Raw genomic sequence first — 48,083 nt, 5'->3', positions numbered from 1 at the left:
CAAACCCGGTACGGTTCAGTTCGCTATTAAGGCGATTGATTAGCCACTAAAAGTAATAGCGAAAACCAAATTGATAAGTAACCCCATTTAAGTCCAGATCATCACTCTTACCAGAGACACATGCGCCATTCATACAAATCTTGGCGTCACGGTTAAACATCCATTGATAACCAAAAGATCCAAATAAATCTGCTTCAGGAGCAACTTTATAACCGACTTCCAATGCAACGGGAATTGTAAAATAATCCAATTCAAGATCGATTCGACCAAGATCTGCATCCGTTTCACTTTCATCTACCCAGCTCATTCCCAGACCTATAGAAACTGCTGAATAAAGCTGATCATTTTCCAGAAATTTATTTTTTATCCCCACTGCAACTTGATTGTAATCAATATCTGAACTTTGAAATTTGTATTCGGCCCATAAGCTGGCCGTCGGATGGGATTGATATTCACCCTTAATAAACAGCCCATCGAATGATTCGGTACCCAAAAAACTGTCCGACCCTATTTTTGAACCGGCATAGCCAAAAGCCAAAGAGTACTGACTTATTAGGTTTTCTTGAGCATGATAAGGTGTAGTTGTAATTACTGCTTTATCTATTGGAACAGGATTACCATATTGAATAGCTAATGGTGTATTTGCTCCAGCAACTGAAGAAGCCCCAATCATCAACCCAATGAATAATAATTTTTTCATATCTATGTCTCATTTTTATTGTGAGCATAAGATACTAATTTTTTGATAGAAAAACTACTCAGTACATCTATTTATAGGAACAACAATTTATGAGATTAAACAAACTATAAATACAACAATGTAATTCACCCACTTTTATAGAATTAAAGGACCAAGGCGACTTATTCATATATATTCTCAACAAGAGGTAATTCCCGATGGTTAAACCAGATGAAGAGTTGAATGAAGAATTCCCAGAAGAGGAATTAGATCCGCAAGAGAAACAGGATCGAGAGATTCAACGCGGTCAGTTAGGCGTGGATCAAGACCCTCAGGTTAAAAGAGATCAAATACGTCAAAAACATCAGGATGAAGAGGAAGAGAATCCATAATTTATTTTATAGATCTGAAATTGATTTTTTAATCTAATGAGGAAAGTGAACTTATAAAATGATGGTGCGGCCAGCGGGACTCGAACCCACGCCACAGGCTTCGGAGACCTGTACTCTATCCAGTTGAGCTATGGCCGCAGCTTTTTGGAATGCGCACATCATAACAAAAATTCGCATAAGGTAAAGCAACTATCTATAACTTCGTTATTTTTATGCCTATCCTTTATACAGTGTGCCAAAACAGCAACAGAGAATTCCATGTGAATGACTTGGTTTATTCTGCAAGATCACTCACAATATCTCAACTTTTCACCATTTGAGATCTCTATGACTGATGCGCTGACATTAAGGGATTTGTCGAAGACCTATGGAAATGGTTTTCAGGCACTTAAAGGAATTAACTTAACTGTACCTGAAGGTGAATTCTATGCCCTGTTAGGACCTAATGGCGCGGGCAAGTCCACTACTATTGGTATTATCAGTTCATTAACAAGAAAAACTTCTGGAACCGTTGAAATTTTTGGTCACAATCTGGATACCCACCCTTCTGAAGCCAAACAATGTTTAGGCGTGGTACCCCAAGAATTTAACTTCGCCCAGTTTGAAAAAACCTTTGATATTCTGGTCACTCAAGCCGGTTATTACGGTATTCCTAAAAAAATTGCCCAAGCGCGTGCTGAAGAATATTTAAATAAACTGGGTCTTTGGGAAAAACGCTCTACTCAAGCTCGTATGCTTTCAGGGGGTATGAAACGTCGCCTGATGATCGCTCGTGCGATGATGCATGAACCAAAATTATTGATTCTGGATGAACCAACAGCCGGTGTGGATATCGAATTGCGTCGTTCCATGTGGGATTTTCTTAATGAAATGAACGGTAATGGTACTTCTATTATTTTAACGACTCATTATCTGGAAGAAGCAGAGATGTTGTGTCGTCAAATTGCGATTATCGATCGTGGTGTGATCAAAGAAGATACCACTATGAAGAACTTCCTGAATCAGCTCAATGAAGAATCCTTTATCTTCGATCTGGCTGCGCCTATTGAGCCATTAAATATTGAAATTATTGGTGTGAAATTTAATTTAGTTGATCCAATGACCCTAGAAGTGACACTGGATAAAGCACACAGTATGAATGATCTGTTCCAGTTACTGGAATCACAAAACATTCAGGTACGCAGTATGCGTAACAAGTCAAACCGCTTAGAAGAACTATTTGTGAAAATGGTCGAGAAAAATCTGGATGGAGCTGTACAATGAATATAAATCAGCTCGGCGTTGCCTTATATACCATCGTTCATAAAGAAGTTCGCCGTTTTATGCGGATCTGGCCACAAACTCTGCTGCCACCTGCCATTACCATGAGTCTATATTTCGTGATCTTCGGTAATCTGGTCGGTTCACGTATTGGGGAAATGGGCGGCTATAGTTATATGGAGTTTATTGTCCCTGGTCTGATTATGATGGCGGTGATTACTAATAGTTATGCCAACGTTTCTTCCAGCTTCTTTAGCTCAAAATTTCAGAAAAGCATTGAAGAGCTAATTATGAGCCCGGTACCTTTACATGCCATTTTATGGGGCTATGTATTGGGTGGTGTAATTCGTGGTCTGTTTGTTGCCATTATTGTCAGTGCCATGAGCCTGTTTTTTGCAGACCTTTATATTACTAACTGGTTTGTGACTATATATACAGTACTCATTACCTCGCTATTATTCTCTCTAGGCGGTTTTATTAATGCTGTCTATGCCAAATCTTTTGATGATATCTCGATCATCCCGACTTTTGTACTTACACCACTGACCTATTTAGGCGGTGTATTTTATGCGATTTCAGCCTTAAGTCCGTTCTGGCAAAATCTCTCTTTAGTTAACCCGATCGTGTATATGGTCAATGCGTTCCGTTTCGGCATTTTAGGTCATAGTGATGTCAATGTTTCCGTTTCATTGGTCGTGATTACTTTCTGGTGTGCCGTGCTTTACGGTATTGCTTACTATTTATTGTCTCGTGGTTCAGGAATGCGTGAATAATGAGTGTAGAACATTCTCTCCTTGGTAAAGACACCAACTACCCAACAGAGTATCAACCCGATATTTTGTTCCCGATTTCTCGTGCGCCTGCCCGTGAAAAATATGCCCATATTGAAGCTATTCAGCAAGGCAAAGACTGGTGGCATGTTTTTGAAATTTCATGGTTAAATTCTGCCGGCATACCTCAAGTGGCTATTGGTCGAATTACCCTGCCAGCATCTTCCCCAAATCTCATTGAATCAAAGTCTTTAAAGCTCTATTTCAATAGCCTGAACTTTGCCAAGTTTGATTCAAAAGAGGCCTTTATTGCAACTGTAGAAAAAGACCTCTCAAAAGCTGCCGGTGCTGAAATCACACTGGATCTTTTCCATGTTGATGAACTTGAAATTTCCAAGCCTGAAGGTATCTGTATTGATGACCTGACTCCGGAACGCCTGGAAAATCATCCAGATGCTTCTTTATTGTCTTTAGATCAGTACAGCGATGAAAATATCGAAGTACAACTCTATTCACATTTATTAAGAAGTAACTGCCCAGTCACTGGACAACCGGACTGGGGTACAGTATTTATACGCTATCAGGGCAAAAAACCTTGTTATAAGAGTATTTTGGCTTATATTATTTCGTATCGTCAGCACAACGGTTTTCACGAACAATGTGTGGAACAGATGTTTGCCGATATCTGGCAAAATCTGAAACCGGAAAAGCTGATGGTATATGCGACCTATACACGCCGTGGTGGATTGGATATCAACCCTTGTCGTGTATCGGATTCCACATGGATGCCTCGCCCTATTCGTTTAGCGCGACAATAAAAAACATTGAGGTTTAAGAATGCCTTTTTTTGGTTTTATTCCTTCTGCAGAACTATTAAATACAATTCAGACTGCACAGAAAAATAAAAACTCGAGTGAACCGCTTTATCCACTGCGGGATAAAACTGCATTAATGATTAATGATGAAATTATTGATGCAATTCTCACGGAACTGGTACGCCGTTTTCCTGCAAGCGAAAAACGCGATACGGCAGAAAAACTGGCAGGCTATATCAAGTCTACTGTGGCAGTGTTACTGAAACAGTTACTGAGTAAAGCACCAAATGAAGTCGTCAAGGAGTCGATTGCTTTTTCTGAACGCAGCCTGTTTAAAGATCTGGAAGGAAATTTCCGTATTGGTGAATCACTGGATGCCAATCTGGTCACCAATCTAAAACACCATTATGCAGAATTAAAAGCTGGCCAAAGTGTCGATAAGCAGAGTCTCAGCAATCTGTACAAACAGTTTGGTGAAGCGACTGTACGTCATTTCATGGTCGACTTTAATAAAACCTTAGATTTAGGCATGATTAAACGCAAGGCTGCTGATATTGGTGCTTCAGCGGTAATCAAAGCGATTAATATTGCAGCAGATAAAATCATCCTGAATTTAAATAAGGATGAACTTCAGGCAATGGCAGAATATCACGACACCCTATTCTTTACTGAATAAAGCCGCATATTTATTCAAATAATGCAGATTAAGCCTGACTTCGGTCAGGCTTTTTTGTGGCTTAAGAAATAGCTTGTTACAGTTATTGTGAACTAAAATACAAAATGCTGAAAAAACAACCAACCCTTTCCTGTTTTTAAGGGAGTTTATATGACTCTTATTCATCAGAATGTTATCTTTAATATTGCCTCTAATGCCAGAAAATTGAGAAAAGTGAATTGATCTTTTTCATGGCACGATTCAAATGACATAGCCACAAACCTATCAAAAAATTGGAAATCATACCAAGATGTTGAAATCGAATTTTTATAAAAAATTGAAGCAGCTTTCGATCCTTGTCAGTGCATTCGGACTCAGTAGTTTAAGCCTGGCCAACGATTTTCAATATCATCCCTCTTATGCCAGTTTCAAGCAGAACACTATGCAGACCTATGGTCTAAGTGCTCAGCAAGTAGACAGTGCAATGACGGGAGCAAAAAATCTTCCAAATATTATCAATATCATGAATCGTCCAGGTGAAAGTAAGCCTTGGTATGCCTATAAGACCAATTTTCTGTCTGAAGGCACGATTCAACGTGGTGTACGTTTCAAGCAGCAATATGCTGCAACACTAAATCGCGCTGAGCAGCAGTTTGGTGTACCACAATCGATCATTTTGGGGATTTTGGGGGTAGAGACCGGTTTTGGCAGCAACAAGGGTTCATTTGTGACCCGTGATGCACTGGCAACTCTTGGCTTTGGTTATGAACGTCGTGCGCAATACTTCCAGGATGAACTGGCGGCATTGATCGCATGGTCATATAAAGATGGTGTGTCAGCATCCTCGATCGTGGGTTCTTATGCAGGTGCTGTGGGCTATCCGCAGTTTATGCCAAGTAATATTCCAAAGTATGGGGTCGACTATGATGGCAATGGCCATATCGATCTGCGCAATTCTGCGGTAGATGCGATTGGTTCAATTGCAAACTATCTGGCTCAAAATGGCTGGCAACGTGATCAGCCAATAGCTTTCCCTGCCCGTTATACCGGCTCGAATCCTGATTCTGTCATCGCAAAAGATCTGACTCAGCCAACGCCTTATGGAGTAATCAAAACCCAAGGGATCAGTCCGATGAATCCGATTGTTCGTATTGATGATCTTGATATGGTCAATGTTATTCAATTACAAGAAAATTACGGACCGATTTACTATATTACTTATCCGAATTTTCAAGTGATTACCACGTACAATCGTAGTCGTATGTATGCCACTGCATTGTGGCTTTTAGGTACAGAAATTACGAGCCGATAACAGTAAAATTTCCTACCAACCATTAAAGTCAAGATTTTTATTAAACAAAATGCCTATTTTTTAGGCATTTTTTACGCCTTGTTACAATATTGATTATTTTTTAATCAGTCATTGTTTATTTTGCGTACTTTTTTTAACTATTTTAATTAAACACTAGACAGCCAGTTGCCAGCATGAATATTATCCAATTCGTTAAATGTAGTTGCATAAGTTAAATATCAGGCATGTTTATAGGGTTATCAGCTACTTAGGCCCAATCTAATGAAACATGCTGTTAGGAGTTGATTCAATGCATTCTTCTTTTTTGAAGTATTTTATGGCCATCGCCGCGACCGTTACTCTAACGCAATCGCAAGCAGATATGGTTCAGTCATCATCATTCAATAATGATCATGACAATTCGCGTCTTGCAGCGCGTGTATTAAACAAAGAAGCTCAAAGCTTCAATTCAAATTTCACAAATTTGAACAGCCTTTCAATCACTGAGCGTTCTGGCGATAAAGTTCGTCGTCAAACCATTGCAGCAAAAATTGCAATTCCTGCAGAAGAGCCTTCAGTGATTGAGAAACTGAACAATGTTGCTTCAAACACAGTTCGTAAATTCAGTCAGACAGGTACAGCATCTTGGTATGGTCGTCAGTTCCATGGCCGTAAAACTGCCAGTGGTGAAACATTCGATATGAATGCAATGACTGCTGCACACCGTAGCCTGCCATTAAACTGCTTTATCCGCGTGACTAACAAAAACAATGGTAAGAGTGTTGTCGTGAAGGTGAATGACCGTGGTCCATTCCATGGCAACCGTGTTCTAGATTTATCTTACGGCGCTGCTAAACAGCTTGGTATTACCAATGCTGGTACTGCACATGTTAATATTGAGCGTGTAGATGGTCCAAACTCATAAGATTTGACCGCTCTACATTTAACTCAAAAGCCACAGTCATGTGGCTTTTTTATTTGGTGATGTAGAGCAAGAATTCGAACTACTTTTATCCTTAATACTGTCGATATTATTCCATTCAGATATAGGCCTCCTCTCCTTTACTCACCCACTATCGATTTCACTTTGACCATCCCCTCAAACTGTTTTATATTTTGAAAATAACAGTACGTTCATGGATGGGAGCGATAGAATGAAAACAATATCCGAATGGTTAGATGAATATAGTGAAAGTCATCAAAATAAAACCAACAAACTGATCCATTGGGTCTGCGTGCCTACCATCTATTTTTCCATTATTGGCATCATGGCGCACTTTAGCGCTTTACTAACTGCCCTGCTCCTGGTTCTGGCTTTTGTGTTTTATGCACGTTTAGATATCGTACTGGCTGTGGCAATGGCAGCTCTAACACTGATGATGGCCTGGTTCATCTGGGTCTTGCCTGTAGGGATCGGCTTCTTTATTGCCTTGTTTGTTTTTGCCTGGATTGGGCAATTTTATGGACACAAAGTCGAAGGTAAAAAGCCTTCTTTCTTCAAAGACCTTCAATTCCTTCTCATTGGCCCGTTATGGTGCATGGATGCCTATTTAGGCAAAGTCCTACCTAAATGGAAATCTCGTCAATCTGAGGCAATACAGTGCGCTTAAAGCGTATGTAATATCATTACATTTATAAAATCAAGGAAAATTCCCTTATTGATAGGTTTTTCCTTGGTGTTTTAACCAACCGCTGATGTGCTTATTGGATGGATCATGATGGGTCCAATGAATCACCCCGCCTTTTTCGCTATATTCATACTCACCAAAAAACACAACCTGATCCCCTTTTTGAATATTCTGGATGCGTGGTGCCAGATCAATATTGTGCGCAACCAATACAGTTTGACCAGTGGATAACTCCAGAATAAATTTCTGATGGCGGGAACCTTCATTATCATCTTTTAATAACGCTACCACCTTACCACTCGCCTGAACCTGAAGATCACTTTGTCTTTGCTGGTAAGCTTGCTTTATGCGCTGGGTATCATCAGAAAGCTTATGCGTACTTTTTTGAACATTAGTCTGCTCTTGAATCGCAACTTCTGCTGAAGGTACAAAAGTATTGGCCTGTTGTTTAGATTCTGCTAAATCCAGACCTAAATAAGCAGCCACCAAAAGTGCAATGACAGCCCCGATCCCCATATCGGTTTTATTTGCCATAATTCCTCCTTGATCATTCTTTATTTAGTCATAAAAAAAGCCCCATTCGGGGCTTTTTTCTAATTCGTTACCGAATTATTTTGCAGCAGCCTGAGCAGCAGCAACTTCTTCAGCGAAAGAAAGCTCAGCTTTTTTCTCGATACCTTCACCCACTTCGAAACGAACGAAGTTAGCAACAATAGTACCAGTCGCTTTAAGAACTTCAGCAACTTTCTTGTCGTTGTCGATTACGTATTGTTGACGCTCAAGAACAACTTCGTTCAGGTATTTCTCAACAGAACCTACAACCATTTTCTCAACGATGTTTGCTGGTTTGCCAGATTCAAGTGCTTTTGCTTCAGCGATTTCTTTTTCTTTCGCGATAAGGTCAGCAGGAACTTGTTCAGCATTTACAGCAACCGGGTTGAATGCAGCAATGTGCATTGCCAAGCCTTTACCAGTTTCAGCATCACCTGAGTAAGATACAACAACACCGATACGAAGACCGTGTTTGTAAACAGCAAGGTTTTCACCTTCAACAATTTTCGCACGACGTACTTGAATGTTTTCACCGATTTTTTGAACTAGCGCAATACGAGCTTCTTCTACAGTAGCGCCATCTTCAAGTTTAAGTTCAGCGATTTTAGCAGCGTCAGTTTCGTTTGCAGCAAGTGCAGCAGCAGCAACTTTCGCAGAGAAACCAGCAAAGTTTTCGTCTTTAGCAACGAAGTCAGTTTGGCAGTTTACTTCTAGAAGGATTGCTTTGTTGCCTTCTTGAGCAATTGTGATCGCGCCGTCAGCAGCAATGTTACCAGCTTTTTTAGCTGCTTTTGCTTGACCAGATTTACGAAGGTTGTCGATCGCTAATTCGATGTCACCACCAGCTTCTGTCAAAGCTTTTTTACATTCCATCATTGCTAGACCAGTACGATCACGCAGTTCTTTAACCATGCTTGCTGTAACTGCAGTCATGTTTATCTCCTAAATTCGGTAGAAAATGAATTCTTTTTAGAACAGAAACGGCCCAGAGGATTCTCATGGGCCGCCTGCATACATAACGCTTACTTTGCCACCATCACGTGTCGCAAAAATGACAAGCTAGCGTCTAACGCATTAAGCCTCAGAAGCAGGAGCTTCTTCTGCTTTAGCTTGTGCATTTGCTTGTGATTGAGCATATTCTTTACCAGCAAGAATCGCATCAGCCATAGCAGAAGCATAAAGTGTTACTGCACGGATCGCATCGTCGTTACCCGGAATAACGTAGTCTACGTTGTCTGGGTTAGAGTTAGTATCAACGATACCGATTACAGGAATACCAAGGTTTTTAGCTTCTTTAATTGCAATCGCTTCGTGATCAACGTCGATTACGAATAATGCGTCAGGTAAACCACCCATGTTTTTAACGCCGCCTAAAGCACGTTCAAGTTTTTCCATCTCACGGCTACGTTCTAAAGCTTCACGTTTAGTAAGTTTAGCGAAAGTACCGTCTTGAGATTGAGTTTGAAGGTCTTTCAAACGGTTGATAGATTGGCGAAGAGTTTTCCAGTTCGTCAACATACCACCTAACCAACGGTGATCTACGTATGGTTGACCAGCGCGTTGAGCTTGTTCACGGATGATTGCAGAAGCAGCACGTTTAGTACCAACGAACAAAACTTTGTTCTTTTTGCTAGCCAATTGGTTAGCGAAGTTCAAAGCATCATTTAACGCAGGAACAGTGTGCTCAAGGTTGATGATGTGAATTTTGTTACGCGCGCCAAAGATGTATTGACGCATTTTTGGGTTCCAGAAACGAGTTTGGTGACCAAAGTGCGCGCCAGCTTGTAGAAGGTCGCGCATGCTTACGTTGTAATCTGCCATTTTCTTTACCTTAAAGTTTGGGTTAGGCCTCCATATATCCGCATTCTCCACCCTTGCGGGCACCCAGAGTAATGTGACGATATATGTGCGGATTTTTAATACACCATTCAATCAGCCTCGCAAATATATTCACGAAAAAGCATTTGATAAAATGGGCGGCTATTTATACCATAGTCACATACAAATTTCCAAAAGTTTTTAGAGATCATGAACACTACTTATCAAGCTCCCCGTCGTTTAATCAAATCCGCTGAAGATATCGAAAAGATGCGTATCGCTGGACGACTGGCTGCAGAAGTGTTGGATATGATCAAACCGCATATCAAACCCGGCGTAACGACACTGGAATTGGATACGATTTGTCATGACTATATTGTAAATGTGCAGAATGCCATTCCTGCATGTTTAGGTTATGGTGCAGCGCCTGGCCGCCCTGCTTTCCAGCATACAATCTGTACATCTGTAAACCATGTGGTCTGTCACGGGATCCCATCTGAAAACAAGATCCTGAAAAAAGGCGATATTTTAAACATTGACGTCACTGTCATCAAAGATGGTTTCCATGGGGATACCAATATGATGTACATCGTGGGTGGTGAAACTTCAATCCTGGCAAACCGTCTGTGCAAAGTCGCTCAAGAAGCCATGTATCGTGGTATGGCTGTGGTGAAACCAGGTGCTACTATTGGTGACATTGGTCATGCGATTCAAAAATATGTTGAATCTGAACGCTTTAGCGTTGTCCGTGAATACTGTGGCCATGGCATCGGTACGACTTTCCATGATGAACCACAAGTTCTGCACTATGGTCAACCAGATACCGGTATGGTTCTTGAAGAAGGTATGACTTTTACGATTGAACCAATGGTGAATGCCGGTGTTTGGCAAACCAAACTGCTGGGTGATAAATGGACTGTGGTCACTAAAGACCATAAATTATCGGCTCAATATGAGCACACTCTTTTGGTAACAAAAAATGGCATTGAAGTGCTGACTGCCCGTCCTGAAGAAGATTTGTCACGTTTTAGTGCATAACAACAACACTTTCTCACATAAATGGCCACTTTAAAGTGGCCATTTTTAGTTTATATTTCCCCTATTATTCTCATCCTCAAAGCATATTCTTAGTTCATGTCTATCTAAACTACCTATCGATGTTCAAGATAAGGTTGCACTGATTCAGCATTTTTTTCGTATATTTTTCCAAATTCTTTTGCCCAATGTGCACCATTTTAGGCTAAGATAATGTGCTTTTTATTTTTTAATCCCTATAAGAAGGAATACTGCCGTGGACGTACGTCTCTCTGATCGTGTGAATGCCATCAAACCGTCCCCTACGCTTGCTGTGACAAATAAGGCTGCTGAACTGAAAGCTGCTGGTCACAACGTTATTGGTTTGGGCGCAGGTGAGCCAGATTTTGATACCCCTCAACACATCAAAGATGCAGCAATTGCAGCAATTAACAACGGTTTCACCAAATACACCGCTGTTGATGGTACGCCAGGTCTTAAAAAAGCAATTATTGCTAAATTAAAACGTGACAATAACCTTGACTATCAAGCAAACCAAATCCTGGTTTCTTGTGGTGGTAAACAGTCTTTCTTTAACTTGGCACTTGCTTTGTTAAACAAAGGTGATGAAGTGATCATCCCTGCTCCATTCTGGGTAAGCTATCCAGATATGGTGATCATTGCTGAAGGTACACCAGTAATCGTGAAATGTGGTGAAGAACAACGTTTTAAAATTACTCCTGAGCAATTAGAAGCTGCGATCACTGACAAAACTCGTCTAGTGGTATTAAACAGCCCTTCTAACCCGACTGGCATGATCTACACTAAAGCTGAATTAGAAGCTTTAGCTGCAGTACTGCGTAAATACCCAGAAGTATTCATCGCATCTGATGACATGTACGAACCAATCCGCTGGGAAGATGAATTCTACAACATCGCAACTGTTGCCCCAGACCTTTACGACCGCACTATCGTATTAAACGGTGTGTCTAAAGCATATGCAATGACAGGCTGGCGTATCGGCTATGCAGCGGGCCCTGCTAAACTGATCGGTGCGATGAAAAAAATCCAGTCTCAGTCAACTTCTAACCCAACTTCTATTTCACAAGTTGCTGCAGAAGCTGCATTGAATGGTCCTCAAGACGTTCTTGTACCAATGGTTGAAGCATTCAAACGTCGTCATGACCTGGTTGTGAATGGCTTGAATGACATTAAAGGTATTTCTTGCCTACCTGCTGATGGTGCATTCTATGCATACGCAAACATCAAACCATTGATTCGTGCGAAAGGCCTGAACTCTTGCACAGAATTCTCTGCTTGGTTACTGGAAGAAACTGGTGTTGCAGTCGTTCCTGGTGATGCATTCGGTCTAGGTGGTTTCATGCGTATCTCTTACGCAACTGCTGACGAAGTATTAGTTGATGCGCTTGCACGTATCAAAAAAGCTGCTGATTCTATCGAAGGCGTTGATGAAGCAATTGCTTCTATCGAAGCTGAAAAAGCTGCGAAATAATCTAATTGATTAGATAAAAAAAACCCGCGATCATCGCGGGTTTTTTTATGCAGTTTGTAGATGCTTACGGTATTTAAGTCCCAAGCAAAGCAAGCACATCAATGCGGCAAAGGTATAGGAAATAGCCAGCATCCACCAGAAACCACTTATTCCTGAAACATCCAGGTTGAAATTGAAGAGCAATACTGGATGATAAGCCAAATACCAACCTCCACCCAATCCACCTAATAGCAGTACTCCACTAAAGATAAACATGGGGAAGACCACCACTTTCCAGCAACGTAGCATATTGACGCTAATCACCAGAATCGCATCAAAAATATGCATCCAGCACAATAAGAACATCAATGCCAGACTCACCGCAAGCACATCCTTATTATCACTAAATAGCGTCACAATCGGTTTTTGAAAAATTGCGATCAAGATCGCCAAAACAATTGCGCTTGCGACCACCACACGTAACGCTTTAAAAGTTAAATCCCAGGCAGATTGCACTTGATTTGCACCAATCCTGGTAGAGACCAGAATGCTAAAAGCAGAGCTCATCGAAAATGGCACCATAAACAGCAGGCCAGCCAAACCCATCGCTACTTGATGCGCATTCACTATTATCTCCCCCAAAGGCAAGATCAATAATGCAATCGCACTAATTGTAAAGACATCAATAAATACGACAATTGCTGAGGGTAAGCCGATTCTTAAGATTTTTAGCAAAGTCTTAAAATGGAAGAATTGTCCGGACCAGTGCACACGCAACTGCTTTTCTAGAAATATCAGGTAATACACCACTAATAGTGCCCATTGAACAGTCAGATGAGCAATGAAAGCTCCCTTAACCCCATAGGCAGGTACATAACCCTGAATCCCAAAAATCAGGCAATAGGCCAAACTCACTTTGAATATCAGATAAAAAATATTGGCATAGAACACACGCTTCGCCTCACCACAGGCTTGCGTTAAAATATATAAAATACGTACTAACAAATGTGCTGGAAGCGTCCAAGCCAGTAACCATAAACAAGGTTGAATCAAAGCCTGTAATGCACTATCTGCTTTTAACAAATGTAGCAAAGGATCTGCATGAGTTAATAGCCATCCTGCAAATACAGACAGGACGATGACAATAAGGATGCTCTGTTTCAGAATTTTTTAAATATTATCAAAAGCACGTCGCCCATATGCTTCAGCAAGTTCCTGCATCATACCCTGCAAAATCCCCGTCCCCGAAACAAATAATAAAGAATAAATAGATAAACACACAGCCATAGCAGCCACATGTTGCGGTGAGTAATGAGACAGGAAAATCATGTCAAATATTCCGGCCAACATTATGATGCTATTACTCAAAAAAATCGGTACCCAAAGATGCAAAAACTGTTTCATTGCAAAATCACTCTATTCTTAATTCTTTTCTCGGGTTTTATTTTTAAACTGAATTATTTAAAACTGAGATATACAGTGGAAATCACATACAATCCTTGTGCCATAAATCTTTATATTTATTGATTTTTATAGAAAAGTTTAGTTTCTATCTTTAGTTCGCTTATAGAAAATAATAATTTATTGAGCTCAGAAACTATGAGTTTTTTTCGTTCCAATTTAACAATTTAATCAAAAGAAAGAATGATCATGACATGAAAAGCAGGATGCTATTTGAAATATGAACCTGCTGATCAGTATTTTTTAATGAGATATATGCACTTATATAGTATTCTTAGTTTTAAAAAGATTATTTTCATCAGATCAAATTATGAGACTTACTCTTCCTTTATCTGATTATATTTATTTCAAGAATCAGGTTGCTGAAACATGGCAATGACTTCAGCTTCTGTCATTTTTTTGGTTTGATTGTTAAATGAATAAAATGCTGGCTGATGATCTATATAAATTTCTAAATTGAAATCCAGATCCTCTGGAAGTTACTCTAAAGTAAATACATTAATATTGGCAAAGGAATGGTCTTTGTTCCGCCAGAAAATAAAAGTACCGCAAGCATTGCAAAAACCACGCTCTGCCCATTCAGAAGTACTCGCAACAGATAAATGCTGCTGATCAATAAAGTGAATATTTTCTATATCAATCGACATGAGAGGCCCACTTGTCTGGCGGCGACACATGGAGCAATGACAGGCAGCCACTTCATGATTTCTAAGCTGCACTTCAAATCGAGTCGCACCGCATAAATATCTCGCTTTCATGATTATTCTTCCTCGGTATTATTATTTTTAATCATTTTACCGGATTCATCATAAGTAAAAGGCTTTGTACATTTCCTCATACAATTTTTTATTGCTGATCGAAGCACCATCTGCCTAAACTTGTCATTCAAATCCAGTATTTAAAATAATAAGGACAAGCTATGGATCTCAAGAATCTTTCAGGTTTGCAGATTATGCAAAAGATGCTTAAGGGCAATCTGTCTATGCCTTCTATGGCAACCACCATTCCCATGTCTGCTGGCGAAGTCGAACCGGGACATGTGACCTTTGTTGTAAAAGCAGATGAACGCCATCTGAATCCTATGGGAGGTGTACATGGCGGTTTTGCTGCAACTGTTTTAGATACGGTAACAGGCTGCGCGATTCATACTTTACTTGAAGCCGGTGTCGGTTATGGCACAATTGATCTGAATGTAAAAATGTGCCGTCCAATTCCTCACAACCAAGAACTAAAAGCGATCGGAAAATCAATTAATCTCAGTAAAAACCTAGGTATTTCCGAAGGTCAAATTCTGGATGACGAAGGTCGTATTTATGCCCATGCCACAGCAACCTGTATGATTTTTCGCAATTCCGACCATTAACGTGTTTAAGGCTTAAAGTACGCCCCATTTCCCTTGCGGTGCTTTTACCAGCTTCGGCTGAGTCAAAGCCCGATATTCAAAATAATGCTTAGAAACATTCGATACACTCAGCACCTGAGTTTCTTTAGCAGAAGCCTGCCACACTTTAGACTGGTTCGACCCAGTCAGAAGATTGCCAGTAAGCGCATAAATATAAAGTTCTTTTTGCCGAGTTTCAGGCGTGTTCAGAAAGATCTCAAAGCTAAATTGGCGTTCTTGTTCGACCAGCCACTTTTCTGCAAACCATAATTGCAGCAAGTCACCCAGATACAATTGTTTGGTCGCTAAGGGCCATAAACGGATTTCTGCACCAGCCACAGGGGTAAAGTATTGAGCTGAATCTTGAATAATATCGAGATAATGATCTTGATAAAAAGACAGTTGAGAGAAGATTTGAGGGATAGTGAGCGTATTCATTCGCTTTCTCCGGTTTAGCCATTTTTGTGCTGGCAAGTAGGTTTAAATCCACACTGTTTGACCATTTGGTCAAACGACTTTATGTTTTCAATCTAGCAAGTGAAATTTGTTCTGACAAGCATTTTTTAAGAATTTAATGCAATCGTTTAAATTAAAATCAGATAAGTACAATTTGTAATAAATATGACAGTTTTTGCTTGACCCTTTGCAAAATCTCTCTATAATCGCATTCAGATTCTCCCATAGCTCAGTCGGTAGAGCGACGGACTGTTAATCCGCAGGTCCCTGGTTCGAGCCCAGGTGGGAGAGCCAAATTCAAGAAAGCCCAAGCATTTAAGACTTGGGCTTTTTTATTGCCTGAAATTTCATTTATAAAATGATTCGATTCTTCTTTTCTCTTATATATTCTTACTCTGCCCTTTTATTTACCTAGTTAGATTGGCTTATATTCTCGTTTAATCAAATGTGCTGTTATAAGCCGTTATTCTAAAATTGACGACAGCTTTTGCTATCTTGCACTTCAAGTTTTTCCTTCTAATCAAATTATAAAATGCTTAGGCTATTTTAAATCCTTTCAATAGATAAATAAGCTAGGTAGCGAATCTTATATTTATAAAAAAATCCCCCGATTTGGAGGATCTTTTTTGATGTCTTAATTGAGTAGCTTTTTAAGCTGCTTTTGCAGGCACACCACTGTGGAAACGGAACATTTCATCTGGACTAAGAATCAGATTCTTTTCTACTTCACGGATATGCTCAATTCGGCTTTGAATATCTTCTTGTGGATTTTTCAGTTTTGCAGTTTTAGCCACATCTAAAGCTAAGGCCAAGTAGTCCTCAAAATGGCGAGATTCAGATTTAAGCAAGTAACGGTAATAACGTCCTAGCTCATCATCCACCAGCGGCGCAAGCGCATAGAATCGCTCACAAGAACGTGCTTCTACAAAAGCACCAATCACCAGCACATCAATCAGCGCCTCTGGCTCATAGGTACGGATTTCTTTGCGTAAGCCACCTGCATAACGTCCTGCACTGAGTCCAATCCATTGCTGGCCACGCTTATTCATGAATTCCAGCACCTGCTCATAGTGCAGCATTTCTTCCCGTACCAGTTGCGCCAGTTTCACCTGTAAATCTACAAAGAAGCTATAGCGGAACATCAGGTTTATTGCTGTACTGGCTGCTTTCTTCTCACAGTTGGCATGATCCTGCATCAGAATTTCCAGATTCTGTAATGCCTCATCGAGCCAGGCTTTTGGTGTTTCACAACCTAAGAAGCCAATGACAGGCTTCATCAGTTCATCATAATCAATATTTGACATATATCTTTTGCAATCTTAACGCGCAGCTTTAATTGCAGCCTTCATTTGTTGTACAGCTTGCGCCAGTCCAACAAAAACTGCATCTGCAATAATCGAGTGACCAATATTTAATTCATGAATTTGAGGAATCGCAGCAATTGGAGTGACATTATCCAGGTTCAGACCGTGACCTGCATTGACCACCAGACCTTTAGAAGCCGCATACTCTGCCCCTTTGATAATGCGATCCAGCTCAACTTGCTGTGCTTCTGGCGTGTCAGCATCGGCATAAGCACCTGTATGAAGCTCAATTGTAGGTGCGCCACAAGCGACTGCCGCATCAATCTGGGCAATGTCTGCATCAATAAATAGCGACACGTCACAGCCAATCGCAGACAGTTCCTGGGTGGCTTTTTTCACATCTTCAAAATGACCAACGACATCCAGACCACCTTCAGTCGTCACTTCCTGACGCTTTTCTGGTACAAAGCAGACATGCTGCGGCTGGATTTCTTTAGCAATCGCCACCATTTCATCAGTTACGGCCATTTCCAGGTTCATATGGGTAGTTAATACCGGACGCATACGACGTACATCTTCATCCTGAATATGTCGACGGTCTTCGCGCAAATGCAGGGTAATTCCCTCTGCACCGGCCTGCTCACAGATCAATGCAGCATTGACTGGGTCTGGGTACGTCGTACCACGTGCTTGTCTTAAAGTTGCGACATGGTCAATATTGACACCAAGTAATGCAGCCATACTATTTTCCTAACTACGATTGAGATTGAGATTGAGAATTTTGGATCCACAGTTGTCGACTTTTCAGTGGTCGGTCACCGAGTAAAGCAGTGATCACCTGTCGATATAGCTTCGTCAGTAATTGTAACTGTTCTGGATTAAAATCCCTACCATTTTCATAGTGCTGCATTGTTAAAATCTGCTGGCCCGACATGGTTGAGCGCATAGCCTTGGCCGAAGGCATAAAACCTTCATTCAACTGAAAATAGTAATGTTGCACGGGATTGATTTGTGCCTGATTGGCATCGACTGAAAAATCCAGTTCATAGCCCAGTTCTTCTAATAAGATATGTTCAAACTGACGCAGAACCTGTTTTAAATAAGTATTGGGATTTTCCTGATCGGAGAGTTTTTGCAAGGCATTCAACGTTTCGCCATATTTGGCAAAGGTCAGCGGCATTTGCACTTCAAGCGGACATAAACGCAACAGGATTTCATTCAGATAAAAGCCAGAAAAGAAAGCATCACCGAAAAAAAAGATCGGCTGATTAACAATTTCTAATTTGGTGAAGTTTTTCAGTTCAGATTTGCCTGAAGCTAACAAGCTGATGGGTTGATATTGGGGTGGAGGATTTTGTCTCAGTATCCCGTCGATACGGCCATATTCCTGGGTAAATAAATGCACAATATGACTGCGATCGCGATATTTACGATGATGAATCAGGTATCCATGCAGCACTTCATTACGCATAGGCTGCTTCTTTAATCTTTATTCTTTTTTGAGTTTTTCTCGTCTTCTTCGTCATCCCCATCAGGAATGGCGGCACCCACAACAGCCGCGGTCCCTTTGACCGCGTACTTTGTGGTTTTATAGGCAACTTTGGCAGGAACGGTCACTACTTTATGAATACAGCCTTGCAAGAATAAAACACATGCAACAACTGCCAGAAATTTCATCATGATCCGTTCCTATCCAATTTAAATGTCGCTATAACCTAGACTTTTCAATGCCCGCTCATCATCAGACCAGCCGCCTTTGACTTTCACCCAAAGCGTTAGCATGATTTTCTGCTCGAACATTTTTTCCATATCGACACGTGCGTCCATACCGATTTTTTTCAGCTTGGAACCTTTTTCACCAATCACAATAGCCTTTTGGCCAGCACGATCAACGAAAATAGTGGCATCAATATAAGTACATGCCGGCTTCATACGACCTGTTTTTTCATTCAGGGTCGGCTCTTCAGTTTTGAAAGATTCTATCTGAACAGTTAAATCGTATGGCAGTTCTTCGCCTAACTGACGCATGATCTTTTCACGGATAATTTCAGAGGCTAGGAAACGTTCTGAACGATCGGTAAGCTGATCCAGTGAATACAGTGGTGGCTGGAATGGCAGATACTTGGCAATCGTATCGCGTAAGTGTTCGAGGTTTGCACCACGAAGTGCAGACACCGGTACGATTTCAGCAAAGTTCATCAGTTTGGCACGTTCTCGAATCAGCGGTAAAGCCTCATTCTTGTTCTCGAACGTGTCCAGCTTGTTGATCACCAGAATCACTGGCATATCCGCATTTTTTAATTTTTCCAGAACAAGCTCGTCGTTCTGGGTCCATTTCTGTGCATCAACAACAAACAGCACCAGGTTCACGTCACGCAGTGCAGAGTGCGCAGCTCGGTTCATCATTTTATTGATGGCACGCACTTCTTTTTTATGCATCCCCGGTGTATCAACAAATACCGCCTGAGACTTTTCACGTGAATCAATCCCTACGATTTTATGACGTGTGGTTTGTGGTTTACGTGAAGTAATTGAAAGTTTCTGGCCCAGTAAGTGGTTCATCAAGGTTGATTTACCCACGTTTGGACGTCCGACAATCGCCACGAAACCGCTACGATAATCAGAAGGAATTTCAGTACCCTGTGCACTGAAAAATTGACTAATCAAGTCATTGCTGTCGCTTTGCGACTCGTGATCAGCATCAATGTGATCGGAATGAGTAGTCATTAAGACTTATGCTCCAAATGTTTTAAAATATCTGCCGCAACCGCCTGTTCAGCGAATCGTCGGCTTGAACCTTCACCGGCCATGACCGGCAAGCCTTCTACCTGGCATTCCACTTTGAAATGCTGGTTCGGGGCATCACCCTGAATATCTACAACCTCGTAAACTGGGAGAGGTTTTTTACGTGCTTGTAAATATTCCTGTAGGCGTGATTTAGGGTCTTTCAGCTGGTCAGTCGGCTCAATATTGTCTAAATATGGTTCGTACCATTTTAGCACAATCGCCTGTAGTACAGTGAGATCACCGCAATCCACATAGATCGCACCAATGATGGCTTCGACCGTATCCGCAAGTATAGACTCACGATGATGACCACCCGATTTCAGCTCACCCGTACTGAGAATCAGGTTCTGACTCAATTTTAGATCATTGGCAATTTTCCCTAACGCTTCCTGTCGGACAAGAGTCGCACGCATACGCGTCAGACGGCCCTCATTTTCCTGCGGGTAAGCAGTAAAGAGATAATTGGCTATGATCATCCCTAAAAGAGAATCGCCTAGAAATTCTAGGCGTTCATAGTTGTGTTTATGACTGACTGAACGATGGGTCAGTGCCAGTTTTAACAGATCAGCTTGTTTAAACTGATAGCCGATCCGTTTGGCAAGACGCTCATCATTTAGTTTTGACTGTGCTTTGATCAAAATCTTTCTCAAACTTCATCACTAAATCTATATTCAATATAAAATTCTTGCGAATTTCATAATTCTTGTGCACCTGTAAACCATCAGTGTTAGTTACTTTAGCAATTTCATCAAACTTCAGATCGCGAATATTGTTCATTTCTAAACGCTGACCCATCTGCTGACGAAATTTTTCTGGCGCAATATTTGTCGGAGAACTCTTTAAAAGTTCCTCAATCTGATTGTCCACCATACGATCATCAAAGTATGGCCCCCAAACTGCAATCGCCACTTTGGCAAGAAAAGCAAACCCCACGATTGCAAATAAAATTCCAATATACGAAGCACCTTGTTGATGTTTCATTTTTTATTTTCCTAACTGAAATAATTAATCGATTATTCCGTTTCGACTAAACGATGGCAGTTTAAAGCCAGGTTCTTTATGCATCCAGATATAGAATGCGCGACCTGTTAAGTTTTCTTCCGGAACAAAGCCCCAGAAACGACTGTCAGCACTTTGATCGCGATTATCCCCCATCGCAAAGTAATGACCTTCTGGTACTTTCACTTCCCAATATAAACCATTTTCCGCTGAAAACTTACCATTTTCTATATAGTTAAGGAATGGAGCCTGACGAGCTACATTGACTCCTTCCAGCTCACGCATAGTGAAAGTATGTTCGCCAATGGTTTCTTTATGATAAATCGAATTTGGCGTGTCCAGGCGATCTTTTTCACGACTGAATTCTACTGGAACTTTTGCTACTTTTTCACCATTAATAGTTAACTGGCCATGATCATAAACAATATGATCACCTGGCAAACCAATTACACGCTTAATATAGCTAATCGTTGGTTGTGGCGGATAGCGGAAGACCACGACATCACCACGTTCCGGGCTACCTGTATCCAGAATTTTTGTATTTACAATCGGTAATTTCACGCCATAGTCAAACTTATTGACCAGGATAAAATCACCGGTTTCCAGTGTTGGAACCATAGAATCTGATGGAATATTGAAAGGTTCGTACAGGAAAGAACGCAATACTAAAACGACGGCCAAAACCGGCCAGAAATCATAAGCCCAAGTAATAATGAAGTTTTCATTGCCCTTGCCTTTGGTCTGTCGTTGTTTCAGAACAAATTTATCCAGCAACCAGACCGCGACGAAAAATAAGGTCGCAGGAACAAGAATCAAATTAAAATCAAAATCCATGGGCTTATTATCCTTATAGTATTAGCGTTCGACTTTCAGTACAGCTAAGAACGCTTCTTGTGGAATTTCAACACTACCCACCTGTTTCATACGTTTCTTACCTTCTTTCTGTTTTGCAAGAAGTTTCTTCTTACGTGATACGTCACCACCATAACATTTTGCCAATACGTTTTTACGCATTGCTTTTACGGTAGAACGGGCAATAATTTGCGCACCAATGGCCGCCTGAATTGCCACATCAAACATCTGACGAGGAATCAGATCTTTCATTTTTTCAACCAGTGCGATCCCACGATGACGTGCATCCTGACGGTGGCAAATCATTGCGAGTGCATCGACTTTTTCACCATTGATCAGGACATCCACTTTCACCAGTGATGAACTTTCAAAACGCACAAAGTTGTAATCCAGTGACGCAAAACCACGTGAACAAGATTTCAATTTATCAAAGAAATCCATCACCACTTCGGCCATTGGAATTTCAAAAGTAACAGATACCTGGTTCGCCATGAACTTCATGTCTTTTTGTACGCCACGGCGCTCAATACATAGGGTCATGACATTACCCAGGTATTCCTGTGGTACCAGAATATGACATTCTGCAATTGGTTCACGCAGGTCTTCAACAGTTGAACCATCTGGCATTTTTGACGGGCTATCGATGTAAATGGTATTGCCATTTTTCATCACTGCTTCATAAATTACCGTTGGTGCTGAAGAGATCAAATCCAGATCGTATTCACGTTCTAGACGCTCCTGTACGATCTCCATGTGCAGCATACCTAAGAAACCACAGCGGAAACCGAAGCCTAGAGCATCAGAACTTTCTGGTTCAAAGAACAGCGCAGAGTCATTGATTTGCAGTTTATGCAATGCTTCACGGAAAGGTTCAAAATCACTGGAATCGATTGGGAACAGGCCCGCATATACCTGTGGTTTTACTTTTTTGAAACCAGGTAATGTTGGAACTTCTGGAGTAGTTGCCAGTGTAATGGTATCACCCACTGGTGCGCCAAAAATGTCTTTAATACCGGCAATCACGAAACCAACTTCACCCGCTTCAAGGATATCGGTTTCAGTATGCTTCGGATTGAAAATACCGACTGAAGTGATGATATGTGTCTGACCAGTCGATTTCACCAACATCTTGTCGCCCTTGCGAACACGACCCTGTTTCACACGAACCAGAGATACTACGCCCAGGTAGTTATCGAACCATGAGTCAATAATCAACGCTTGCAGCGGTGCATCACGTTCACCTGTTGGTGCAGGAATGACATTCACCAGCGTTTCAAGCACACCTTCAATACCTAGGCCAGTTTTTGCTGAACAGGTCGGTGCTTCAGTCGCTTCAATCCCGATAATATCTTCAATTTCCTGAATTACACGTTCGGGTTCAGCTTGTGGCAAGTCAATTTTGTTCAGTACTGGTAAAACTTCCAGACCCTGCTCAATCGCGGTATAGCAGTTTGCAACAGACTGCGCTTCTACACCTTGTGCTGCATCTACCACCAGTAGTGCACCTTCACAGGCCGCCAAAGAACGTGAAACTTCATAAGAGAAATCCACGTGTCCCGGGGTATCAATGAAGTTCAACTGATACTCTTGGCCATTTGGATGGGTATAGTACAAGGTGACCGAAGCCGCTTTGATGGTAATCCCACGTTCGCGTTCAAGTTCCATAGAATCAAGAACTTGAGCCTGCATTTCACGATCCTGCAAACCACCACAAGTTTGAATAAAACGATCTGCCAGAGTCGATTTACCGTGGTCAATATGCGCAATAATCGAGAAGTTACGAATGTTTTTAATATCAACAGATTTTTTAGCTTGCGCCATGGGCTACCTTGAGAAAAAAACGCGTCATGCAATTTAAAAAGTCATTGCATAACAAAAGCCGAATAGAAATTGCCGAGGATTATAGCAGAATGGAGATACAGAAAAAGAATTATCTTTCTTCTCTCTCGCCTATCTTAAATACGTAACCGCTTTATGTTTTATTTTCTTTTCCTCAGCTTTTTTTCAAGAAAACAGCTTGTTAAATGGGTTGCCTCCTATTTGGTAGCTACTCTCTATTCAATCTCGATATCATCACCTTATTAGATTGATTCTTCTCTTATCGCCTTTGCTTCTTCACTCAAATATAAAGTAGAAAAATCATAAGGGTTAATACTGTCTGAGAGAGGCTGATAAGCTTGGGTAAAACTTGGCGACATACGCTTCGGTCGACCCGACGCAATTTCGATACAGGCCCACTGCGTGCTACCGGTAAATAGGACATTCTGATCCTGCGGACGATAAAATGCATACTGTCTGAATGAATACAAGGCATTTAGATCACTTAACCAGGTTCTTAAAATCAGTTCATCCCCTTCAAATGCCGCTTTGCGATACTGGACATGATGTTCAACTGCAACCATGGCATGTTTAAGTTGCAAATATTCATTTAAACCGAGTCCTAATTGCTCGATATGCGCCGAGGCCACATCCTGCATCCACTGCACATAAACTACGTTATTCACATGTCCTAGACGATCAATATGTTCAGGTTGTACCTTCAAAACTTGGTCAAAAATACCGGTCACTTTTCTCTAATCCTTTATCGCAATTTTTTCTATGTACAGAGTCTACAGAAATTATGCCTCGGGTAAATTGCGAAGAATAAAAAACCGCCTATACAAGCGGTCTTTTATTGAAGATTCATTTATTTTATGAAATGCGCATCCCGACAATGGCACGTTGACCCTGACGAATCAGACCGACACGGGCAACACTGCCTTTTTTTAGATCTGCCACAGCTTCCACAAACTGGTTACTGTTCAAGATTGCTTTACCATTGATTTGAGTTACGACATCATTGGGCATAATCCGTGCCTGAGCTGCGATCCCGTCTCTACGAACATCCTGAATGACTACACCACCCTTAATCTCTAAACGCTCTTTTTCAGCCGGGCTTAATTCACGAATAGTAACGCCTAATACCGGACCTTTATTTGGCTGAGCCTGGTTACCTGCTTTGGCTGGCGTTTCATCTGGTGCAGTCGTTAGTGTTGCATTGATACTACGACGTTTATCATCACGTAATACTTCTAACTGGATCTGCTGTTTAGGCGCAGAACGGTTCAAATAGTTCAGCAACTGGCTAGTGCGTGAAATATCAGTACCATTGTATTTTAAAATCACATCACCGGCTTGCAGACCCGCTTTAGCCGCAGGCGAGTTTGGTGCCACCTGAGTAATTAAAGAACCTTCTGGCTTAGATAATTTATAAGATTCAGCCAAAGTACGGTCGATATCTTGCAGGCTTACACCCAGATAAGAACGGGTCACCTTACCATCGCGTTTCAGCTGGTCAGCGACTTCCATAGCGACATCAATGGGAATCGAAAATGACAGACCCATATAACCGCCAGTACCACTGAAGATTCGTGAGTTCACCCCCACCACTTCACCACGCTGATTAAATAGTGGTCCACCCGAGTTACCTGGATTCAGGGCCACATCAGTCTGAATAAATGGGACTGCGGTTTCGCCCATCATATTACGCATCTTGGCACTGACAATGCCGGCAGAAGCGGAGTAGTCAAAACCAAAAGGCGAACCGATTGCTAGTACAGGCTCACCTACACGTAATTTATCGACATCACCAGTACGCAGTTCCGGGAAACCTGAACCATTGACTTTCAATAAAGCGACGTCAGTACGCTCGTCGCTTCCTACGACTGTCGCATCAATTTCCCGACGATCATTCAAGGTAATTGTCACCTTAGACGCATCTTCAACTACGTGGTGATTGGTCAGCAGATAGCCATCCTTACTAATGAAGAAGGCACTCCCATATCCGGTTTTTTCCTGCGGTACACGTGGCTGCGGAATAATCACCTGATTACCAAAGAAACGGCGTAAAATTTCAGGAACCTGTTGTTGCAAGAGCTCTTCTTCGCTCATTTTCTTGACAACACTCACACTGACAACTGCCGGACTGACCTGATCAACCAGGTTAGAAAAATCGACGGGTGTTACTGCCTGTAACTGAGCAGCACTCATGGTAACAGTCGCTGCAAATAATCCTTTTTTTAAATCCAGAATTTTCATATAAATTATTCACCCAAATTGTTGATAAATTTATGTAAATAGGTTTTATCACAAACTTCATATATTTTAAGTAACAATATGTTCGAAAGCTTGAATGTTGGCAACCTTTAATTTTTCTAAAGCATTAAGTTAAAGCTTTTATTAATTTTTTTCATCAATAAATGAGCACTTAAACGCTTGCCTTTTGTACAAAAAAGCGCTCTGATTAACGGACTTTTTTCAATTAGCTGATGGACATGTCTAATTTTCCCCTTACCCATCATTTTGACGTGATCATTGTGGGCAGTGGTGGTGCCGGTCTTAGTCTAGCACTTTCTTTGCCTGAACATTTTAATATTGCAGTTCTTGCCAAATCCACCCTGACCGATGCCAGTACCTATTATGCACAAGGCGGCGTTGCAGCAGTACTGGATGAGACAGACTCGATTGAACAGCATATTGATGACACCATGATTGCAGGTGTACATCTGTGTGAAATGGATGCGGTGAAGCAGACGGTGGAAGGTGGTAAGCCTTCGGTGGATTTTCTGCTGAAACACGGCGTCCAATTTACTCTGGATGAGCAGGAACAATTACATTTGACCCGTGAAGGCGGCCATTCACAGCGCCGAATCATTCATGCAGCTGATGCGACTGGGCGTGCCATTTCTACCACGTTGGTACAGCGTGCTCAGGAAAAAGAAAATATTACCATCTTTGAAAATTATATTGCGATTGATCTGATCTGTTCACAAAAACTGGGCTTAGATGGTAAAAATCGCGCCTTAGGTTTATATGCACTTAATGAAGAAAGTGCGCAGGTCCACACTTTCTTAGCTCCATTTACTGCTCTGGCTTGTGGCGGTGCGATGAAAGCCTATCTTTATACCTCGAACCCTGATATCGCGACCGGTGATGGGATTGCGATGGCTTATCGTGCCGGTTGCCGGGTTGCCAATATGGAATTCAACCAGTTCCATCCGACCTGTTTATATCATCCACAAGCCCGTTCATTCCTGATTACAGAAGCTATGCGTGGTGAAGGCGCGTATTTACGCCTACCTGATGGTGAGCGTTTTATGCTGCGCTTTGATGAGCGAGCAGAACTGGCACCACGTGATATTGTGGCGCGTGCAATTGACTATGAGATTAAACGTCTGGGCATTCGTCATGTCTGGCTGGACATTACCCATAAAGATGAAGGCTTCATCAAGGAACATTTCCCGACCCTGTATGCACGTCTGCTAGAGCTTGGCATCGACATCACTAAGGAAATGATTCCTGTGGTTCCTGCTGCGCATTATACCTGTGGTGGTGTGGTCGTAGATGAAAATAGCCAGACTGATATTGTCGGGCTCTATGCCATTGGTGAAACGTCCTATACTGGCTTACATGGTGCTAACCGCATGGCCAGTAACTCACTTTTAGAATGTTTTGTATATGGCATGAGTGCTGCCAAACATATTCAGGAAAATTTCAAGGCAGATCAAGCTATCCCTGAAGTACCAGAATGGGATGATTCTCAGGTGACCAATCCTGATGAAGATGTGGTTATTCTGCAAAACTGGGACGAGCTGCGTCAGACCATGTGGAACTATGTCGGTATCGTCCGCACGACTAAACGTCTAGAACGTGCCCTGCACCGGATTGAGATGTTGAAAAAAGAAATTACCGAGTATTATCAGGATTATCAGGTGAGCAAAAACTTGATCGAGCTGCGTAATCTGGTACTCGTTTCAGAGATGATTGTGCGTTGTGCCATGCAACGTAAAGAATCCCGTGGCCTGCATTTCACCCTGGATTATCCAGAATTGCTGCCTGAACTACGTAAAACTGTACTAATTCCACCAAGTTTTGAAGTAGAAACTCCTTTGGTGAATGCTTAAAGATATAAATAAGGCAGATCATATTTTTAAATGTTATCTGCCTTTTCTTTGGCTGTGATTTTTTTAAGTTTTTAGAATAATCCGGATTTAAATAAAGCATATGATTTGTATGAGTTAATCAGCATTTTAAGGAGTGTATGGGTTCTTTACGTGGTGGAACCGAATAGGTCGCTGTCACATGGGCAACCGGCTCTTCCTGATCAATCGAATAAATCCAAACTTCTCCCACAATGAGCGCCTTCCCCACTTTCATCAATTTACTTTCCCCTCGCAGATCGACTCCGCCTGAAGGTTTACGCAAAAAATTAATATTCAAGTTCGTGGTCACTGCTAGGCCAACCAGTCCAATCTCGCCAAGGATCGCGATATATAAAGCCAGATCAGCCAAGGTCATCATAGTAGGGCCAGATACCGTACCACCGGGGCGCAGTTCCTGTTCACTGACTCGATACAGTATGGTTGCACCCTCAGGCACTACAGCTTCGATCTGACACTTTTCCAGGCTCTGCGGAAATTCCTGCTGTAAAAATTGGATGATTTCTTCTCTTGTACTTTTCATCATGTTTTATCTTCCTGATTTATTCCAATATAGAAGATTCTTCCTTGAAATAACTAGAGAAAAGTATGCCAAAAATATCTTTAGAATAAAATTATTTTAAATAAGACAGCGCCTGTTCAAACACCTGATCCGGTGTTTGAGTTGCATCCAGACATTTAATCCGCTCTGGATGACGCTGGCATAGTGTTGCATATCCAGCGCGAACTTTCTCAAAGAAAGTAACTTTCTCTTGCTCAAACCGATCCAGCGCACCTCGGGCACGAGCGCGATTCATACCCAGTTCAATCGGTGCATCCAGCCAGAACGTAATATCTGGCATACGTTCCACAAAATTTTGATTTAACAGATTCAGCTTGTCTTCACTGAGTCCACGTCCTGCACATTGATAGGCAAAACTGGCATCACTGAAGCGATCACATAAGACAATTTTTCCAGCATTTAAAGCGGGTAAAATCACTTGTGCCAGATGCTGGGCTCGTGCCGCATACATCAACAATAACTCTGTATCATGGCACATCGCTTCTTCATGGTTTACGGCCAACAACAGTGAACGGATCTGTTCTGCCATTGGCGTACCGCCCGGTTCGCGGGTCAGCACGACCTCTTTACCTTGAGCAATAAAATCATCATAGATACGACGAATGAGTGTGGTTTTCCCTACACCCTCAGTGCCTTCAAAGCTGATAAACATGCTCATTCCTTATTTTTTGAACGTAAAACAGAGAGATATTCTTGCACTGCTCTATTGTGGTCTTGCAGACTGCTGCTGAATTTATGCCCACCATTACCCGTTGCAACAAAATAAATATTTTGTGAATTGTCCGGATGCATCGCTGCTTCAATGGCCTTTTTGCTTGGCAAGGCAATCGGTGTTGGTGGTAAGCCAGCCATAGTATAGGTATTATATGGTGTTGGAGTGCGCAAATCCTGACGGGTGATATTACCTTTGTAATTCTCACCCATACCATAAATCACGGTTGGATCTGTCTGTAGACGCATGCCAATTTTCAAACGGCGCACAAATACGCCAGACACCTGTTGTAACTCGCTATCCAGACTGGTTTCTTTTTCAATGATCGATGCCATGATCAGCGCTTCATATTTATTCTGATATGGCAGATCTGAAGCACGTTTTTCCCAAGCCTGATCCAGAGACTTCATCTGGCGCTGATAAAGATCAGTCAGAATCTTGCGATCCGTTTCGCCTTTGGCAAAGAAATAGGTATCTGGAGCGAACAGACCTTCAGGATGATTGAATGGAATATTAAGTTCTTTGAGCAATTGATCGGTTGGCAAATTCACCACTTCTTTAGTCACCAGATCATCTTTCTTTAAGGCATCAATCAGCTGTTTAAAGGTCGTGCCTTCGATGACCAGAATCCGGTTCATCTGAGCATTTTCTGCATTGGAAATCATGTCCAGCACTGCACGGATACTCATACCTTGAGGAATTTCATAAACACCCGCCTTCATGGTGTCATGAATCATGATGCGCTGATACAGCTTTAAAATAATCGGAAAGCTGACATAATTTTCTTTGGCCAGCCGATCAATAAATCCAGAATAGGTTTCACCGTTACTAATTGCCAGTAACTGTTTTTGACCTTCTACAGGATAATCTTTCCATAGGCTAGCTTTCAGGATCAACCCTAGAACCAAGAGTATCCCGATTAGAAATAAAACTATCCCTTTCATGAAACCAGGGCGTTTGGCATTATTTTTCTTTTTGGTTTTAGACTTGGAAGCTGACATATTAATAAGGCATCTGATTCAATCGAAGACGGTTAAAAAGTTCAATACAAGCATCTACATTTAAAGCACGCTGCTCAAATTGAGTGGCAATTTTCATCGGACTGAGCGCATTGCAGAAAAACAGGCTGTCGATATGGGGAATTTCATCCATTTCCACATCACGCTGCTGACAGATAATGCCCTGATCATGCATACGTTGCAAAATTTCTGCACGCATCACACCGAAGACGCCATTATAACGAAGTTCTGGTGTAATCCATGTATTGTTTATACGAATGAAGCAATTACTGCTCACCCCTTCAACAATCGTGCCCTGCACATCAGTTACCAGTGCTTCCGGCCAGCCATGCAGATCCGCTTCCTGTTTAAGCAACACCTGTTCCAGACGGTTTAAGGTTTTTAGCCCCACCAGATTTGGCATATTGAGACCAATAGCCTGTTGCAATACACCTGTCTGAATCTGCTCATAACTGAAGTCCTGTACAGTTTTCGGATAATAGAACACCCAAAGATCTGCCGGATGCTCTGGCAGGCTATAACCACGCTGTCCTATACCACGACTCAGTACAATCTTTAAGGTGCCGTTCAATTCATCTTCTGATTTCAATAACGCTTGCAAACTTTTTTCAATCAGGTCCAGATCAGCCTGCAAACTTATTTTTTGCTGGCTCATCCTTAAACGGGCTAGATGACGGTCTGCTAACTCGATCCGATTTCGACGGATGCGCGCGGTAGTAAAGCAGCCATCACCATAATGAAAGGCACGATCCAGCACATCTATATCTTTGACGGGTTGAGCATTTTTTAAATACAGCATGCTTTTAAGGCCTCTCTGGTGACGGATAAAGCGATGAAATATAAGCTCTGTCTATATATCTGTTTTACTCACATAAAATTCGTTTTTAATTATTTTTTATGCAAAAAATCTCCAGCTATTCTTGCCCCATCCAACAAAACAAAGAAACATTTGAGGCAAATATGAACATCCGTAAATTAAAAACTGGGGTATTGACAGCACTTATTTCAGCAACCGCTTTTAGCGTATCTGCAAAAGACTTCCTAAACGTGTCTTATGATCCAACTCGCGAATTGTACGATAACTTTAATAAAGAATTCAGTGCTTACTGGAAAAAATCTACTGGTCAGGATGTGAACTTTAAACAGTCACATGGCGGTTCAGGCAAACAGGCACGTGCTGTCATTGATGGTCTGGATGCGGACGTCGTGACTTTGGCTCTAGCTGCAGATATCGATGAGATTGCAGCACGCGGCTTGCTACCAAAAGACTGGCAGAAAAAATTCCCGCAAAACTCGACACCTTATACCTCAACCATCGTTTTCCTGGTGAAAAAAGGTAATCCTAAAGGCATCAAAGACTGGGGCGATCTGGTGAAACCGGGCGTAGAAATCATTACGCCAAATCCGAAAACTTCTGGTGGCGCGCGCTGGAACTATTTAGCAGCTTGGGCTTGGGCGAAACATCAGCCAGGCGGTAATGATACTAAAGCTCAAGACTTTGTTCGCCAGATCTACAAACAAACTAAAGTACTCGACTCAGGTGCACGTGGTTCAACAACGACTTTCGCTGAACGTGGTATCGGTGATGTATTGCTGGCTTGGGAAAATGAAGCACATTTAGCCATTCGTGAACAGCCAGGCAAGTTTGAAATCATCACCCCTTCTTTGTCGATTCTGGCTGAGCCACCAGTGGCAATCGTTGAAAAGAATGCTAAAAAAGATGGCAATGAAAATCTGGCTAAAGCTTATTTGAACTACCTGTACTCACCTGCGGGTCAAACGGTTGCTGCAAAGAATTTCTACCGTCCACGTAATGCGGCAGTATTAAAACAATACAGCAATGTCTTTAAATCGCTGAAGCTGGTGGCCATTGATAAAGAGTTTGGTGGCTGGGACAAGGTACAGAAAAAACACTTTGCCAATGGCGGTATCTTTGATCAGATCGTAAAGGCAAATAGCACAAAATCGTAATAATAAATGTCTATGCAATGGCCTTATTGAATAAGGCTATTGTTGTTTCAAATACTTATAAAATCTTTTATCTTATATTTTCATATAAAATTCATTTTTAATTATTTTTTATGCATAAAGAATAGGTTTATTCTTCACTCATGTTACAAAACGTGTAAGAGTTTGAGGTTCACATGAGCATTTCAACAAAACTAAAACTAGGGGTTCTGGCTGCTGTTATTTCAGCAACTTCATTTTCTGCTGCAGCGCGCGACTTTCTGAATGTCTCTTATGATCCGACGCGTGAACTCTATGAAGACGTCAACAAAGAATTTGGTAAATACTGGAAAAGCCGTACTGGCCAAAGCATCAACTTTAAACAGTCACATGGCGGTTCAGGTAAACAGGCACGTGCCGTGATTGATGGTCTGGATGCCGATGTCGTAACTTTGGCATTAGCCGCTGACATTGATGTACTGGTTGAAAAAGCCAAACTGTTACCTGCAGACTGGCAGAAAAAATTACCACAAAACTCAACACCATATACTTCTACTATTGTATTCCTGGTACGTAAAGGAAATCCAAAGGGCATCAAGGATTGGGGTGATCTGGTAAAACCGGGTGTAGCGATTATCACACCAAATCCTAAAACCTCAGGCGGTGCACGCTGGAACTATTTAGCAGCTTGGGCATATGCAAAACACTTACCGGGCGGTAACGACAAAACTGCACAAGAATTTGTTCGTAAAATCTATAAACAAACCAAAGTACTTGATTCAGGTGCGCGTGGTTCAACTACCACTTTTGCTGAACGTGGCATCGGTGACGTATTACTGGCTTGGGAAAATGAAGCACATTTAGCCCTTCGTGAACAACCGGGCAAGTTTGAAATTGTGACTCCTTCCCTGTCAATTCTGGCTGAGCCACCCGTGGCGATTGTTGAAAAGAATGCCAATAAAAAAGGCAACAAATACTTGGCACAAGGTTATTTAAACTTCCTTTACTCACCACTGGGTCAGGAAATCTCAGCACGTAACTTCTATCGCCCACGTAATGAAAAAATACTGGCGAAATATAGCCAAGTCTTTAAGCCATTAAAACTGGTGACTATTGATCAGGAGTTTGGTGGCTGGGATAAAGTACAGAAAGCCCACTTTGAAAATGGTGGTGTTTTTGACCAGATCGTTAAAGCTAACAGCGCAAAAAATAATTTAAGCTGATTTCATACAGGAGCATCGACATGACTCATACGCTTATTGTTCCCGGTGTAGGTGGCAGTGAATACAATCACTGGCAAACCTGCCTGCAACACCGGCTCATGCGTTGCTCCCGGGTGCAGCAAAAAGACTGGAATCATCCGGTACTGGATGTATGGGTCGCAGAATTTGTTAAAACCCTGCAAGCCATTCCAGATGATGTACAAATTGTGGCACATAGCTTTGGCTGTTTGACCAGCGTGGCAGCACTGGCCCAGTATCCTGAACTGAATACTAAAGTCAAAAATCTGGTTCTGGTTGCACCTGCCAATCCGGCACGTTTTGGGGAAAATGGTTTTTCCCGTGATAGCCAGATGGATTACAGCGCCTATTTTCAGCAGCTCAAGATTCAGGCTCCAACGACTTTGTTGATCAGTGAAAATGATCCATGGCTAAGTTTTGAAGATGCTCAGGTTCTGGCGAAAGCCTGGAAGATCAAACCGATTAATCTGGGAGCTGTAGGCCATGTCAATGTTGCTTCCGGTTTTGGTTCTTTCCCTGAAATTGAACAATATTTGATTTCAGAAAAGGCTATGCACCATATCAGCAAAGTTGATGAGAGCAAGTATTATTTTAAATTTGCATTTTAGTCCCTGCAAATTATGCTTGTGCCGATTCTATTTTCTAATTTTCGCTGGTTAACTTTAACCAGCATTCTCTCTTTTGAGGAGTAATCATGTCGCAGCGATCCCGAGTGCTGCCAGGATTTGGTCTTTCTCTAGGCTTTACCCTAGCGTATTTGTCATTAATCGTTCTGATCCCGCTCTCTGCCGTTTTTATTAAATCACTCGGCATTGGCTGGGAAGGCTTATGGGAAATCCTGAGCTCTGAACGTATCTTGAAATCATTACAGCTAAGCTTTAGTTCAGCCATTATCGCTGCTTTGATTAATGTAGTTTTTGGCCTGTTACTGGCATGGTGTCTGGTGCGTTATAGCTTTCCGGGCAAACGTATTGTCGATGCACTGGTCGATCTGCCTTTTGCCCTGCCAACTGCAGTTGCCGGTATTGCTCTGACTTCTTTATATGCACCGACTGGCTGGATTGGTCAATATCTGGATCCCATCGGCATCAAGGTGGCTTATACCCCGATCGGTATTACCCTGGCCTTGATTTTTATCGGTATTCCTTTTGTGGTCCGTACGGTACAGCCAGTTCTTTCTGATTTAGAAACTGAACTGGAAGAAGCAGCATCTGCACTCGGTGCGAACCGTTTTCAGATCGTCACTAAAGTTATTTTCCCGATTCTACTGCCAGCACTGATCACAGGTTTTGCATTGGCTTTTGCACGTGGTGTCGGTGAATATGGTTCGGTCATTTTCATTGCGGGTAACCAGCCTTTTGAAACTGAAATTGCACCCTTAATGATTATTTCCCGTCTGGAAGAATATGACTATGCAGGTGCGACCACAATTGCTGTAGTGATGCTGCTCATTTCCTTTGTAATGCTCTTCCTGATTAACTTATTGCAAGCTTGGGCGAGCCGCCGTACCGGGAGAACTGCACGATGAGTTTAAATACCAACAGCAATGCGCTGGCTGAAAAGCTGCAATCCCGCGATGCGACTCGTGAGCCGACCTGGGTACGTTATACCCTGATTGCGATTGCACTGATCTTCTTTTTAAGCTGCCTGATCCTGCCTTTGGTTCTGGTCTTTGTTGAAGCATTTAAACAAGGGGTTGGCGTATATACGCAAGCCCTTGTTCATCCAGATACTTTATCTGCGGTCAAACTGACTTTACTAACGGCTGTGATCGCGGTACCAATGAATGTAATATTCGGCGTAGCTGCAGCCTGGTCAGTAGCGAAGTTTAACTTCCCTGGTAAGTCAATTTTAACCACCATTATCGATATGCCTTTCTCGGTATCACCTGTTATTGCAGGTTTGATGCTGGTACTGATTTTCGGTACTCAAGGCTGGATGGGTGGCTGGTTGATGGATAATGACATCAAGATCCTTTACGCCGTTCCTGCGATTGTTCTAGCAACGATCTTCATTACCGTACCTTTTGTAGCACGTGAGCTGATCCCTTTAATGGAAGCGCAAGGTACTGAAGAAGAAGAAGCTGCGATTGTACTCGGTGCATCTGGCTGGCAAACCTTCTGGAAAGTGACCCTGCCAAATATCAAATGGGGTCTGATTTACGGCGTAATTCTGTGTAATGCCCGCGCCATGGGTGAGTTCGGTGCAGTATCAGTGGTTTCTGGCCATATTCGTGGTGAAACCAATACTTTGCCGCTACACGTCGAAATTCTATATAACGAATATACCTTTAGCGCTGCGTTTGCCGTGTCATCGCTCCTGGCTCTCCTCGCAATTGTGACTCTGGTTCTGAAAACCTGGGTCGAACTGCGCCAGGAAAAACAAGACAAACGTAATGACGATTCAACAGTTTCTTAAGGAATGCCCACATGAGTATTCAAGTTAAAAATATTGAAAAACACTTTGGTGCATTCCATGCACTGAAAAACATTTCTCTGGATTTCCCGGATGGTCAGCTGGTTGCCCTGCTCGGCCCGTCAGGCTGTGGTAAAACTACCCTATTGCGTATCATTGCAGGTCTGGAATCTGCTGACGGTGGTCAGGTGATTCTGGAAGGTCAGGATGCAACCAATGTTCACGTTCGTGAACGTGAAGTGGGTTTTGTATTCCAGCACTATGCCCTGTTCCGTCACATGACCGTATTCGATAACGTGGCTTTTGGTCTGCGTGTCCGTCCACGCTCTACTCGTCCATCGGAAGCAGAAATTAAAAAACGCGTGACTCGTTTGCTTGATCTGGTTCAGTTAGGTTTCCTAGCAGACCGTTACCCGGCTCAGCTTTCTGGTGGTCAGCGTCAGCGTATTGCTTTGGCTCGTGCACTAGCCGTTGAGCCACGTGTACTGTTACTGGATGAACCGTTCGGCGCGCTAGATGCCAAAGTCCGTAAAGAACTGCGCCGCTGGTTACGTACCCTGCATGATGAACTGCACATTACTTCAATTTTCGTCACTCACGATCAGGAAGAAGCCTTAGAAGTTGCTGATCAGATCGTGGTGATGAACAAAGGCAATGTGGAACAGATCGGTTCACCACGTGAAGTGTATGAAACACCGAAAACACCATTCGTGTTTGACTTCCTGGGACAAGCTAACCGTTTCGAAGGCCAGAATAATGGCGGCATACTTCAGCTAGGTGAAGACCGTATTCAGTTCGATGCCGCTAAACAGGCAGCTCAGGGTAATGTCATTGTCTTCGCTCGCCCGGATGAACTGCGTATTCATGCACAACCACAAGAAAATGCGATTCAGGCCACGTTCATTCGTGAACTCTGGATTGCAGGAAAAGTCGTTGCAGAATTGAATGACCGCCAAGGCAATCTGATTGAAATTTCACTGACACCAGAAGAAGCCCGCGCTCATCAATTCCGTCCGGATCAAACTGTTTGGTTGAGTGCATTAAATCTGCATTTATTTGAAAACCAGGTCGCGTAAGGCTGCAAGATGGGGCTTTTAAATGCCCCATCCTCTTATAGGGTAAAGAATTATGAATTTCCAACAATTAAGAATTATTCGAGAAACTGTTAGACAGAATTTTAACTTAACTGAAGCTTCAGCCGCGCTTTACACTTCGCAGTCAGGTGTCAGTAAGCATATTAAAGATTTAGAAGATGAGCTTGGTGTACAGCTATTTATCCGTAAAGGTAAACGCCTATTAGGACTGACTGAACCAGGTCAGGCACTTCTTGGTATTGTAGAACGTATGCTGGTTGATGCAGACAATATCAAACGTCTTGCGGATGACTTTAACAAGGTCGATGAAGGCACGCTGACCATTGCAACAACACATACTCAGGCACGTTATGTATTACCGCCGATCGTGAATCAGTTCAAAAAAGAATTTCCGAAAGTTCATCTTATTTTGCAACAAGCCAGTCCAATGGAAATTACTGAAATGCTTCTTCAGGGTGAAGCAGATATCGGGATTGCGACTGAAGCCTTAACGACTGAAGAAAATCTGGCGAGTGTGCCTTATTATAACTGGCAGCACAGTATTATTACGCCGCAAAATCACCCGCTAAATAGCAAAGAACAGGTACGTATTGAAGACCTCGCTGGCTATCCGATTATTACTTATCATGGTGGTTTTACTGGCCGTTCTAAAATCGACTCAGCCTTTGAAGAAGCCGGTGTAGATGTGGATATTGTCATGTCAGCTCTGGATGCCGATGTGATTAAAACTTATGTCGAGCTCAACATGGGTGTTGGCATTGTCAATGATCTGGCTTATGATCCAGAACGTGACTATCGTCTGAAACAGATTAAAACCGATATTTTTGGGGTAAATACTACCTGGATTGCAGTACGTAAAGGCCACTTATTACGTGGTTATGGTTATGAGTTTATTTCTTTATGCTCACCAGATGCAGATATCAAGGCACTGAAAAAAGTCGCTTATCCAGATGAATAATATGGATTGTACTTTCTGAATTGAAGAGGCCTATCGCCTCTTTTTTTAATTTTAACAGTAGATTATTTCATTAAAAATCAAGCATAATTACAGTATAATTCAATAAATTATATTAATGATGAGCTACAGATTTTCCCTCTTGGGATGTGGACTGATTTTTTCTGGGACAAGTTTTGCAGCAGCTTTTGAACAATCCAATCAAACTATCCAGTCCTTCTTTGAAAAGGATCATTATGCCGAAGTCTCATTTGCCTGGACGAATCCTAATGTTAGCGGTCAAGTACAGCATACCGAAGTATTAGAACAATTAGGTATTCAAGATTTTTCTACGGGTCAGCTTGCGAATAATCAGCTGGTTATTAATGCTGCATTAAAACTACAGCTTCATCCTCAGATCTCCTGGGGTTTTATTTACGATCAGCCCTTCCATGTCGATGTTGCATATCAATATAGTCCAATTTTTGCAGGTAAGCCTACAGAGATTGAAGCAGCCGATATTGAGTTTGATAGTCATAATCTGACTTCCATTCTTGGATATCAGCCTGATCCAAACTGGAATCTCTATGCAGGACTGAGTTATCAGACCTTAGAAGGTAATTTAAGTTTGGTAGGTGAATCTTTTTCTGTCTTTAATGGTTATCACATTCAGCTTGAACAAAATGCTGCCTGGGGTTGGCTCACTGGAATGAGCTATCAAATTCCTGAGTATTTCTTTAGAACAGCGTTAACTTATCGTTCAGCCATAAACCATCAACTGGAAACCACAGAATCAATTACAGTCGGTATACCTACGTCGTCAAGCTTTACGAAAGTACAAACACCTCAATCTATTAATTTAGATATTCAGAGCGGACTTCCCTCTCATAATATTTTGTATGCGAGTTTACGCTGGGTAAATTGGCAAGATTTTGTCATTCAACCGCCGAAATTCGGTACAGTGATTGATTATGCCGCCCTAGAATTTCCTGAAGTGAAAGATATCAAGATGATCGACTATCAGGAGGATCAATGGTCGGCCAAACTTGGAATCACACATCAATGGCCTTCTTCTGTTATTCATTCTTTTGAAATTCTATGGGACTCAGGTATGGGAAATCCAGCTTCCACCTTGAATCCAAGTGATGGTTATTGGGGAGTGGGTTTGGGCTATTTTCAGAATTTTCAAAAACACTGGGATATTGCTACAGGAGTGTATTATTTAAAATTTCAGAAGCCTAAAACAGATACAAACGCTGTTATACCCCAGTTCGTAGGCTTATCTGCAGTGGATGATAATGATGTTTGGATCGTCGGTATGAAATTGGGCTATCATTTTCAATAGCTTCTAATAAATAAAAAAAACGAGCCGAAGCTCGTTTTTTTTATTAGGCTTAGCAGCTACAGCTTAGAAGCGGAAGCTTACACCCAGTTTTGCTACTGGAAGCCATTCGTATTTATTGTCTGTACGAATTTTTTCTCTTTCAGCATCAATTGCATCTGTAATTGGACGGCGATTAACACTTTCTGCTACCTGACTACCTGTATTATATAATTCTACAGTTGGGTTACCGTTATAATATGCACCAATTTCACCGAATACCCCCCAACGATTAGTAATTGCTGGAGAGAAGCCAAGGCCTACATAAGGTGCGATATTATTTTTATAAGATAAACTACCTACTACATCACCTACATCTGCTCCAAATGTAGAACCATCAATTCTGATTTCCCCATCTGTGCCAGGACGACCACGTAGACCATAATCATTATCGATATAAGCCACACCTGCTGCCATATAGAACCAGTTCGCCCAAGGACGAATTTCAGCATTTAAATAAGTCAGGTTATTGTCCATATCCAGGTCATATTTTGTTCCATTAACTGATAAATCATCTGACCAAGAAATATCACCACCGTTATAACCTAGAGTAACACCTACATAAGGGTTAGCATTCCAAGAGATCGCGCCACCATAACCGGTAGTACCGACTTCAGCACGAACAGCTGCAGGTTTAAAGAAAGAGAATTCAGCTACGCCTTCATCTGTTACGATTGTTTCATCAGCAGCCATGACAGATCCAGCTGTGGCAGCTAGAACGGATACTGCTAAAAGTTGATATAAAGCTTTCATTATTTCTCTCCTCAAAAGAACTTTTTTTTCATCATTAGTTATTCGTGATGAGCTCAATATAAAGGAGTCAATGAATATTTTTTATTCGTGTTTTGCTGAGCTTTTGTTATTTTTTGATACATATTAATTTTTCTTGTTGAATGATAAGCCTTTTTTAAACAATGTTTGTACATATCTAAAATACGAAAAGAATACTAATCACTTTACTTGCGAATTTAATTCAGCACCCTTCCTAGTTTTCCATCTTTTTAGAGCAATATAGTGTAAAATATCGGAAATTTTTTTCTGGAAGGAAGATCATGTCTCAGCTTTCAACAATCATTGAACAAGCGTTTGAAGACCGTGCGAATTTCACAGCAGCAGACTGTCCTGCTGAAATCCGTCAAGCAGTTGAGGAAGTAATTGCTGGCCTGGACAATGGTACTTTACGTGTTGCTGAAAAAATCGAAGGTGAATGGGTTGTTCATCAATGGATTAAGAAAGCGGTATTGTTATCATTTAAATTAAACGATAACAAACCAATGGAAGCTTGTGATCTTCGCTTCTACGACAAAGTAGATACTAAATTCTCTGACTGGACTGACGAGCAGTTTAAAGCTGCTGGCGTACGTGTTGTTCCTCCTGCAGTAGCACGTAAAGGTTCTTTCCAGGCGAAAAACGTGGTATTGATGCCTTCTTATGTGAACATCGGTGCTTATGTAGATGAAGGTACAATGGTTGATACTTGGGCAACTGTAGGTTCATGTGCTCAAATCGGTAAAAATGTTCACTTGTCTGGTGGTGTAGGAATCGGTGGTGTTCTTGAGCCGCTTCAAGCTAACCCAACAATTATTGAAGACAACTGTTTCATCGGTGCACGTTCTGAAATCGTTGAAGGCGTAATCGTTGAAGAAGGCTCTGTCATTTCTATGGGCGTATTCATTGGTCAATCTACCAAGATTTATGACCGTGAGACTGGCGAAATCCATTATGGCCGTGTACCTGCTGGTTCTGTTGTAGTATCAGGCAGCCTGCCATCTAAATGCGGTAAATACAGCTTATATGCAGCTGTAATCGTGAAAAAAGTAGATGCGAAAACTCGTGCTAAAACTAGCCTGAACGATCTGCTTCGCGAAGACTAAGATGTCTTAACTTAGAGGACACATTTGTGTTCCTCGGAGCTTCAACCGCTCCTCATCTCTACGGTCAGCAATGATCGTAGGGATTTTTATTTTTATACATTGTTATTTATTTTTCAGTGGTTAATGTTGTTATGAATACGCTTCGATCTTCCGCAATTCCAGTTTCTGATCCGTCTGCGGGCTTACGCATTACGGAGATCTTCTATTCATTACAAGGTGAAGCCAATACTGCAGGTTTACCGACCGTATTTATCCGCTTAACCGGATGTCCACTGCGCTGTACCTATTGTGATACTACGTATTCTTTTGAAGGTGGCGTACGCAAATCTTTAGATGACATCATTCAGACCACGCTTGATTTTAAAACGCCTTATGTCTGTGTGACCGGAGGTGAACCATTGGCGCAACCGAACGCCCTGCCTTTGATGCAGCGACTTGCAGATTTAGGCTGTGAAGTCTCTTTAGAAACCAGTGGTGCGTTAGATGTATCTAAAGTGGATACACGTGTATCCAAAGTTCTGGATTTAAAAACACCAACTTCAGGTGAAGTTGCACGAAATTTGCTTACAAATCTGGATCATTTGACTCAGCATGACCAGATTAAGTTTGTGATCTGTAATCGTGAAGATTATGAATGGTCAAAACAGCAGATAGAACAGTACCAGTTGAATGAAAAAGTCAGTACGGTCTGGTTCTCCCCTGCCTTTGCAGTTGAAAAAGGAGCTACGCGCTTGCCACAATTGGCACGTGATCTGGCTCAATGGATTTTAGAAGACCATCTCCCTGTTCGTTTCCAGCTGCAGCTGCACAAGTTGTTATGGAATGATGAAACTGGTCGTTAATTTTTGTAAATTTACTATATTGGAGTATTTGTTATGCGCCCTCGTGCCATTGTATTGTTATCTGGCGGATTAGATTCAACAACCTGTCTGGCTTGGGCGCAGGCACGCTATGAATGTATCGCACTGAGTTTTATGTATGGCCAACGCTCTACTACAGAACTTGATGCAGCTCGTGCACTGGCTCAACGCTCGGGTGTAGAACATCGTGTCATCAATATTGATTTAGGTAACCTGGGCGGCTCAGCCCTTACTGATCATAGCATTGAGGTACCAGACCAATTGCAGGAAGGTATTCCGGTAACCTATGTACCTGCACGAAATACCATCTTCTTATCTTATGCTTTGGCTGCTGCAGAAGTGTTCGGTGCTGAGGCAATTGTGATCGGGATTAATGCGGTGGATTATTCAGGTTATCCAGACTGCCGCCCGGAATTTATTGAAGCTTTTGCCAACATGGCACGCCTTGCAACCAAGGTCGGTGTTGAAGGTCAGGCCCTGAAATTTGAAACACCTTTGTTACATTTATCCAAAGCAAATATCATTCGCTTAGGCCTAGAACATGGCGTAGACTACAGTCAAACGGTATCTTGCTACCAAGCAGATGACCAAGGACGTGCGTGTGGAACATGTGACAGTTGTCGTTTACGCAAGCAAGGTTTTGCTGATGCAGGTGTTGAAGACCCGACACGTTATTACCTTTAAAATCGATCAAGGTTATAAATCCATATTATGAATATTAAAGCCAAATTACTTGCGACTAGCCTACTCTCTTTGTCTGCCCTATTTTCAACTGCATCTTTTGCAAATAATGATCAAGCTAAGGCAAAAGCAGAATTTGAGGCAATGAAAAAAGAATACACAACTGCCATGAAAAATGCTGGAAGCAGTTCAAATGTACGTGACGGTTTAATTAAAGCCTGTGCTATTCCATACAAACAGGCAGTGAAGTACAAAAAACTGACTCAGTCTGATGTGAATAAGCTTTGTACATGTGAAGTAGATGCAGAAGGTAAATTGACTCAAGCTCAGAAATGGCAGATTCAAAGCACCATTAACCAGAAGAAAAACCCTGCAACTTTAGACTTTGTTAAAAAACAAAGCCAGAATGTGCAGTCTTGTGTAGGCCCACAGCTCGCAGGTAAATTAAATTCACTTGCTGCAGAAGCCAATAAAGCCGCTCAAAAGAAATAATCCTGACGGATGTTTTTCTAGAATAAGCCACTATAATGTGGCTTATTTTTTTGAAAAAATTTAGAAAAATTGGAGAGACCATGTCTGAGATCAGCTTACCTGAGCACACTTTTTCAACCACTACAGGTGAAATTAATCTAGCCCAATTAAATGCAGAATGGTTAATTATCTATTTTTATCCTAAAGATTCTACACCGGGCTGTACCACTCAGGCAGTCGGTTTCTCTTGTTTAAAAGATCAGTTTGATGCACTCAATACGACTATTCTGGGCGTATCACGTGACTCGATTAAAGCGCATCAGAACTTTACTGAAAAACAGAATCTAACTATCAATCTGATCAGTGATAAAGAAGAAGTGTTATGCAAACACTTTGATGTCATTAAAGAAAAGAATATGTATGGGAAGAAAGTGATGGGCATTGAGCGCTCTACCTTCATTTTCCATAATGGCAAACTGGTCAAAGAATACCGTAAGGTGAAAGCTGCTGGCCATGCTGAACAGGTTTTAGAAGATTTGAAAGCTTTACAGACTGCTTAAGGTCTTTTATAAAATCAAAAAAAGGTATGATCAGAAATATCATGCCTTTTTCTTTAGAGTTGCTGCAAAGAATAATTTAGTTCACTAAAGAAACTGCAATTGACCACATTACACAGCCAATGAGTACATCCAGTATTTTCCAGGCTTTTGGACGCTGAAAAATAGGTTGCAAATAACGTGCTGCATAGCCCAGTCCAAAAAAGAATACAAAGGACGCACTAATCGCTCCTAAGGCAAATTGTATCTGCGCATTGGAATATTGGGTGGAGATAGAACCAATCAAGACCAGTGCATCCAGATAAACATGCGGATTGAGCCAGGTCAGCATCAAACAAATCAGCAAAACCTTATATAAAGAAGGCACATCTTTTTGATCTGTGTCCAGACGCTGCTCATTCTTCCAGGCCTGATAAAAATGCTGAGCGCCATAGATCGCCAGAAAAGTTGCACCCAGATATTTCGCCATATTGATCCAGTGCGGATTGACCAGCATCAATTGTGAAAACCCCAAAACACCGGCAAAAATCAATATTGCATCAGATAAGGCACAACACATACAGATCGCAAAGACATACTGCTGTTTCAAGCCCTGCTTCAATACAAAAGCATTTTGTGCACCAATGGCAATAATCAGGCTAAAGCCTACTGCAAGACCTTGTATATATGCATTTAACATTGGAATATCATAGAATTATAAAGATGGGGATCATTATCTATGTTATTCTTTTCAATTAAATATAATTAAGAAAATATCATTTAGACTAAATTTTATTTAGGTAAGCTATGCCACTTAATTCTAAAAACTGTGATGCTTTTCTGGCTGTTGCAGAAACCCAAAGTTTTGATGCTGCCGCAAAAGTATTAAATATAACGGCTTCAGCAGTCACTTTAAGAGTGCAAAATCTGGAAAGAGATTTGGGGCAAGTTCTGGTACTACGTGAGCGTCCTTGTAAAGTCACCAATGCCGGTCAAACCTTACTGAATTATTTACAGCATCAACGTCTGTTACAGCAGCAATTGATCCAGCAATTAAATGGTCAAAATAAAGCAGAATTTAGCTCGATTCATATCGCGGTAAATGCGGATTCTCTTGCGACTTGGTTATTTCCCTGTCTGAACACCACCCTGCTTGCAGAGAAAATCACTTTGAATCTTCAGGTCGCTGTTCAAAGTGAAACTCATAAGCTTCTAGAGCAGGGTCAAGTCAATGCCTGTATTAGCAGTGAGAGTGAAGCCATGCCGGGCTGTAAGGCTCATTTTATCGGGCAGATGCATTATAGAATGGTCGCAACACCTGCTTTTGTGCATTCCTGGTTTAAACAAGGCATTCACCGGGAATCACTGCGTAAGGCACCTGCTGTGATTTATAATGATCAGGATCATCTACATAGTCATCTACTGTTGGCTCAATTTGGCTTGAACCAGCAATGTTTTCCTTTTCACTATATCCCCTCCTCGACCGCCTTTGCGGACGCTATTTTTTCAGGATTGGGATACGGTTTAGTGCCGGACTATCAAATTGCGGACCGGACTCAAAATGGGACACTGATCGAAATACTGCCTCAATGCAGTTGTGATGTACCTTTATATTGGCATCACTGGAAACAGCAGTCTCCCGCTCTAAAACAGTTAACCAAAGTAATTCTGGAACAGGCAGAACAGTGCATGAATAGTCCAATTCAATAAACAGTTCTATTATGTCCTGCCGAATTTACAGAAATTGGATATCACATTATTAGGTTTTCCACTGCCCCATTAAATGAATATTAACTTTTTCACCCACGCCTGCAGTGGCTTTCTTCATCCCAAAATCTGAGCGATTAATTACAGTAGTGGATTTCACATCGAGTAAATTAGGATTACCCTTGTTCGGTGTCAGAGTGGTATCGAATACCACTGGTCGAGTAACACCTCTTAGAGTGAGTTGACCCATGACCTGATAACGATTCGTACCATTTGGCTTAAACTGGGTACTTTTGAAATTGACCGTTTTATAGCGCGATGCATGAAACAGGTCCTCACCCATAATCATATTTTTAAGGCTAGGTTTGGAAACTTCCAAGCTATCCACCTGCATAGTGAACTCAGTAGATGACTGTTGTGGCCGATCGGGATCAAAATGCATGGTAGCCTTGAACTCTTGAAAATTTCCCTTTACCACATTCAAACCCAAGGAGTTAATGCTAAAGCCGACACTACTTTGAGGTGTTAATGTCCAGCTTTTAGCATACGCAGCTGATACACACATAGCAGATAGAGCACCCGCATAAGCTATATTTTTCAGGAATAGATTCATTGTGTTCATCCTTAACAATCAAATGAACTCACTACCTTAAAACGGTTTCAGCCCAGATTTGTTTTATCATTTAGTTCAAACTTGTTGACCAATTGTTGATAAATCTCATTATTTTTAAATTTATGTAAAAACTCACTGGTGCCTAAAGGAAAAGCCGATTCCACCACTTCACCGCGATAATACGCTTCACGTAAAGGAGTGGCGGATATAGCGCCGACCAAGCTATCCAGTTCCACCATTTCCCATTCCGGGAACAAACTTAAATAATAAGAAGATTCATCTTTAAAGTGTCCAATTAGACCAACTTTTGCTTCTGCTTCAACTACTTCAGACACCAACGATTTCACCAGTTTTTGCCATTTTTCATCATTATAGACATCAATGACATGGACAAATTTAATGCGCTTCTGATCTGCTTCAGAAAAATTCGACAGGATCATTTCTTCACGTTCAGTGGCCAGAAATGGATTTTTAATATTGCGTTCTTGCTGTGCTGAGCCTAATGCCAGAATCACCTGCTGGCTCTGCTGCAAGGCAATTTTAATCGTTTGCATATGGGCTAGATGGAAAGGTTGAAAACGACCAATAAACACCAGGTAATCAAATTTATACTTCATAGCACATCTTACTTTTATGAACGCATCAGTTATGCCGCAGGGAAGTTTTTGCGACATAATAAGCGCCAATAAATTCATATTAATAAAGCAAGGATAGTACGATGACACTGAGCTGTATTCAACAACCGCATCAGCATTTAAATGCGAATTTAGACAATGGCGTACTGACCTTAGCCATTCACCGTCCTGAGGCAAAAAATGCGCTTTACGGCGAACTATATCTATGGATCGCACAGGCACTGGATGAAGCAGATCAGGATAGTAGTGTGCGTGTCGTGATTCTACGTGGTCAAGACGCAGACTTTAGTGCCGGCAATGACATGCAGGACTTCATGAAGTTTATTCAGACGCCTCTGCAAGGTAAGGCTGGTGATACCCCTCCTTTTGTCCTGTTGAAGTCCGCTGCAAAATTTTCCAAGCCTTTAATTGCTGCCGTTCGTGGTGTGGCGATTGGGATCGGGGTAACGATTCTGCTGCATGCTGATCTGGTTTATAGTGACAATACTGCCCTGTTCCAGATTCCATTTGTTAGCCTTGGCCTGTCGCCTGAAGGCGCTTCAAGTAAACTGTTAGTACAACAAGCGGGTTATCATAAAGCGGCTGAGTTACTGCTTACTGCACAGCGATTTAATAGTGAAAAAGCATTGGGTGCAGGTCTGGTAAATAGCATTGAGGAAGACGCCTATGCCGCTGCTGAAAAACAGGCAAAAATTCTTGCCGCTTTACCCCTGGCTTCTATTAAACAAACCAAAGCACTGATGAAGCATAATCTGGCTGAAATTATCGAGTGTATTGATGATGAAGCGGAGATCTTTATGAAACGTGTGGGTTCACCTGAAATGACGGAAGCCGTTCAGGCGTTTATGCAAAAACGGAAACCTGATTTCACACAATTCAACTAATTCTGAAACTTATCTTTTAATTGAGGCAGTTTAGACTGCCTCAATCTTTTATTTTTTTGAAAGAATCTAGCTTATGACTAATGAAAACTCCCAAACGACTTCTCAAACAACCGATAGTTCAAATCCTGAAAAGAAACGTTACTACGAACCTGCACCTCAGGATATTGATGTAGACAATTTCCGAAAGGTCATCGAAAGCCGACGTTCTGTACGTAAATTCACTAAAAAGCCAATTCCTGCCGAGGTCCTCGATGCCTGTCTGGATTTGGCCTTGCTGGCACCAAACTCTTCAAACCTGCAGCCGTGGACATTTTATGTGGTGCAGAACCCATCCAAGAAAAAACGTCTGGTTAAAGCATGTATGAGCCAGCTTGCTGCTAAAACAGCTTCAGAACTGATTGTCTGTGTGGCACGTACTGACCGTGTAGATGAAATGGCAAAACTGAATATCAGCGAGTTTCCATTTCCTGAGGCTCCACCAGCCATTAAAAAGTACTATAAGTACATTCCATACAACTACAAAACCGGTTATTTAAATGCCTTTGGTAACTTTAAGAAAGTTGCTTTCAAAGTAGCACGTACACTCGATAAACAAATGCCGGTTTCCGCATTTAGTCCTGCCGATGCCAAACTATGGGCAAGTAAAACCACAGCATTAGCCTGTGAAAACCTGGTACTGGCTTTACGTGCTTATGGTTTTGATAGCTGTATGATGGAAGGTTTCGATGAACCAATGGTTCGTGAAATTCTGGACCTGAATGATCAGCAATATCCGGTGATGGTGATTGGTGCTGGTGAACGTGCCAAAGATGGCGTGTTCTTCCCGCAGTATCGTTTTGATCGAGAGCTGTTTATTCAGAAGGTTTGAGTTTAAAAATAGTATTTAAAGGATTTAAGAATATTAATTTACTTCTCTGTACACGACAAATTTCA

General features: G+C 41.7%; 53 protein-coding genes, 2 tRNA genes and 2 pseudogenes. 29 read left to right on the top strand and 28 right to left on the bottom strand.

Going from position 1 to position 48,083, the window contains the following annotated elements; translation table 11 throughout:
- Window positions 1-46 precede the first annotated feature (46 nt).
- Window positions 47-700, bottom strand: a complete 654-nt coding sequence (locus G5T77_RS06115; protein ID WP_166138274.1) for an outer membrane beta-barrel protein — start codon at window positions 698-700, stop codon at window positions 47-49.
- A 197-nt stretch (window positions 701-897) separates the two neighbouring features.
- On the opposite strand from G5T77_RS06115, the gene G5T77_RS06110 reads away from it, so the two are divergent.
- Entirely contained in the window at window positions 898-1,071 is a 174-nt protein-coding gene (locus tag G5T77_RS06110) for a hypothetical protein (protein ID WP_166138277.1), read from the top strand.
- 62 nt (window positions 1,072-1,133) lie between these two features.
- Here G5T77_RS06110 and G5T77_RS06105 read toward each other — a convergent pair.
- A tRNA-Arg gene (locus G5T77_RS06105) sits at window positions 1,134-1,209 on the bottom strand.
- Window positions 1,210-1,398: 189 nt separating this feature from the next.
- Here G5T77_RS06105 and G5T77_RS06100 point away from each other — a divergent pair.
- The 7 genes from G5T77_RS06100 to G5T77_RS06070 all read left to right on the top strand — a co-directional run bounded on the left by G5T77_RS06100 (window position 1,399) and on the right by G5T77_RS06070 (window position 7,472).
- Entirely contained in the window at window positions 1,399-2,334 is a 936-nt protein-coding gene (locus tag G5T77_RS06100) for an ABC transporter ATP-binding protein (protein WP_166138279.1), read from the top strand.
- Window positions 2,331-3,104, top strand: coding sequence for an ABC transporter permease (locus tag G5T77_RS06095; protein WP_159124083.1), 774 nt, complete (start codon window positions 2,331-2,333; stop codon window positions 3,102-3,104). The genes G5T77_RS06100 and G5T77_RS06095 overlap by 4 nt, the downstream gene beginning before the upstream one ends.
- Window positions 3,104-3,919: an NADPH-dependent 7-cyano-7-deazaguanine reductase QueF gene (gene queF / locus G5T77_RS06090; protein ID WP_166138282.1), complete on the top strand. Its 816-nt coding sequence runs from the start codon at window positions 3,104-3,106 to the stop codon at window positions 3,917-3,919. Before G5T77_RS06095 ends, queF begins: the two co-directional genes overlap by 1 nt.
- Window positions 3,920-3,938: 19 nt before the next feature.
- Complete coding sequence (locus G5T77_RS06085; protein ID WP_166138285.1) at window positions 3,939-4,592, top strand: hypothetical protein; 654 nt, start codon at window positions 3,939-3,941, stop codon at window positions 4,590-4,592.
- Window positions 4,593-4,881: 289 nt separating this feature from the next.
- On the top strand, window positions 4,882-5,883 hold the full coding sequence (gene mltB, locus G5T77_RS06080; protein ID WP_166138288.1) for a lytic murein transglycosylase B: 1,002 nt from the start codon (window positions 4,882-4,884) through the stop codon (window positions 5,881-5,883).
- Window positions 5,884-6,172: 289 nt separating this feature from the next.
- A complete protein-coding gene (locus G5T77_RS06075; RefSeq protein ID WP_004784482.1) occupies window positions 6,173-6,787 on the top strand; it encodes a septal ring lytic transglycosylase RlpA family protein in 615 nt (204 codons plus the stop codon).
- A 229-nt stretch (window positions 6,788-7,016) separates the two neighbouring features.
- Window positions 7,017-7,472 carry an Mpo1-like protein gene (locus tag G5T77_RS06070; protein ID WP_005236656.1) on the top strand — a complete coding sequence of 152 codons (456 nt, stop codon included), beginning with the start codon at window positions 7,017-7,019 and terminating at the stop codon, window positions 7,470-7,472.
- Window positions 7,473-7,517: 45 nt separating this feature from the next.
- On the opposite strand, the gene G5T77_RS06065 is transcribed toward G5T77_RS06070, so the two are convergent.
- The 3 genes from G5T77_RS06065 to rpsB all read right to left on the bottom strand — a co-directional run bounded on the left by G5T77_RS06065 (window position 7,518) and on the right by rpsB (window position 9,863).
- Entirely contained in the window at window positions 7,518-8,024 is a 507-nt protein-coding gene (locus tag G5T77_RS06065; RefSeq protein WP_166138291.1) for a DUF3465 domain-containing protein, read from the bottom strand.
- Between the two features lie 75 nt (window positions 8,025-8,099).
- Entirely contained in the window at window positions 8,100-8,975 is an 876-nt protein-coding gene (gene tsf, locus G5T77_RS06060) for a translation elongation factor Ts (protein ID WP_166138294.1), read from the bottom strand.
- A 141-nt stretch (window positions 8,976-9,116) separates the two neighbouring features.
- Window positions 9,117-9,863: a 30S ribosomal protein S2 gene (gene rpsB, locus G5T77_RS06055; RefSeq protein ID WP_004784492.1), complete on the bottom strand. Its 747-nt coding sequence runs from the start codon at window positions 9,861-9,863 to the stop codon at window positions 9,117-9,119.
- A 207-nt stretch (window positions 9,864-10,070) separates the two neighbouring features.
- Between rpsB and map the strand changes: the two genes are divergently transcribed.
- Together map and G5T77_RS06045 are read left to right on the top strand one after the other, a co-directional pair.
- Window positions 10,071-10,898 (top strand): type I methionyl aminopeptidase, encoded by an 828-nt coding sequence (gene map, locus G5T77_RS06050; protein ID WP_004784494.1) that lies wholly within the window; start codon window positions 10,071-10,073, stop codon window positions 10,896-10,898.
- 253 nt (window positions 10,899-11,151) lie between these two features.
- On the top strand, window positions 11,152-12,387 hold the full coding sequence (locus G5T77_RS06045; RefSeq protein WP_005236666.1) for a pyridoxal phosphate-dependent aminotransferase: 1,236 nt from the start codon (window positions 11,152-11,154) through the stop codon (window positions 12,385-12,387).
- 45 nt (window positions 12,388-12,432) lie between these two features.
- On the opposite strand, the gene G5T77_RS17155 is transcribed toward G5T77_RS06045, so the two are convergent.
- The 3 genes and pseudogenes from G5T77_RS17155 to G5T77_RS06035 all read right to left on the bottom strand — a co-directional run bounded on the left by G5T77_RS17155 (window position 12,433) and on the right by G5T77_RS06035 (window position 14,585).
- Complete coding sequence (locus tag G5T77_RS17155) at window positions 12,433-13,137, bottom strand: MATE family efflux transporter (protein ID WP_354667257.1); 705 nt, start codon at window positions 13,135-13,137, stop codon at window positions 12,433-12,435.
- A gap of 141 nt (window positions 13,138-13,278) precedes the next feature.
- A pseudogene (locus G5T77_RS17150) lies at window positions 13,279-13,770 on the bottom strand (MATE family efflux transporter); the annotation flags it as partial.
- 404 nt (window positions 13,771-14,174) lie between these two features.
- Window positions 14,175-14,585: pseudogene (locus G5T77_RS06035) on the bottom strand (GFA family protein).
- Between the two features lie 161 nt (window positions 14,586-14,746).
- Between G5T77_RS06035 and G5T77_RS06030 the strand changes: the two are divergent.
- Window positions 14,747-15,190 (top strand): PaaI family thioesterase, encoded by a 444-nt coding sequence (locus G5T77_RS06030; RefSeq protein ID WP_166138298.1) that lies wholly within the window; start codon window positions 14,747-14,749, stop codon window positions 15,188-15,190.
- 12 nt (window positions 15,191-15,202) lie between these two features.
- Here G5T77_RS06030 and G5T77_RS06025 read toward each other — a convergent pair whose 3' ends face one another.
- The gene (locus G5T77_RS06025) at window positions 15,203-15,646 is read right to left on the bottom strand and encodes a hypothetical protein (RefSeq protein WP_166138302.1); all 444 of its coding nucleotides are present in this window, start codon (window positions 15,644-15,646) and stop codon (window positions 15,203-15,205) included.
- Between the two features lie 236 nt (window positions 15,647-15,882).
- Between G5T77_RS06025 and G5T77_RS06020 the strand changes: the two genes are divergently transcribed.
- Window positions 15,883-15,958: transfer RNA gene (locus tag G5T77_RS06020), tRNA-Asn, on the top strand.
- A gap of 356 nt (window positions 15,959-16,314) precedes the next feature.
- On the opposite strand, the gene G5T77_RS06015 is transcribed toward G5T77_RS06020, so the two are convergent.
- The 11 genes from G5T77_RS06015 to G5T77_RS05965 form a co-directional block, all read right to left on the bottom strand.
- Complete coding sequence (locus tag G5T77_RS06015) at window positions 16,315-16,968, bottom strand: tRNA-(ms[2]io[6]A)-hydroxylase (protein ID WP_166138305.1); 654 nt, start codon at window positions 16,966-16,968, stop codon at window positions 16,315-16,317.
- Between the two features lie 15 nt (window positions 16,969-16,983).
- Window positions 16,984-17,709 carry a pyridoxine 5'-phosphate synthase gene (gene pdxJ, locus G5T77_RS06010; RefSeq protein ID WP_034171229.1) on the bottom strand — a complete coding sequence of 242 codons (726 nt, stop codon included), beginning with the start codon at window positions 17,707-17,709 and terminating at the stop codon, window positions 16,984-16,986.
- Window positions 17,710-17,722: 13 nt separating this feature from the next.
- The gene (locus G5T77_RS06005; protein ID WP_166138308.1) at window positions 17,723-18,439 is read right to left on the bottom strand and encodes a DNA repair protein RecO C-terminal domain-containing protein; all 717 of its coding nucleotides are present in this window, start codon (window positions 18,437-18,439) and stop codon (window positions 17,723-17,725) included.
- Between the two features lie 11 nt (window positions 18,440-18,450).
- Window positions 18,451-18,648 (bottom strand): NF038104 family lipoprotein, encoded by a 198-nt coding sequence (locus tag G5T77_RS06000; RefSeq protein WP_166138311.1) that lies wholly within the window; start codon window positions 18,646-18,648, stop codon window positions 18,451-18,453.
- An 18-nt stretch (window positions 18,649-18,666) separates the two neighbouring features.
- Window positions 18,667-19,695 carry a GTPase Era gene (gene era / locus G5T77_RS05995; protein WP_004784513.1) on the bottom strand — a complete coding sequence of 343 codons (1,029 nt, stop codon included), beginning with the start codon at window positions 19,693-19,695 and terminating at the stop codon, window positions 18,667-18,669.
- Window positions 19,695-20,393, bottom strand: a complete 699-nt coding sequence (rnc, locus tag G5T77_RS05990) for a ribonuclease III (RefSeq protein ID WP_004784515.1) — start codon at window positions 20,391-20,393, stop codon at window positions 19,695-19,697. Before rnc ends, era begins: the two co-directional genes overlap by 1 nt.
- Entirely contained in the window at window positions 20,365-20,736 is a 372-nt protein-coding gene (locus tag G5T77_RS05985; RefSeq protein ID WP_166138315.1) for a DUF4845 domain-containing protein, read from the bottom strand. The genes rnc and G5T77_RS05985 overlap by 29 nt, the downstream gene beginning before the upstream one ends.
- 24 nt (window positions 20,737-20,760) lie before the next feature.
- The gene (lepB, locus tag G5T77_RS05980; RefSeq protein WP_004784518.1) at window positions 20,761-21,588 is read right to left on the bottom strand and encodes a signal peptidase I; all 828 of its coding nucleotides are present in this window, start codon (window positions 21,586-21,588) and stop codon (window positions 20,761-20,763) included.
- A gap of 21 nt (window positions 21,589-21,609) precedes the next feature.
- The gene (lepA, locus tag G5T77_RS05975) at window positions 21,610-23,427 is read right to left on the bottom strand and encodes a translation elongation factor 4 (RefSeq protein ID WP_004784519.1); all 1,818 of its coding nucleotides are present in this window, start codon (window positions 23,425-23,427) and stop codon (window positions 21,610-21,612) included.
- 260 nt (window positions 23,428-23,687) lie between these two features.
- Window positions 23,688-24,173: a thioesterase family protein gene (locus tag G5T77_RS05970; protein ID WP_166138319.1), complete on the bottom strand. Its 486-nt coding sequence runs from the start codon at window positions 24,171-24,173 to the stop codon at window positions 23,688-23,690.
- 124 nt (window positions 24,174-24,297) lie between these two features.
- Window positions 24,298-25,683, bottom strand: a complete 1,386-nt coding sequence (locus G5T77_RS05965) for a Do family serine endopeptidase (protein ID WP_125279350.1) — start codon at window positions 25,681-25,683, stop codon at window positions 24,298-24,300.
- 236 nt (window positions 25,684-25,919) lie between these two features.
- Here G5T77_RS05965 and nadB point away from each other — a divergent pair, with 236 nt between their 5' ends.
- A complete protein-coding gene (nadB, locus tag G5T77_RS05960) occupies window positions 25,920-27,548 on the top strand; it encodes an L-aspartate oxidase (protein ID WP_166138322.1) in 1,629 nt (542 codons plus the stop codon).
- A 118-nt stretch (window positions 27,549-27,666) separates the two neighbouring features.
- On the opposite strand, the gene G5T77_RS05955 is transcribed toward nadB, so the two are convergent.
- From G5T77_RS05955 to pabC, 4 genes are all read right to left on the bottom strand, one after another.
- On the bottom strand, window positions 27,667-28,107 hold the full coding sequence (locus G5T77_RS05955) for a PaaI family thioesterase (RefSeq protein ID WP_171521877.1): 441 nt from the start codon (window positions 28,105-28,107) through the stop codon (window positions 27,667-27,669).
- 91 nt (window positions 28,108-28,198) lie between these two features.
- Window positions 28,199-28,798: a dTMP kinase gene (tmk, locus tag G5T77_RS05950; protein ID WP_125279347.1), complete on the bottom strand. Its 600-nt coding sequence runs from the start codon at window positions 28,796-28,798 to the stop codon at window positions 28,199-28,201.
- Window positions 28,799-28,800: 2 nt separating this feature from the next.
- Window positions 28,801-29,859: an endolytic transglycosylase MltG gene (gene mltG / locus G5T77_RS05945; RefSeq protein ID WP_166138328.1), complete on the bottom strand. Its 1,059-nt coding sequence runs from the start codon at window positions 29,857-29,859 to the stop codon at window positions 28,801-28,803.
- Between the two features lies 1 nt (window position 29,860).
- The gene (pabC, locus tag G5T77_RS05940) at window positions 29,861-30,676 is read right to left on the bottom strand and encodes an aminodeoxychorismate lyase (protein WP_166138330.1); all 816 of its coding nucleotides are present in this window, start codon (window positions 30,674-30,676) and stop codon (window positions 29,861-29,863) included.
- 161 nt (window positions 30,677-30,837) lie between these two features.
- Between pabC and G5T77_RS05935 the strand changes: the two genes are divergently transcribed.
- The 8 genes from G5T77_RS05935 (at window position 30,838) to G5T77_RS05900 (ending at window position 38,853) form a co-directional block, all read left to right on the top strand.
- A complete protein-coding gene (locus G5T77_RS05935) occupies window positions 30,838-31,848 on the top strand; it encodes a sulfate ABC transporter substrate-binding protein (RefSeq protein ID WP_166138333.1) in 1,011 nt (336 codons plus the stop codon).
- 173 nt (window positions 31,849-32,021) lie between these two features.
- Complete coding sequence (locus tag G5T77_RS05930; RefSeq protein WP_166138336.1) at window positions 32,022-33,047, top strand: sulfate ABC transporter substrate-binding protein; 1,026 nt, start codon at window positions 32,022-32,024, stop codon at window positions 33,045-33,047.
- A 20-nt stretch (window positions 33,048-33,067) separates the two neighbouring features.
- The gene (locus tag G5T77_RS05925) at window positions 33,068-33,673 is read left to right on the top strand and encodes an alpha/beta hydrolase (RefSeq protein WP_166138339.1); all 606 of its coding nucleotides are present in this window, start codon (window positions 33,068-33,070) and stop codon (window positions 33,671-33,673) included.
- Window positions 33,674-33,759: 86 nt separating this feature from the next.
- Window positions 33,760-34,593 (top strand): sulfate ABC transporter permease subunit CysT, encoded by an 834-nt coding sequence (cysT, locus tag G5T77_RS05920; RefSeq protein WP_004784537.1) that lies wholly within the window; start codon window positions 33,760-33,762, stop codon window positions 34,591-34,593.
- Window positions 34,590-35,483, top strand: a complete 894-nt coding sequence (gene cysW / locus G5T77_RS05915) for a sulfate ABC transporter permease subunit CysW (RefSeq protein WP_004784540.1) — start codon at window positions 34,590-34,592, stop codon at window positions 35,481-35,483. Before cysT ends, cysW begins: the two co-directional genes overlap by 4 nt.
- 11 nt (window positions 35,484-35,494) lie before the next feature.
- Window positions 35,495-36,556 (top strand): sulfate ABC transporter ATP-binding protein, encoded by a 1,062-nt coding sequence (locus tag G5T77_RS05910; RefSeq protein WP_004784543.1) that lies wholly within the window; start codon window positions 35,495-35,497, stop codon window positions 36,554-36,556.
- 52 nt (window positions 36,557-36,608) lie between these two features.
- Window positions 36,609-37,532, top strand: coding sequence for a CysB family HTH-type transcriptional regulator (locus G5T77_RS05905; protein WP_004784546.1), 924 nt, complete (start codon window positions 36,609-36,611; stop codon window positions 37,530-37,532).
- A 115-nt stretch (window positions 37,533-37,647) separates the two neighbouring features.
- A complete protein-coding gene (locus tag G5T77_RS05900; RefSeq protein WP_171521876.1) occupies window positions 37,648-38,853 on the top strand; it encodes an outer membrane protein transport protein in 1,206 nt (401 codons plus the stop codon).
- A gap of 63 nt (window positions 38,854-38,916) precedes the next feature.
- Here the strand turns inward: G5T77_RS05900 and carO are convergent, their stop codons facing one another.
- Entirely contained in the window at window positions 38,917-39,642 is a 726-nt protein-coding gene (carO, locus tag G5T77_RS05895) for an ornithine uptake porin CarO (protein ID WP_166138342.1), read from the bottom strand.
- Between the two features lie 299 nt (window positions 39,643-39,941).
- Here carO and dapD point away from each other — a divergent pair, with 299 nt between their 5' ends.
- The 5 genes from dapD to G5T77_RS05870 all read left to right on the top strand — a co-directional run bounded on the left by dapD (window position 39,942) and on the right by G5T77_RS05870 (window position 43,335).
- Window positions 39,942-40,763: a 2,3,4,5-tetrahydropyridine-2,6-dicarboxylate N-succinyltransferase gene (gene dapD, locus G5T77_RS05890; RefSeq protein ID WP_004784553.1), complete on the top strand. Its 822-nt coding sequence runs from the start codon at window positions 39,942-39,944 to the stop codon at window positions 40,761-40,763.
- A 131-nt stretch (window positions 40,764-40,894) separates the two neighbouring features.
- Window positions 40,895-41,605 (top strand): 7-carboxy-7-deazaguanine synthase QueE, encoded by a 711-nt coding sequence (gene queE / locus G5T77_RS05885; protein WP_166138345.1) that lies wholly within the window; start codon window positions 40,895-40,897, stop codon window positions 41,603-41,605.
- Window positions 41,606-41,638: 33 nt separating this feature from the next.
- Window positions 41,639-42,307, top strand: a complete 669-nt coding sequence (queC, locus tag G5T77_RS05880; RefSeq protein ID WP_034704975.1) for a 7-cyano-7-deazaguanine synthase QueC — start codon at window positions 41,639-41,641, stop codon at window positions 42,305-42,307.
- 27 nt (window positions 42,308-42,334) lie between these two features.
- Entirely contained in the window at window positions 42,335-42,796 is a 462-nt protein-coding gene (locus G5T77_RS05875) for a hypothetical protein (RefSeq protein WP_034171206.1), read from the top strand.
- A gap of 80 nt (window positions 42,797-42,876) precedes the next feature.
- Window positions 42,877-43,335 carry a peroxiredoxin gene (locus G5T77_RS05870; RefSeq protein ID WP_166138348.1) on the top strand — a complete coding sequence of 153 codons (459 nt, stop codon included), beginning with the start codon at window positions 42,877-42,879 and terminating at the stop codon, window positions 43,333-43,335.
- Window positions 43,336-43,411: 76 nt separating this feature from the next.
- Here the strand turns inward: G5T77_RS05870 and G5T77_RS05865 are convergent, their stop codons facing one another.
- Window positions 43,412-44,017: a LysE/ArgO family amino acid transporter gene (locus G5T77_RS05865; RefSeq protein WP_227607521.1), complete on the bottom strand. Its 606-nt coding sequence runs from the start codon at window positions 44,015-44,017 to the stop codon at window positions 43,412-43,414.
- A gap of 101 nt (window positions 44,018-44,118) precedes the next feature.
- On the opposite strand from G5T77_RS05865, the gene G5T77_RS05860 reads away from it, so the two are divergent.
- Window positions 44,119-45,021, top strand: a complete 903-nt coding sequence (locus tag G5T77_RS05860; RefSeq protein WP_166138354.1) for a LysR family transcriptional regulator ArgP — start codon at window positions 44,119-44,121, stop codon at window positions 45,019-45,021.
- 49 nt (window positions 45,022-45,070) lie between these two features.
- Here G5T77_RS05860 and G5T77_RS05855 read toward each other — a convergent pair whose 3' ends face one another.
- Both G5T77_RS05855 and G5T77_RS05850 read right to left on the bottom strand, forming a co-directional pair.
- Entirely contained in the window at window positions 45,071-45,631 is a 561-nt protein-coding gene (locus tag G5T77_RS05855) for a YceI family protein (RefSeq protein WP_166138357.1), read from the bottom strand.
- Between the two features lie 47 nt (window positions 45,632-45,678).
- Entirely contained in the window at window positions 45,679-46,248 is a 570-nt protein-coding gene (locus G5T77_RS05850) for a nicotinate-nicotinamide nucleotide adenylyltransferase (protein ID WP_004784571.1), read from the bottom strand.
- Between the two features lie 101 nt (window positions 46,249-46,349).
- Between G5T77_RS05850 and G5T77_RS05845 the strand changes: the two genes are divergently transcribed.
- A complete protein-coding gene (locus tag G5T77_RS05845; protein WP_166138359.1) occupies window positions 46,350-47,150 on the top strand; it encodes an enoyl-CoA hydratase in 801 nt (266 codons plus the stop codon).
- A 73-nt stretch (window positions 47,151-47,223) separates the two neighbouring features.
- Window positions 47,224-48,018: a nitroreductase family protein gene (locus G5T77_RS05840; protein WP_166138362.1), complete on the top strand. Its 795-nt coding sequence runs from the start codon at window positions 47,224-47,226 to the stop codon at window positions 48,016-48,018.
- Window positions 48,019-48,083 lie beyond the last annotated feature (65 nt).

Origin of the sequence: Acinetobacter sp. GFQ9D191M (genome assembly GCF_011174875.1) — a bacterium.
GTDB lineage: Bacteria > Pseudomonadota > Gammaproteobacteria > Pseudomonadales > Moraxellaceae > Acinetobacter.
Note: the sequence above shows the minus strand (reverse complement) of the source record. Positions and strands in the feature narration are given on the sequence as shown.

Bases quoted from the DNA above. Each gene is read 5' to 3' on its own strand.
- rpsB (WP_004784492.1), bottom strand. From the start codon at position 9,863: ATGGCAGATTACAACGTAAGCATGCGCGACCTTCTACAAGCTGGCGCG.
- G5T77_RS05840 (WP_166138362.1), top strand. From the start codon at position 47,224: ATGACTAATGAAAACTCCCAAACGACTTCTCAAACAACCGATAGTTCA.
- pdxJ (WP_034171229.1), bottom strand. From the start codon at position 17,709: ATGGCTGCATTACTTGGTGTCAATATTGACCATGTCGCAACTTTAAGA.
- G5T77_RS05985 (WP_166138315.1), bottom strand. From the start codon at position 20,736: ATGAAACATCAACAAGGTGCTTCGTATATTGGAATTTTATTTGCAATC.
- G5T77_RS06110 (WP_166138277.1), top strand. From the start codon at position 898: ATGGTTAAACCAGATGAAGAGTTGAATGAAGAATTCCCAGAAGAGGAA.
- G5T77_RS05955 (WP_171521877.1), bottom strand. From the start codon at position 28,107: ATGAAAAGTACAAGAGAAGAAATCATCCAATTTTTACAGCAGGAATTT.
- cysT (WP_004784537.1), top strand. From the start codon at position 33,760: ATGTCGCAGCGATCCCGAGTGCTGCCAGGATTTGGTCTTTCTCTAGGC.
- lepA (WP_004784519.1), bottom strand. From the start codon at position 23,427: ATGGCGCAAGCTAAAAAATCTGTTGATATTAAAAACATTCGTAACTTC.
- G5T77_RS05860 (WP_166138354.1), top strand. From the start codon at position 44,119: ATGCCACTTAATTCTAAAAACTGTGATGCTTTTCTGGCTGTTGCAGAA.
- nadB (WP_166138322.1), top strand. From the start codon at position 25,920: ATGTCTAATTTTCCCCTTACCCATCATTTTGACGTGATCATTGTGGGC.
- G5T77_RS05930 (WP_166138336.1), top strand. From the start codon at position 32,022: ATGAGCATTTCAACAAAACTAAAACTAGGGGTTCTGGCTGCTGTTATT.
- G5T77_RS06070 (WP_005236656.1), top strand. From the start codon at position 7,017: ATGAAAACAATATCCGAATGGTTAGATGAATATAGTGAAAGTCATCAA.
- G5T77_RS06000 (WP_166138311.1), bottom strand. From the start codon at position 18,648: ATGATGAAATTTCTGGCAGTTGTTGCATGTGTTTTATTCTTGCAAGGC.
- G5T77_RS06025 (WP_166138302.1), bottom strand. From the start codon at position 15,646: ATGAATACGCTCACTATCCCTCAAATCTTCTCTCAACTGTCTTTTTAT.
- dapD (WP_004784553.1), top strand. From the start codon at position 39,942: ATGTCTCAGCTTTCAACAATCATTGAACAAGCGTTTGAAGACCGTGCG.
- G5T77_RS06015 (WP_166138305.1), bottom strand. From the start codon at position 16,968: ATGTCAAATATTGATTATGATGAACTGATGAAGCCTGTCATTGGCTTC.
- mltB (WP_166138288.1), top strand. From the start codon at position 4,882: ATGTTGAAATCGAATTTTTATAAAAAATTGAAGCAGCTTTCGATCCTT.
- queE (WP_166138345.1), top strand. From the start codon at position 40,895: ATGAATACGCTTCGATCTTCCGCAATTCCAGTTTCTGATCCGTCTGCG.
- era (WP_004784513.1), bottom strand. From the start codon at position 19,695: ATGACTACTCATTCCGATCACATTGATGCTGATCACGAGTCGCAAAGC.
- queF (WP_166138282.1), top strand. From the start codon at position 3,104: ATGAGTGTAGAACATTCTCTCCTTGGTAAAGACACCAACTACCCAACA.
- G5T77_RS06030 (WP_166138298.1), top strand. From the start codon at position 14,747: ATGGATCTCAAGAATCTTTCAGGTTTGCAGATTATGCAAAAGATGCTT.
- G5T77_RS05900 (WP_171521876.1), top strand. From the start codon at position 37,648: ATGATGAGCTACAGATTTTCCCTCTTGGGATGTGGACTGATTTTTTCT.
- G5T77_RS05850 (WP_004784571.1), bottom strand. From the start codon at position 46,248: ATGAAGTATAAATTTGATTACCTGGTGTTTATTGGTCGTTTTCAACCT.
- G5T77_RS05910 (WP_004784543.1), top strand. From the start codon at position 35,495: ATGAGTATTCAAGTTAAAAATATTGAAAAACACTTTGGTGCATTCCAT.
- G5T77_RS06095 (WP_159124083.1), top strand. From the start codon at position 2,331: ATGAATATAAATCAGCTCGGCGTTGCCTTATATACCATCGTTCATAAA.
- pabC (WP_166138330.1), bottom strand. From the start codon at position 30,676: ATGCTGTATTTAAAAAATGCTCAACCCGTCAAAGATATAGATGTGCTG.
- tsf (WP_166138294.1), bottom strand. From the start codon at position 8,975: ATGACTGCAGTTACAGCAAGCATGGTTAAAGAACTGCGTGATCGTACT.
- map (WP_004784494.1), top strand. From the start codon at position 10,071: ATGAACACTACTTATCAAGCTCCCCGTCGTTTAATCAAATCCGCTGAA.
- G5T77_RS05845 (WP_166138359.1), top strand. From the start codon at position 46,350: ATGACACTGAGCTGTATTCAACAACCGCATCAGCATTTAAATGCGAAT.
- G5T77_RS06100 (WP_166138279.1), top strand. From the start codon at position 1,399: ATGACTGATGCGCTGACATTAAGGGATTTGTCGAAGACCTATGGAAAT.
- mltG (WP_166138328.1), bottom strand. From the start codon at position 29,859: ATGTCAGCTTCCAAGTCTAAAACCAAAAAGAAAAATAATGCCAAACGC.
- G5T77_RS05870 (WP_166138348.1), top strand. From the start codon at position 42,877: ATGTCTGAGATCAGCTTACCTGAGCACACTTTTTCAACCACTACAGGT.
- G5T77_RS05905 (WP_004784546.1), top strand. From the start codon at position 36,609: ATGAATTTCCAACAATTAAGAATTATTCGAGAAACTGTTAGACAGAAT.
- G5T77_RS05875 (WP_034171206.1), top strand. From the start codon at position 42,335: ATGAATATTAAAGCCAAATTACTTGCGACTAGCCTACTCTCTTTGTCT.
- G5T77_RS05965 (WP_125279350.1), bottom strand. From the start codon at position 25,683: ATGAAAATTCTGGATTTAAAAAAAGGATTATTTGCAGCGACTGTTACC.
- G5T77_RS06065 (WP_166138291.1), bottom strand. From the start codon at position 8,024: ATGGCAAATAAAACCGATATGGGGATCGGGGCTGTCATTGCACTTTTG.
- G5T77_RS05855 (WP_166138357.1), bottom strand. From the start codon at position 45,631: ATGAATCTATTCCTGAAAAATATAGCTTATGCGGGTGCTCTATCTGCT.
- G5T77_RS06085 (WP_166138285.1), top strand. From the start codon at position 3,939: ATGCCTTTTTTTGGTTTTATTCCTTCTGCAGAACTATTAAATACAATT.
- G5T77_RS06075 (WP_004784482.1), top strand. From the start codon at position 6,173: ATGCATTCTTCTTTTTTGAAGTATTTTATGGCCATCGCCGCGACCGTT.
- G5T77_RS05935 (WP_166138333.1), top strand. From the start codon at position 30,838: ATGAACATCCGTAAATTAAAAACTGGGGTATTGACAGCACTTATTTCA.
- carO (WP_166138342.1), bottom strand. From the start codon at position 39,642: ATGAAAGCTTTATATCAACTTTTAGCAGTATCCGTTCTAGCTGCCACA.
- queC (WP_034704975.1), top strand. From the start codon at position 41,639: ATGCGCCCTCGTGCCATTGTATTGTTATCTGGCGGATTAGATTCAACA.
- G5T77_RS05925 (WP_166138339.1), top strand. From the start codon at position 33,068: ATGACTCATACGCTTATTGTTCCCGGTGTAGGTGGCAGTGAATACAAT.
- lepB (WP_004784518.1), bottom strand. From the start codon at position 21,588: ATGGATTTTGATTTTAATTTGATTCTTGTTCCTGCGACCTTATTTTTC.
- G5T77_RS06115 (WP_166138274.1), bottom strand. From the start codon at position 700: ATGAAAAAATTATTATTCATTGGGTTGATGATTGGGGCTTCTTCAGTT.
- G5T77_RS06005 (WP_166138308.1), bottom strand. From the start codon at position 18,439: ATGCGTAATGAAGTGCTGCATGGATACCTGATTCATCATCGTAAATAT.
- tmk (WP_125279347.1), bottom strand. From the start codon at position 28,798: ATGTTTATCAGCTTTGAAGGCACTGAGGGTGTAGGGAAAACCACACTC.
- cysW (WP_004784540.1), top strand. From the start codon at position 34,590: ATGAGTTTAAATACCAACAGCAATGCGCTGGCTGAAAAGCTGCAATCC.